Annotated in this window: 46 protein-coding genes (2 of these 46 running past the window's edge); 10 read left to right on the top strand and 36 right to left on the bottom strand. The window is 70.6% G+C overall.

Going from position 1 to position 57671, the window contains the following annotated elements; genetic code table 11:
• The 8 genes from AC5P1C_RS28555 to ureA all read right to left on the bottom strand — a co-directional run.
• Positions 1 to 163, bottom strand: partial view of a hypothetical protein gene (locus AC5P1C_RS28555; protein WP_493868815.1) — the 5' portion only. 1196 nt of this gene lie to the left of the window's left edge; only the first 163 of its 1359 coding nucleotides appear in the window; its start codon is at positions 161 to 163; its stop codon lies off the left edge, out of view.
• A gap of 59 nt (positions 164 to 222) precedes the next feature.
• Entirely contained in the window at positions 223 to 1827 is a 1605-nt protein-coding gene (gene cimA / locus AC5P1C_RS28550) for a citramalate synthase (protein ID WP_493868814.1), read from the bottom strand.
• 375 nt (positions 1828 to 2202) lie between these two features.
• Positions 2203 to 3450: a TolB family protein gene (locus tag AC5P1C_RS28545; protein ID WP_493868813.1), complete on the bottom strand. Its 1248-nt coding sequence runs from the start codon at positions 3448 to 3450 to the stop codon at positions 2203 to 2205.
• Between the two features lie 94 nt (positions 3451 to 3544).
• Complete coding sequence (locus AC5P1C_RS28540; RefSeq protein ID WP_493868829.1) at positions 3545 to 4600, bottom strand: protein TolB; 1056 nt, start codon at positions 4598 to 4600, stop codon at positions 3545 to 3547.
• A 121-nt stretch (positions 4601 to 4721) separates the two neighbouring features.
• Positions 4722 to 5288 (bottom strand): TetR/AcrR family transcriptional regulator, encoded by a 567-nt coding sequence (locus AC5P1C_RS28535; protein WP_493868828.1) that lies wholly within the window; start codon positions 5286 to 5288, stop codon positions 4722 to 4724.
• An 88-nt stretch (positions 5289 to 5376) separates the two neighbouring features.
• Positions 5377 to 6399, bottom strand: a complete 1023-nt coding sequence (locus tag AC5P1C_RS28530) for an agmatine deiminase family protein (RefSeq protein ID WP_493868812.1) — start codon at positions 6397 to 6399, stop codon at positions 5377 to 5379.
• Between the two features lie 50 nt (positions 6400 to 6449).
• Positions 6450 to 8171: an urease subunit alpha gene (locus tag AC5P1C_RS28525; protein WP_493868811.1), complete on the bottom strand. Its 1722-nt coding sequence runs from the start codon at positions 8169 to 8171 to the stop codon at positions 6450 to 6452.
• Positions 8168 to 8872: an urease subunit gamma gene (gene ureA, locus AC5P1C_RS28520; RefSeq protein ID WP_493868810.1), complete on the bottom strand. Its 705-nt coding sequence runs from the start codon at positions 8870 to 8872 to the stop codon at positions 8168 to 8170. The genes AC5P1C_RS28525 and ureA overlap by 4 nt, the downstream gene beginning before the upstream one ends.
• Before the next feature lie 162 nt (positions 8873 to 9034).
• Between ureA and AC5P1C_RS28515 the strand changes: the two genes are divergently transcribed.
• Positions 9035 to 10453, top strand: coding sequence for a cytosine permease (locus AC5P1C_RS28515; RefSeq protein WP_493868809.1), 1419 nt, complete (start codon positions 9035 to 9037; stop codon positions 10451 to 10453).
• Between the two features lie 266 nt (positions 10454 to 10719).
• Here the strand turns inward: AC5P1C_RS28515 and AC5P1C_RS28510 are convergent, their stop codons facing one another.
• Positions 10720 to 11817, bottom strand: coding sequence for a branched-chain amino acid aminotransferase (locus AC5P1C_RS28510; protein ID WP_493868808.1), 1098 nt, complete (start codon positions 11815 to 11817; stop codon positions 10720 to 10722).
• A 245-nt stretch (positions 11818 to 12062) separates the two neighbouring features.
• Positions 12063 to 13103: a 3-isopropylmalate dehydrogenase gene (locus tag AC5P1C_RS28505; protein WP_493868807.1), complete on the bottom strand. Its 1041-nt coding sequence runs from the start codon at positions 13101 to 13103 to the stop codon at positions 12063 to 12065.
• A 152-nt stretch (positions 13104 to 13255) separates the two neighbouring features.
• On the opposite strand from AC5P1C_RS28505, the gene AC5P1C_RS28500 reads away from it, so the two are divergent.
• Complete coding sequence (locus AC5P1C_RS28500) at positions 13256 to 14848, top strand: purple acid phosphatase family protein (protein ID WP_493868806.1); 1593 nt, start codon at positions 13256 to 13258, stop codon at positions 14846 to 14848.
• On the opposite strand, the gene AC5P1C_RS28495 is transcribed toward AC5P1C_RS28500, so the two are convergent.
• On the bottom strand, positions 14842 to 14970 hold the full coding sequence (locus AC5P1C_RS28495; RefSeq protein WP_493868805.1) for a hypothetical protein: 129 nt from the start codon (positions 14968 to 14970) through the stop codon (positions 14842 to 14844). The genes AC5P1C_RS28500 and AC5P1C_RS28495 overlap by 7 nt on opposite strands.
• Before the next feature lie 311 nt (positions 14971 to 15281).
• Entirely contained in the window at positions 15282 to 15887 is a 606-nt protein-coding gene (locus tag AC5P1C_RS28490; protein ID WP_493868804.1) for a GNAT family N-acetyltransferase, read from the bottom strand.
• Here AC5P1C_RS28490 and AC5P1C_RS28485 point away from each other — a divergent pair.
• Genes AC5P1C_RS28485 through AC5P1C_RS28470 form a run of 4 tightly spaced genes read left to right on the top strand, consistent with a single transcriptional unit; the run spans position 15886 to position 19328 of the window.
• A complete protein-coding gene (locus AC5P1C_RS28485; protein WP_493868803.1) occupies positions 15886 to 16497 on the top strand; it encodes a CDP-alcohol phosphatidyltransferase family protein in 612 nt (203 codons plus the stop codon). The genes AC5P1C_RS28490 and AC5P1C_RS28485 overlap by 2 nt on opposite strands.
• A complete protein-coding gene (locus AC5P1C_RS28480; RefSeq protein WP_493868802.1) occupies positions 16494 to 17357 on the top strand; it encodes a phosphatidate cytidylyltransferase in 864 nt (287 codons plus the stop codon). Before AC5P1C_RS28485 ends, AC5P1C_RS28480 begins: the two co-directional genes overlap by 4 nt.
• A 2-nt stretch (positions 17358 to 17359) precedes the next feature.
• Positions 17360 to 18601, top strand: coding sequence for a lysophospholipid acyltransferase family protein (locus AC5P1C_RS28475; RefSeq protein WP_493868801.1), 1242 nt, complete (start codon positions 17360 to 17362; stop codon positions 18599 to 18601).
• A 19-nt stretch (positions 18602 to 18620) separates the two neighbouring features.
• Entirely contained in the window at positions 18621 to 19328 is a 708-nt protein-coding gene (locus AC5P1C_RS28470; protein WP_493868800.1) for a nitroreductase family protein, read from the top strand.
• Here the strand turns inward: AC5P1C_RS28470 and AC5P1C_RS28465 are convergent.
• Positions 19307 to 20446, bottom strand: a complete 1140-nt coding sequence (locus AC5P1C_RS28465; protein ID WP_493868799.1) for an alkene reductase — start codon at positions 20444 to 20446, stop codon at positions 19307 to 19309. The two genes, AC5P1C_RS28470 and AC5P1C_RS28465, sit on opposite strands and share 22 nt — an antisense overlap.
• Positions 20447 to 20514: 68 nt before the next feature.
• On the opposite strand from AC5P1C_RS28465, the gene AC5P1C_RS28460 reads away from it, so the two are divergent.
• Complete coding sequence (locus tag AC5P1C_RS28460) at positions 20515 to 20895, top strand: MerR family transcriptional regulator (protein ID WP_493868798.1); 381 nt, start codon at positions 20515 to 20517, stop codon at positions 20893 to 20895.
• 132 nt (positions 20896 to 21027) lie between these two features.
• Here AC5P1C_RS28460 and pruA read toward each other — a convergent pair whose 3' ends face one another.
• Both pruA and AC5P1C_RS28450 read right to left on the bottom strand, forming a co-directional pair.
• Positions 21028 to 22659, bottom strand: coding sequence for an L-glutamate gamma-semialdehyde dehydrogenase (pruA, locus tag AC5P1C_RS28455; protein WP_493868797.1), 1632 nt, complete (start codon positions 22657 to 22659; stop codon positions 21028 to 21030).
• A 67-nt stretch (positions 22660 to 22726) separates the two neighbouring features.
• A complete protein-coding gene (locus tag AC5P1C_RS28450) occupies positions 22727 to 23653 on the bottom strand; it encodes a proline dehydrogenase family protein (RefSeq protein ID WP_493868796.1) in 927 nt (308 codons plus the stop codon).
• A 179-nt stretch (positions 23654 to 23832) separates the two neighbouring features.
• On the opposite strand from AC5P1C_RS28450, the gene AC5P1C_RS28445 reads away from it, so the two are divergent.
• On the top strand, positions 23833 to 24999 hold the full coding sequence (locus AC5P1C_RS28445) for a PucR family transcriptional regulator (RefSeq protein ID WP_493868795.1): 1167 nt from the start codon (positions 23833 to 23835) through the stop codon (positions 24997 to 24999).
• Positions 25000 to 25137: 138 nt separating this feature from the next.
• Here the strand turns inward: AC5P1C_RS28445 and serA are convergent, their stop codons facing one another.
• From serA to AC5P1C_RS28415, 6 genes are all read right to left on the bottom strand, one after another.
• Entirely contained in the window at positions 25138 to 26742 is a 1605-nt protein-coding gene (gene serA / locus AC5P1C_RS28440) for a phosphoglycerate dehydrogenase (protein WP_493868794.1), read from the bottom strand.
• Between the two features lie 227 nt (positions 26743 to 26969).
• Entirely contained in the window at positions 26970 to 27968 is a 999-nt protein-coding gene (gene ilvC / locus AC5P1C_RS28435) for a ketol-acid reductoisomerase (protein WP_493868793.1), read from the bottom strand.
• Between the two features lie 109 nt (positions 27969 to 28077).
• Complete coding sequence (gene ilvN, locus AC5P1C_RS28430) at positions 28078 to 28605, bottom strand: acetolactate synthase small subunit (RefSeq protein ID WP_160507374.1); 528 nt, start codon at positions 28603 to 28605, stop codon at positions 28078 to 28080.
• Between the two features lie 29 nt (positions 28606 to 28634).
• Positions 28635 to 30482, bottom strand: coding sequence for an acetolactate synthase large subunit (locus AC5P1C_RS28425; protein WP_493868792.1), 1848 nt, complete (start codon positions 30480 to 30482; stop codon positions 28635 to 28637).
• A gap of 233 nt (positions 30483 to 30715) precedes the next feature.
• Positions 30716 to 33652 (bottom strand): putative bifunctional diguanylate cyclase/phosphodiesterase, encoded by a 2937-nt coding sequence (locus tag AC5P1C_RS28420; RefSeq protein WP_493868791.1) that lies wholly within the window; start codon positions 33650 to 33652, stop codon positions 30716 to 30718.
• A 374-nt stretch (positions 33653 to 34026) separates the two neighbouring features.
• Positions 34027 to 34977 (bottom strand): 2-hydroxyacid dehydrogenase, encoded by a 951-nt coding sequence (locus AC5P1C_RS28415; RefSeq protein ID WP_493868790.1) that lies wholly within the window; start codon positions 34975 to 34977, stop codon positions 34027 to 34029.
• A 97-nt stretch (positions 34978 to 35074) separates the two neighbouring features.
• On the opposite strand from AC5P1C_RS28415, the gene AC5P1C_RS28410 reads away from it, so the two are divergent.
• Positions 35075 to 36067, top strand: coding sequence for an aldo/keto reductase (locus tag AC5P1C_RS28410; RefSeq protein WP_493868789.1), 993 nt, complete (start codon positions 35075 to 35077; stop codon positions 36065 to 36067).
• A 233-nt stretch (positions 36068 to 36300) separates the two neighbouring features.
• Positions 36301 to 37473: a PQQ-dependent sugar dehydrogenase gene (locus AC5P1C_RS28405; RefSeq protein ID WP_493868827.1), complete on the top strand. Its 1173-nt coding sequence runs from the start codon at positions 36301 to 36303 to the stop codon at positions 37471 to 37473.
• Positions 37474 to 37502: 29 nt separating this feature from the next.
• Here the strand turns inward: AC5P1C_RS28405 and AC5P1C_RS28400 are convergent, their stop codons facing one another.
• From AC5P1C_RS28400 to AC5P1C_RS28330, 15 genes are all read right to left on the bottom strand, one after another.
• Positions 37503 to 37793 (bottom strand): DUF6191 domain-containing protein, encoded by a 291-nt coding sequence (locus AC5P1C_RS28400; RefSeq protein WP_493868788.1) that lies wholly within the window; start codon positions 37791 to 37793, stop codon positions 37503 to 37505.
• A gap of 89 nt (positions 37794 to 37882) precedes the next feature.
• On the bottom strand, positions 37883 to 40996 hold the full coding sequence (locus tag AC5P1C_RS28395; RefSeq protein ID WP_493868787.1) for a helix-turn-helix transcriptional regulator: 3114 nt from the start codon (positions 40994 to 40996) through the stop codon (positions 37883 to 37885).
• A 59-nt stretch (positions 40997 to 41055) separates the two neighbouring features.
• Entirely contained in the window at positions 41056 to 41235 is a 180-nt protein-coding gene (locus tag AC5P1C_RS28390; protein ID WP_493868786.1) for a hypothetical protein, read from the bottom strand.
• Positions 41236 to 41514: 279 nt separating this feature from the next.
• On the bottom strand, positions 41515 to 42138 hold the full coding sequence (locus AC5P1C_RS28385) for a hypothetical protein (protein WP_493868785.1): 624 nt from the start codon (positions 42136 to 42138) through the stop codon (positions 41515 to 41517).
• 56 nt (positions 42139 to 42194) lie between these two features.
• Positions 42195 to 42776: a GNAT family N-acetyltransferase gene (locus AC5P1C_RS28380; protein WP_493868784.1), complete on the bottom strand. Its 582-nt coding sequence runs from the start codon at positions 42774 to 42776 to the stop codon at positions 42195 to 42197.
• The gene (locus AC5P1C_RS28375; RefSeq protein WP_493868783.1) at positions 42745 to 45042 is read right to left on the bottom strand and encodes an MMPL family transporter; all 2298 of its coding nucleotides are present in this window, start codon (positions 45040 to 45042) and stop codon (positions 42745 to 42747) included. The genes AC5P1C_RS28380 and AC5P1C_RS28375 overlap by 32 nt, the downstream gene beginning before the upstream one ends.
• Positions 45043 to 45253: 211 nt before the next feature.
• Entirely contained in the window at positions 45254 to 47359 is a 2106-nt protein-coding gene (locus AC5P1C_RS28370; RefSeq protein WP_493868782.1) for a phosphocholine-specific phospholipase C, read from the bottom strand.
• A gap of 143 nt (positions 47360 to 47502) precedes the next feature.
• Positions 47503 to 48756 (bottom strand): SLC13 family permease, encoded by a 1254-nt coding sequence (locus AC5P1C_RS28365; protein WP_493868826.1) that lies wholly within the window; start codon positions 48754 to 48756, stop codon positions 47503 to 47505.
• Between the two features lie 331 nt (positions 48757 to 49087).
• Entirely contained in the window at positions 49088 to 50599 is a 1512-nt protein-coding gene (gene gatB, locus AC5P1C_RS28360; RefSeq protein ID WP_493868781.1) for an Asp-tRNA(Asn)/Glu-tRNA(Gln) amidotransferase subunit GatB, read from the bottom strand.
• Between the two features lie 16 nt (positions 50600 to 50615).
• Positions 50616 to 50849 carry a hypothetical protein gene (locus AC5P1C_RS28355; protein ID WP_160507363.1) on the bottom strand — a complete coding sequence of 78 codons (234 nt, stop codon included), beginning with the start codon at positions 50847 to 50849 and terminating at the stop codon, positions 50616 to 50618.
• 5 nt (positions 50850 to 50854) lie between these two features.
• A complete protein-coding gene (gene gatA, locus AC5P1C_RS28350; protein WP_493868780.1) occupies positions 50855 to 52360 on the bottom strand; it encodes an Asp-tRNA(Asn)/Glu-tRNA(Gln) amidotransferase subunit GatA in 1506 nt (501 codons plus the stop codon).
• A gap of 6 nt (positions 52361 to 52366) precedes the next feature.
• A complete protein-coding gene (gene gatC / locus AC5P1C_RS28345; RefSeq protein ID WP_016642027.1) occupies positions 52367 to 52663 on the bottom strand; it encodes an Asp-tRNA(Asn)/Glu-tRNA(Gln) amidotransferase subunit GatC in 297 nt (98 codons plus the stop codon).
• 144 nt (positions 52664 to 52807) lie between these two features.
• The gene (locus AC5P1C_RS28340; protein WP_493868779.1) at positions 52808 to 55204 is read right to left on the bottom strand and encodes a putative bifunctional diguanylate cyclase/phosphodiesterase; all 2397 of its coding nucleotides are present in this window, start codon (positions 55202 to 55204) and stop codon (positions 52808 to 52810) included.
• A 249-nt stretch (positions 55205 to 55453) separates the two neighbouring features.
• Entirely contained in the window at positions 55454 to 57637 is a 2184-nt protein-coding gene (gene ligA / locus AC5P1C_RS28335; protein WP_493868778.1) for an NAD-dependent DNA ligase LigA, read from the bottom strand.
• Between the two features lie 30 nt (positions 57638 to 57667).
• Positions 57668 to 57671 carry the end of a methionine synthase gene (locus AC5P1C_RS28330; RefSeq protein WP_493868777.1) on the bottom strand. Its footprint extends 995 nt past the window's final position, so the window shows 4 of its 999 coding nt (coding positions 996-999); its start codon lies off the right edge, out of view; its stop codon occupies positions 57668 to 57670.

Genomic DNA, 57671 nt, shown 5'->3' with positions numbered 1-57671 from the left:
GATCCACGTACACCGGGCTCTTCTCCCAGGCCTCGGCGACAGCCGGGACACTGGTGGCGGACACGGCAGCCGCGGCCCCGGGCGCCGCCGTGAACGACACGGCGCCCAGGGACACGAGAAGCCCGGACAGCGCGACAAATATTCGCTTCGTCCCATTGCTCATACTTCGAAGCTAACTCAGTCGAGCCCCCGGCGGCGGTCCGGAGCCGCCCCGGTTTGCCGCTACTCCACGGGCTCGACGCCCGCCCGCAGCAGTCCGAAGGTGTACGCGTCCTCCAGCGCCTGCCACGACGCCGCGATCACGTTCTCCGCCACGCCCACCGTCGACCACTCACCGTCACCGTCACTGGTGGAGATCAGCACCCGGGTCGTGGACGACGTGCCGTGCTTGCCCTCCAGGATGCGGACCTTGTAGTCGACAAGCTCCATCTTGGCGAGCTGGGGGTAGATCCGCTCCAGGCCGACCCGGAGCGAGCGGTCGAGCGCGTTGACCGGGCCGTTGCCCTCCGCCGTGGCGACGATGCGCTCGCCCTTGGCCCACAGCTTCACGGTGGCCTCGTTCGCGTGCGTGCCATCGGGGCGGTCCTCGACGATGGCCCGCCAGGACTCGACGCGGAAGTAGCGCCGGGCCCGCCCCTCGGCCTCTTCACGCAGGAGCAGCTCGAAGGACGCATCCGCGGCCTCGTACGTGTAGCCCTTGAGTTCACGCTCCTTGACCCGCTCGACGACCCGGCCCACCAGCTCCCGGTCGTCGCCCAGGTCGATCCCGAGCTCCTTGCCCTTGAGCTCGATGGAGGCGCGGCCCGCCATGTCCGAGACCAGCATCCGGATGCGGTTGCCCACCAGGTCCGGGTCGATGTGCTGGTAGAGATCCGGGTCGACCTTGATCGCCGAGGCGTGCAGGCCCGCCTTGTGCGCGAAGGCCGATACGCCTACGTACGGCTGGTGCGTGGAGGGGGTGAGGTTGACGACCTCGGCGATGGCGTGCGAGACGCGGGTCATCTCGCGCAGCGAGCCCTCGGGCAGGACCTGCTTGCCGTACTTGAGCTCAAGGGCGCCGACCACGGGGAAGAGGTTGGCGTTGCCGACCCGCTCGCCGTAGCCGTTGGCGGTGCACTGCACGTGCGTGGCGCCGGCGTCGACCGCGGCGAGGGTGTTGGCGACCGCGCACCCCGTGTCGTCCTGCGCGTGGATGCCGAGCCGGGCACCGGTGTCGGCGATCACGGTGCCCACGATCGCCTGGATCTGGGCGGGGAGCATGCCTCCGTTGGTGTCGCACAGGACGACGACGTCGGCGCCCGCCTCGGAGGCCGCGCGGACGACGGATTTGGCGTACTCGGGATGGGCGCGGTAGCCGTCGAAGAAGTGCTCGCAGTCGACGAAGACGCGCCGCCCCTGCTCCACGAGGTAGGAGACGGTGTCGCGCACCATCTCCAGGTTCTCCTCCAGAGTCGTGCGCAGCGCGAGCTCGACGTGCCGGTCATGGGATTTGGCGACGAGCGTGATGACCGGGGCGCCGGACGCCAGCAGGGCGTTGACCTGCGGGTCCGTGGCCGCCGAGCCACCCGCGCGGCGCGTGGCGCCGAAGGCGACGAGCTGGGCGTGCCGGAAGGTGATCTCTTGCTGGGCGCGGGAGAAGAACTCGGTGTCGCGGGGGTTGGCACCCGGCCAGCCGCCCTCGATGAAGCGCACGCCGAAGTCGTCCAGGTGCCGGGCAATGGTCAGCTTGTCCGCGACGGTCAGGTTGATTCCCTCACGCTGCGCGCCGTCGCGCAGCGTGGTGTCAAAGACGTGGAACGCATCGTCGGGTGTGCTGGTTTCCGTCATGCTGATCTGGCTCCTGTGTCGGATCTCGGTCTACCGGAATGACCGGCTCCACCGCTTCAATGATCCCTCGCGCTCCGCGTCCGGCTGATGTTGGGCCAGGAAACGAAAAAACCCCTCGTGGGTACGAGAGGTTTGCGCGCGGGTCTGAGAGACGACGGTGTCCGCCCGTACATGGTGGTACGAGACGGTCACTGCGGACCGGCGCGCCTGCTGCCAATAATCATGGCGAACGAGAGCACGGTGGCAGCCTGCCACAGCCCGCGCACACCGCGCTCCCCCGTCTCACGATGCGGGCGTACGTGGACGTTCCGAACACCACGATGCGGGCGGCACGTCCCACGCGCCGCCCGCATCCGCCCGCATCGCCGTGCGGCCTCAGCGCAGGTGGCGCACGAAGGCGTCGTCGCCGTCGTTGGTGTCGCCGCTCAGGAGCGTCGCGTCGCCGGAGAGGAACGCGATCCGGCGGCCGTCCGCCGAGATCCCGCCGGGGGCGACCTTCGCGGTGGCCGTGCCGCCCGTGGTGTCCGGCGTGACGAGCGTGGTGCTGCCCTTCTTCAGGTCCCGCAGGTAGACGGGCCACTCCTTGCCGTACTCGGACCCGGCCTCGGCGAGTTCCGACATGAACGTCACGTGGCGGCCGTCGGCGCTGATCGCGGGCGCGCGGGTGTAGACCTCGCCGGGGCCGCCCTGGGTGCCGTGGATCCGCTGGTTCTCGCCGGAGGCGATGTCGTGGACGAAGACGTTCCACGCGATGTCGTCGTCGTTCGGCACGAGGTGCGTGTCGCGGGACTCGAAGACGACCTTGCGGCCGTCGCCGCTGATGGACGGGTCGAGGGACTCCTTCTCCGTCTCCGATCCGTCGTACGAGCGGTCGACCTCCGTCAGCTCGCCGGTCCTGCGGTCGCGCAGCAGCACGTCGCTCCAGTCGTCGCCGCGCGGACCGTTGTAGTAGTTGTACGCGTACACGACACGGCTGCCGTCGTCGCTGACGGTCGCCCCGTGCGCGGTGCGCCCCTCCCTGCCCGGGTCGGCCTCGCTGATCCGCTCGGTCGTGCCGGTCTTCCGGTCGCGCAGGAAGACGATGTCGCCGGCGCTGCCCGCGCTCTGACCGACGTTGAAGACCGCGTACCGGGCATTCGGCGTCAGCGACACGCGGCCCGCGCCCGCGGCGCCGTCGGGCAGTTCGACGTCGAGCCGTTCGACCTTCTTGGTCCTGCGGTCGTAGAGCCGGACGTCGGCGTCCGAGTAGGAGTCCGCGGGGCTGGTCACCATCGCGACGTACCGCCCGTCGGCACTGAGCGAAGGGCTCCTGAGGTCCCGCCCTTCGAGGGCGATCCGCTCGGTCTTCGCGGTGCGCAGATCGCGTACGAAGATGTCGCTGCGGCCGTTCGTGTCGCCCGCGACCAGGTCGGTCGCCTCGGAGCCGAAGGCCACGAACCGGCCGCCGCGGCTGATGGTCGCCGACGACGAGCGGTCGTCCGCCGCCTTGCCGTCGGCGGTGACGCTGACGCCCTCGGTGCGGGGCGCGGCGTCCGCCGCGAACGCGGCCGGCAGGGTACCGGCCGTGAGCGCGGCGACGAGTGCGGCGGCGGCCAGGGTGGCGCGGCGCTGGGTGCGGTGCATGGTCAAGTCCCCCGTGATTGCCCGGTGTTCGGTGCGTTTGCTGTGGTCGGTGCACGCAATGTCTTTGATGCGTGGGATGCGCTTACGGTTGTGCTTACGGTTGCGGTTTCCCCGGAACTGTCCGCAGGAAGATGTCGGACACTCCATTGGTGTCCCCCGGCACCAGGTCCGCGTCGGCGGAGCTGTAGACGATGCCTTTCCCCTTGTCCGCGATCGCCCCCGCCGTCGCCCCGCCGTGGCCGACGGCCACTTCGCGACCGCTGCGGAGATCGCGCAGGACGAGGTTCGACTCGGCGTCCCCGTAAAGGAGTCGGCGCCCGTTCCGACTGACGGCCTTGGCGTCCTTGCCCGCGAAGTGCTTGACCTTTCCGGTGCGCACGTCGCGTACGTAAGCGCCGGCCGCGCCGTTCATCGCCACCGTGCGGCCGTTGACCTGCACCAGCGTGGACGCGGTGCCGTCGTCGACGCGGGTGAGGCTGCCCGTGGTGCGGTCGCGGAGCCAGACCTGGCCGGTGCCGTTGTCCTCGTAGGCGACGTGGCGCCCGTCGGCGCTGATGGACGGGTCCACCATGTCGCGGGACGTGTCCGGCGGCCCGTCGCTGATGACCTCGCGGGTGTCGGTCTCGCGGTCGTAGACCTCGACCCGCTCAGGGTCTGAGGGGTGGCTCGGGTGCAGGTCGTAGGCGACGTGGCGGCCGTCCGCGCTGATGGACGGGGATGACGCGCTGAACTTGAATCCCCGGCCGTCGATCTGCTTGATCTCCCCCGTGGTCAGGTCGGTGAGGAAGACGTTGATGCCGTGCGAGCCCCACCCGGTGTGCGCCGCGTACCGCCCGTCGTCGCTGATCACGGGGGCGGCCATGGAGTTCTCCAGGCGCTTGATCCCGCCGGTCTCCAGGTCTTTCACGAACGCCCAGTCGTACGGCCCCTGATGACCCTCTGTCAGGTTCTCCGCGTCGCTGTGGAAGCCGACGTAACGGCCGTTCGCCGACACGGACGCGGTACGCGAAGCCCCGTCGGCCTCGGTCCCGTCGGCCGCGACGCTCACCCGCTCCACCTTCGGCACCGGCGGCTCGTGCGGCGCGGCCTGTGCCGCGGCGGGTAATGCGGTCGTGCCGAGTGCCGCGACCAGTAAGGCACTCAAGGACACACGTCGAGCAGTGGACATGGCTTCCCCCAAAACCTGTCGTTCCCCCCGGCCCGATACCGAAGGCCCACGGGGATACAAGCGCACCTCCAGGACACACGCAATCCGCAAGAACGCGTACAACCTAGACGGGGCCAACGGGGTCCTGGGGGGCCGGGGCGAGCGCTCCGTCCAGGAACTCCCGTACGTGCGCGAGGATCTGGTCACGCCCCGTGCCGCGCAGGCCGATCGCCACATGGATGGCGAACCCGTCGAGCAGGGCCCGCAGCCGCGTCGCGAAACGGTCGGGGTCCAGGGCCCCGAACTCACCCCGCGACACGCCCTCGGCGAGCAGCGCCACCAGATCGCGGTGCCAGGCGCTCTCGATGGCGACCTGCCGGTCGCGCTCGTCCTCGTCGGCGTTCAGAGAGCGGTTCCAGACCTCCAGCCACAGGGTCCAGTGGGGGTCGCCGGGGCCGTCCGGGACGTACAGATCGACGTACGCATCCAGCCGCTCGCGGGCCGTGCCACGCCGTGCGAGCAGCCGGCCGCGCTCGGCGCCGAGCGCGGACTCGCTCCACTCCAGGGTGCGCAGGAGCAGCTCGTCCTTGGTCCGGAAGTAGTAGAGGAGGTGGCCGCTGCTCATGCCGACCTCGCGGCCGAGCGCGGCCATGGTCAGCTTCTCCAGGCCGCGCTCGGCGATCATCTCCATGGCTGCGGCAAGGACGTCCTCGCGCGGTGGCGCGTTCTTCCGGCGTGCGGCCTCGGCCACGGGGACTCCTGCGGTGACTCGTCTGACGCTAGATCTTCGGGATCTTCGGCTGCTGCTGGGTGATGCAGTGGATGCCACCACCCCCGGCAAAGATCGTACGGGCGTCCACGAGCGTCACGGTCCGCTCCGGGAAGAGACGGCGGAAGATGCCGGCCGCGATCTCGTCGCGCGGGTCGTCGAAGGCGCACAGGACGACGCCGCCGTTGCAGAGGTAGTGGTTGATGTACGAGTAGTCGACCCAGCCCTCGTCGTCCGTGAGGACGGTCGGCGCGGGCACCTCGACGATCTGCAGGGTGCGCCCTCGGGCGTCGGTCTGACCCTGGAGCACCCCGATGATCTCCTTGCTGACCTCGAAGTCGGGGTGGGCGGGGTCCTGCTGCGAGTGGACGAGGACGACGCCGGGCGCGGCGAAGGCGGCGACGATGTCGACGTGCCCCCGGGTGCCGAACTGCCCGTAGTCACCGGTCAGGCCCTTGGGCAGCCAGATCGCCTTGCGGGTGCCGATGCGGGCGTGGATCGCCTCCTCGGCCTGCTCCCGGGTCAGCCCCGGGTTGCGTCCCGGGTCGAGCTGGACCGTGTCGGTCAGCAGGACCGTGCCCTCGCCGTCGACGTGGATGCCGCCGCCTTCGTTGACCAGCGGCGAGGAGTGCACGGGCACACCGGCCAGGTCGGCGACATGGCGGGCGATCTTCGCGTCGTGCTCCCAGCGGGCCCAGTCCTGACCGCCCCAGCCGTTGAAGATCCAGTCCACGGCGGCCAGTTGGTCGCCGTCACGTACGAAGGTGGGGCCGATGTCCCGCATCCACGCGTCGTCCAGGTCACGCTCGACGAGCTCGATGTCAGGTCCGAGGAGCGCGCGGGCGGACGCGCCCTGGCCGGTGCCGACGACCATCGTGACGGGTTCGAAGCGGCGTACGGCACGGGCGACGCCCGCCCAGGCGGCCCGCGCCTCGGCCAGCTCACGCTCATTCGTGAACGTGGGGTTGGGGCCGGGCCAGGCCATCCAGGTGCGCTCGTGCGGGGCCCACTCGGCGGGCATGTGGAAGGTCATGGTGATCCCTACGGCAAGGACTGACGGGACGGACTACGGGAAGCGGCGGACTACAGGAAGTAGAGGCGGTTGAGCGAGACGGAGTCGGCGGGCTCGGACCTGACCGGGTCGCCGTCGAGCGTGACCAGGCCGGAGCGCTGGTCGACGTCGATGGAGCCGGTGCGGGAGTTGAGCCGCAGATCGGCGGGCCCGATGCCGCGGGTGCCGCGGACGGCGACGCGGCGCCGCCGGGTCGGCATCTGGTCGTTGCCCTGGTCGACGGCTGCCTGCGCGACGAAGGCCACGGAGATGTCGGCGGGCGTCGCGCCGTACGCCCCGAACTGCGGGCCGAGGACGAGAGGCTCGCAGGTGTCGGTGGCGGCGTTCGGGTCGCCCACGACGCCGTACGCCGGGAAGCCGGACTTCAGGACCAGCTGCGGCTTGGCACCGAAGAATTCGGGCTTCCACAGGACGATGTCGGCCATCTTGCCGACCTCGATGGAGCCGACCTCGTGCGCGAGTCCGTGGGCGATGGCGGGGTTGATGGTCAGCTTGGCCATGTAGCGCAGGACACGCGCGTTGTCGTCGTCCGCGCCGTCCCCGTCCATGGGGCCGAGCTCGGCCTTCATCTTCCCGGCCATCGCGAAGGTCCTGCGTACGGTCTCGCCCGCACGCCCCATGCCCTGCGCGTCCGACGAGGTGATCCCGATGGCACCCAGGTCGTGCAGCACGTCCTCGGCGCCCATGGTCCCGGCGCGGATGCGGTCACGGGCCATGGCGGCATCGCCCGGCAGATCGGTCTTCAGGTCGTGGACGGAGACGATCATCCCGTAGTGCTCGGCCACCGCGTCACGCCCGAAGGGCAGCGTGGGGTTGGTGGAGGAGCCGATGACGTTCGGTACGCCCGCCATCTTCAGGACGTTCGGTACGTGACCGCCGCCGCACCCCTCGATGTGGAAGGCGTGAATGGTCCGCCCCTCCAGCACCTTCAAGGTGTCCTCGACCGAGAGACACTCATTCAACCCATCGCTGTGCAGGGCGACTTGAACGTCATGCTCTTCGGCGACCCGCAGGGCGGTGTCGAGCGCCCGCGTATGGGCGCCCATGTCCTCGTGCACCTTGAAGCCCGACGCGCCGCCCTCGGCGAGCGCCTCGATCAGCGGGGCGTCGTGCGAGGACGAACCGCGGCCCAGGAAGCCGATGTTGACGGGCCAGGCGTCGAAGGCGTTGAACGCGTGCTTCAGCGCCCAGGGCGAGTTGACGCCGACGCCCCACACGGGCCCGAATTCCTGCCCGATGATCGTGGTGACACCGGAGGCCAGCGAGGCCTCCATGATGCGCGGCGAGAGCAGGTGGACGTGGGTGTCCACGGATCCGGCGGTGGCGATGAGCCCCTCGCCCGACACGATGGACGTACCGGTGCCGACGACGACGTCGACACCGTCGAGGGTGTCGGGATTACCGGCCCGCCCGATGGCGTGGATCCGGCCCTCCCTGATCCCTATGGACACCTTCCGGATGCCCTGCACGGCATCGATCACCAGCACATTACTGATGACGACGTCACAGGTCTCGCGGACGGCGGCGGCCTTCAGGTGCAGTCCGTCGCGGGCGGTCTTGCCGAACCCGGCGAGGAACTCCTCGCCGTACTGCTGCGCATCGGACTCCACCCGGACGGTCAGCCCGGAATCGCCGAGCCGGACGCGGTCGCCGGCGCGGGGGCCGTGCGTGGCGGCGTACTCGTACGGGGTGAGGCGGCGTGGTTCGGCGGGGTGGCCTCCGGGGCGGCTCATCGCTCGACCTCCTGCTCAGTCGTTTCCGGTACGCCGAGGTAGCCGCAGGCGGCGGCGCGGCGCAGGGCCTCTTCGCGGGCGCCCGGCGCGTCCAGCGGCCCGTCGACAAGGCCGGCGAAGCCGATCGCGATGCGCTCGCCGCCGATCGGCAACAGTCCGACCTCGGCGCTCTCGCCGGGCCCGAAGCGGATCGAGGACCCGGCGGGCACGGCCAGCCGCATGCCGTACGCGGCCACCCGGTCGAAGTCGAGGCGGGGGTTGGCCTCGAAGAAGTGGAAGTGCGAGGTGACGGATACGGGCACGGTCGAGGTGTTGCGCACGGTGAGCGTCGCGACGGGCGCGAGCTCCTCGTGCTCGGGGCCGGGGAGCAGCGCCCCTGGGGCCTCGTCCCCCAGCCCCGCACCGATCGGCTGCGAGACGACCGCGAGCCGCGAGCCGTCGTCGAAGACGGCCTCGACATGCACCTCGGTCACCACGTCCGCCACACCCGGCAGGACGTCGTCAGGACCGAGGACCGAGCGGGCGCGCTCGATCGCCTCGGCGAGCCTGGCCCCGTCGCGGGCCGCCTCGCACACCGCGTCCGCGATCAGCGCGGTCGCCTCGGGGACGTTGAGTCTGAGGCCGCGCGCCTTGCGGGCCCTGGCCAGCTCGGCCGCCCCGAAGAGCAGCAGCCGGTCGCGTTCCGTGGGGGTAAGCCGCACGCCACCACACCTCCATCATTTGAGCATCACTCTAACCACGAGATCGATGTGACGGAAGCATTGACGTGCGAGCAGGACTCAGGTCACATTGAGCGGCACTCAAACAGTCGGACGGCGGCCTGTGTGCGCAGGCGGCCACGATCGAGCGTCAGGGGCACCCTCATGCCGATAGAACAGCGCGGAGTCGACACCATCCCGGACGGGGAACGCACCAGCGGCCCCCGCGATCTCATCTCGATCCTGCTCGGCTCCAACCTCTGCCTCGGGGTGATCGTCTTCGGCTGGCTGCCGGTGTCGTTCGGCCTCGGCTGGTGGGCGTCGGTCACGTCCGTGGTGGCGGGCACGGTGATCGGTACGGCCCTCACGGCCCCCCTCGCCCTGGTCTCGCTCCGCACGGGCACGAACCTCTCCACCTCATCCGGCGCCCAGTTCGGCGTACGGGGCCGCCTGATCGGCTCGATCGTCGGGCTCCTCCTTTCCCTCGGCTACACCGCGCTGACCATCTGGATCGGCGGGGACGTGATGGTGGGCGTCCTGCACCGACTGACGGGCCTCCCGGCGAGCGGTCTCTCGTACGGGATCGTGTACGCGCTGCTCGCCGCCGCCACGGTGACGGGCGCGGTCTACGGCTACCGGGTCCTGCTGCGGCTGTCCCGCGTCCTCGCGGTCGGCATGACGGCGCTGCTGATCCTCGGGGCGGTGGCCTACGCCCCCGACTTCACGACCTCGGCCCTCCCCCAGGCGGGCGGCTACCTCCTGGGCTCCTTCTGGCCGACGTGGCTGCTCGCGCTGGTGGCGGCGGGCCTGAGCGGCCCGATCGCGTTCATCACGCTCCTGGGCGACTACACGCGCTACGTCTCCCCCACGCACCACAGCTCGCGCACGGTGCTGCGCGCATCGTGGATCGGCCTGCTGGCCGGCCTCCTCGTCCCCCAGCTCTTCGGTACGTTCACGGCGTACGCGGCGGGCGCGGCGCTCGACTACGCGGGCCCGCTGGTATCGGCGTCCCCCACTTGGTACTTGGTCCCGCTCCTCCTCGCCGCATCGGCGGGCTCGGTCGGCAACGCGGGCCTGATGCTGTACTCGATGGGCCTCGACCTGGACGCGATCCTGCCGCGGGCTTCCCGGGCGCGGGCGACGTACACGGTCGCGGTGGTGGCCACGGCGTGCGTGTTCGTGGGCCACTACGCGTGGGAGGCGCAGGACGCGATGACGTCCTTCGTGTTGCTCCTGACGGCGATCGGCACCCCGTGGGCGGTGATCACCCTGATCGGCTTCGCGCGCTGCGGGGGCGCGTACGACGCGGAGGCGCTCCAGGTCTTCAACCGCCGCTCCAGGGGCGGAATCTACTGGTACCGCGGGGGCTGGAACATCCCGGCGACGGCGAGCTGGACGCTGGGCGCGGCGGTCGGCCTGGCCTCGGTCTCGCTGCCCTCCTACGAAGGGCCGCTGCTCTCCCTCACCGGCGGGGTGGACTGCAGTTTCCTGCTGTCGGGCGTGGTGGGGGGCGTTGCGTACGTGGCACTGGAGCGGGGGCGGGCTGCGGAGCCTGTGGAACCTGCGTTCAGCGTGACCCCCTGAGCGGCTCGCCCGCAGCCAACCCTGACCGAACAGACCTTTCCCGCCCGATTGCCCCGCAGCGACACAGCGATCAGCCATCGATCAGCCGCGGTCGGCAACGCGCGGGAGGGGACGTGCCGGTATGTCTGCCCGGAGCACGGCTCCCGAAGGCCGCGGGGCCGAAGTAGCCCCGCAGCCACGGAAGATGGCGAGGACGGACATACCGGCGCGGCCCCGCACCCAAGACGGATCAGCCCCGCAGCCCGCCCAAGCCCCGCAGGGAACCCTCAGCCGAGGTCATGCATCCAGCCGTGCTTGTCCTCCGCCGTCCCCCGCTGCACATCCAGCAGCGCTTCCCGCAGCTTCATCGTGACCGGGCCCGGCTCACCGCCGCTCTGGGTCCACTCGCCCGAGCGGCACTTCACCGTGCCCACCGGAGTGATCACCGCCGCCGTACCGCACGCGAAGACCTCCGTCAGCGTGCCCTCGGACGTGTCGGCCTGCCACTGGTCGATCGACACCCGCGCCTCCTCCGACTTGTAGCCGAGGTCACGCGCGACCGTCAGGAGCGAGTCACGGGTGATCCCGGCCAGCAACGAGCCCGTCAACGTCGGCGTCACGATCTTGTCCCCGTACACGAAGTACAGGTTCATGCCGCCGAGCTCCTCGACCCACTTGTGCTCGACCGCGTCCAGGTACGCGACCTGGTCGCACCCCTTCTCCGCCGCCTCGGCCTGCGCGAGCAGCGACGCCGCGTAGTTGCCGCCGGTCTTGGCGTCGCCCACGCCGCCCGGGACCGCCCGCACGCGGTCCTCCGACAGCCAGATCGAGACGGGCTTGACGCCACCGGGGAAGTACGCGCCCGCGGGCGAGGCGATGACGATGAAGAGGTACTCGTTGGCCGGCTTCACGCCGAGCCCGACCTCACTCGCGATCATGAACGGACGCAGGTACAGCGACTCCTCGCCACCATGCGCCGGCACCCACGCCTTGTCCGCCTTCACCAGCGCGTCGCACGCCTCGATGAACGTCTCCACGGGCAGCTCCGGCATCGCGAGCCGCCGCGCCGACCGCTGGAAGCGCTCCGCGTTGGCCTCGGGGCGGAAGGAGGCCACCGAGCCGTCGGGGCGGCGGTAGGCCTTCAGGCCCTCGAAGATCTCCTGCGCGTAGTGCAGGACGTTGGTCGCCGGGTCGAGGGAGAGGGGGCCGTACGGCACGAGCTGCCCGTCGTGCCAGCCGCGGCCCTCCGTCCACTTGATCGTCACCATGTGATCGGTGAAGTGGCGACCGAACCCGGGGTTGGCCAGGATCGCCTCGCGCTCCGCCTTGGACAGCGGGCTCGAGGTCGGCTTGAGCTCGATCGTGGGTGTCGGCGTCGTCGTCATGAGTACTAGTCCTTCACGGTGTGATGGTGACGGACCGCGCTCACGCCAGTACTTCTCGTACTAGGACGTCCGAGTAACCCTGCATTCCGCGGCCCCACGTTCGATTATCGCTCGCGTGGCACCGAGGAAGAAACAGCGTGAATGCGGCCCAGGGGTCGATGGTGGCACCCGGAGCCGCATACGAGAAGCCGCCGGGTGGTCTACCAGACCCGGCGGCTTCTGTGTCTTGACGGTGAGCTACCGGGTCAGCCCGCTACTCGTACGGCGAGCGCGTCGCCGATCTGCTCGGTGCTGCGGACCGTTTCGCCGCGCTCCGCGAGGTCCGCGGAGACGGCGTTCTCGATGCGCGCCGCCTCGTCCTCGTAGCCGAGGTGACGCAGGAGGAGCGCGACGGACAGGACGGTGGCCGACGGGTCGGCCTTGCCCTGACCGGCGATGTCCGGCGCCGAGCCGTGCACGGGCTCGAACATCGAGGGGAACTCGCGGCTCGGGTTGATGTTGCCCGATGCCGCGACGCCGATGCCGCCGGAGACGGCCGCGGCGAGGTCGGTGATGATGTCGCCGAAGAGGTTGTCGGTGACGATCACGTCGAAGCGCGCGGGGTCGGTGACGAGGAAGATCGTCGCCGCGTCCACGTGCAGGTAGTCCGTGGTGACGTCGGGGAACTCCTTCGCCACCTCGTTGAAGACGTTCGTCCAGAGGTGACCGGCGTACGCCAGGACGTTGTTCTTGTGGACCAGCGTCAGCTTCTTGCGCGGGCGGGCCTGCGCGCGGGCGAAGGCGTCACGGACCACGCGCTCCACACCGAAGGCGGTGTTGACGGAGACCTCGGTCGCCACCTCGTGCGGGGTCCCGGTGCGGATCGAGCCGCCGTTGCCCGTGTACGGGCCCTCGGTTCCTTCGCGTACGACGATGAAGTCGATCTCGGGCTGACCCTTGAGGGGGGTCGCGACACCCGGAAGGAGCTTCGACGGCCGCAGGTTGACGTGGTGGTCGAAGAGGAAGCGGAGCTTCAGCAGGAAGCCGCGCTCCAGGACGCCGGACGGGACCGAGGGGTCGCCGATCGCGCCGAGGAGGATCGCGTCGTACTGCTTGAGGGCATCGACGTCGGCGTCGGTGAGGGTCTCACCGGTCGCGTGGTAGCGCCTGGCGCCGAAGTCGAACTCCTTGGTCTCCAGCTTCACATCCTGCGGGAGGACGGCATTGAGGACCTTGAGCCCCTGGGCCACGACTTCCTGGCCGATTCCATCACCGGGGATCACTGCGAGATTGATGCTGCGAGACATGCGAAACACCCTACGCCCCGTCCCAGGGGATGACACACGCAGTCCGGCATGCGGACACTCCTGGTCACGCCACGGGTGCGCCATCACATGGCCACTCTCCCTTTACCCTCAGGCCTGGCGGGAGTTGGGGGTCGCTGGGAAGTTCTCTCTACATGGACACCCCAAACGTCGGCATACCGGAGCGGCTCGCGGCCGAGATGAGCATGCCGGAGCAGCACGAGTACCTGCGCAAGAAGTTCTCGCGCCGCAAGGTCCTCGCCGGTTCGTTCGCCACCGCCGGCACGGTCGGCGGCATCGGCCTGCTCGCCGGGAGTTCGGGCAGCGCCCACGGCGAGGGCGCGTCGGCGTCGAGCCCGCTCGCCGCGACGTCCGCGCCCGTCAAGGTCGACGGCAAGCTGGTGGCTCCCTTCGCCCGGCACCTCGCCTTCGGGGCCGACCCGAAGACGCAGATGCGGGTCTCCTGGCAGGTGCCGTTCGCCGTCAAGTCCCCTTATCTGCGGGTGGGGTTGAAGCCCTGGGAGCTGAGCCGGAAGATCGAGGCGGAGGTGCGCGACCTGCACACCCCGTCCCTGTCGAAGAAGCTGCCCGCGGTCGAGCAGTACTACCTGCACGCGGCGCTCGACGGCCTGAAGCCCGGCACGACGTACTACTACGGCGTCGGGCACGACGGCTTCGACCCGGCCTCGCCCGAGCGGATGGCGACGATCGGCTCCTTCCGCACGGCGCCCGCGACACCGGAGAAGTTCGTCTTCACGGCCTTCGGCGACCAGGGCGTGAGCTATGACGCCCTCGCCAACGACCAGTTGATCCTGGGCCAGAACCCGTCCTTCCATCTGCACGCGGGCGACATCTGCTACGCGGACACCACCGGGCACGGCAAGGAGTCCGACACGTACGACGCGCGCGTGTGGGACACCTTCCTCGCGCAGACGGAGAGCGTCGCGAAATCCGTCCCGTGGATGGTGACGACCGGCAACCACGACATGGAGGCGTGGTACTCGCCCAACGGCTACGGCGGCCAGTCCGCCCGCTGGTCGCTCCCGGACAACGGCTTCGACCCGTCGAGCGCGCCGGGCGTCTACTCCTTCACGTACGGCAATGTCGGCGTCGTCGCGCTCGACGCGAACGACGTCTCGTACGAGATCCCCGCCAACAAGGGCTACACGGACGGCAAGCAGACCGCCTGGCTGGACCAGCGCCTGCGCGAGCTGCGGGCGGACGAGTCGGTCGACTTCATCGTGGTCTTCTTCCACCACTGCATGTACTCGACGGCTACGCACGCGTCGGACGGCGGGCTGCGCGACGCATGGCTGGAGCTGTTCACCAAGCACCAGGTGGACCTGGTCGTCAACGGCCACAACCACGTCTACGAGCGGACTGACGCGATCAAGGGCGGCGAGGTCGGCAAGCCCGTGCCGGTCGGCGCGTCGACCGATCCGACGCGCGACGGCATCGTGTACGTCACCGCGGGCGGCGCTGGCAAGGACCTCTACGACTTCCCGGTCGGCGTGAAGGACAGCTACGAGGGGAACGTCGAGGACCGCGAATCGATCCTGTCGTTCCACTGGACGAAGTCGCGTCTGCCCGACCCGGACACGGTGGAGTGGTCACGGGTGCGGTACACCGGCTTCTCGTTCCTCGCGGTGGAGGTGACGGCCGGCGCCCACCCGAAGCTGACGGTCTCCGCGCTCGCCGAGAGCGGAGAGCGCGTGGACCACTTCGAGGTGGTGCGGGCGGGTCAGTGACCCGTCGCGCCTCCGTTGTCCCTGCGGTCGAGGGCGCGCTGCAGGGCCGCGGCGGCCTTCCTGCGCTCGGAATCGCTCGTACGGGAAGCGTGACGGACTCGGCGTGCGGTCGTCTCGGCCATGGGAGATCCACTCCTTGAGAAAAAAGCAGGGTGATTTCGAGACTCCCCCACTGCCTAATGGGCGTGGGGGGACCCCCAGAGGCAGGGAGCTGCGGAGCCGCAGGGGTTGCCTGCATGGGGCTCCGGCTCACGACCGCCATTCGCTTGGTCGAGCGAGACGTTCGGCTTCTACAAAGCTAAGCGAGGACGGAGCGTCTGTCTCCACAATTACTCGGACTTCCTACTATCTGAGACGGCCGTCCTTACCTGCCCCTCCTTTGGCGGCTCCGAGCTCGCGGATGAGAGCCTGCGCGGCGACCGTGGCGGTCGGCTCAGAAGATGTCGCCGTCGCGCCAGTCGATGAGCAGCTCGTGTGCCGGGTCGAGGCCGTCGCCCCACAGGAGCGGCGGGTCCTCGTCCGGCATGAGCACCACGCCCGTCGGGTCGAGTGTGCCGACCTTCCCCTTCCACTCCCGCCAGCCGCGCGCGAGGTAGAGCCGCTCCCCCTGGGACGACGCCGAGAGCGCGCCCAGCGCGTACGCCCGGTCGATCACCCGCTCCAGGGCGCCCATCACCTGCCCGCCGAGGCCCTGGCGCTGCCGGTCCGGGCGGACGGCGACCGCTTCGACATAACCGGCGCGCAGCGAACGGCCGTTGTGCAGGACGCGGCGCTGGACGACGGAGCCGTGCGCGAGGAGGAGGCCGGAGTCGTCGCGCACGAGGGCGTGCACGCCGCCGAGGCCGTGGTCCCAGTCCTGGTCGCTGAAGTCCCCGTCGAACGCCTCGTCCATCAGGGCGCGGGCCGCACGGAGTTCGACGGGGTCGAGATCGCAGGTATGGGCCGTACGCAGCGTGGTCACCCCTCCACCGTACTCAGGCCAAACTTGAGTACGCACGCCGATTTGCCGGTGGCCGGGCAGCGGCAGAGTCGGTGCCATGAACGGCCTCTACGCTCTCAAGCCCTGGTACGCGGACCGCTTGTCCGGCGTACGCGGCGCGCTCGCCCGCCGCCAGGTGTCGCCGGACACCCTCACCGTGGCGGGTGTGGTCTGCGCGGCGGGCGCGGCGGCGGCGCTCGCCTGGCTGCCGGTGCCGTTCGCCGCGCTCCCCGTGGCCGTGCTGCTCGCCGCCCGGCTCGCCTTCGCCAACCTCGACGGCGCGCTGGCCCGCGACACGGGCCGCACGTCGCGACGCGGCGCGCTCCTGAACGAACTGGGCGACCGGGCGGCCGACCTGGCCATGCTGGCGGGTTTCCTGACGCTGGCCCCGCTGTGGCTGGTGGCGACGGCGGGCCTCGCGGCGACGCTGCCTTCGTGGGTGTCGCTCGCGGGCGCGGCGGCGGGCGCGCCCCGCCTGAACGGGGGCCCGGTCGGCAAGACCGAGCGCTGCGCCCTCGTGGTCCTCGCGGCGGCTTCCGGGTGGGTGGCTCCGGTGCTCGTGGTGATCGCCGCGGGTTCGGTGCTTACGGTGGGGCTCCGACTCGCGCACCTGTGGCGGGAGTTGGAGGCCTCCTCGGTGGCCGCCGGTGATGTGCGGAGCGAGCGGTGAGCGCGGCGTTCATCGCCGGGGAGGCCGCCGGGCGCGCGTTGCCCGTGGTCGCCGGAGTGCTCGGCGCCGGTGGGGTGGCCGTCGCGGCGCTGCCCTCGCGGGTGCGGATGCGGGCGGAGTTGCGCAAGCGGTGGCGGACCTGGGCGCTGGCGGCGCCGCTCTTCCTCGGGGCGTTCTTCCTTGGCCGGGCGGGGGCGTTCGCGCTCGCGGCCGGGCTCGGGGTGGTCGCCGTGGGCGAGTACGCGCGGATGGCGGGGCTGCCGCGGGGCGAGCGGGCGGTGCTGTGGGCGGGCGCGCTGGCGGTACCGGGGGTCGCGTGGGCGGCGCCTGGTGCGGTGGACCTGCGGACGGCCGGGTGGCTGCTGATCGGCGCCGCGCTGGCCTCGCTGCTCTCCGGTGACGCGGCGAACGGCTACACGCGCACCTGCCGGACCCTCTTCGGCCTGCTGTGGATCCCCGTCTCGCTGAGCGGGCTCGTGCTTCTCGGCGAGACGGCGGTGGCGGTGGGCGTCGCGGTGGCCTTCGGGGATGTGGGGGCGTGGTGCGGGGGCACGGCGCTCGGCCGCAGGGGGCCGCTGTCCCGGCCGCTGTCTCCGCTCTCCCCCAACAAGACCTGGGCGGGTGTCGCGGGCGCCGCCGCCGCGACCGCCGCCGCGCTGGCCGCGGTGGGCGCGTTCTCCCTCGTGCTGTGGGGCGCGGTGCTCGTGGGCTGCGTACTCGGGGATCTTCTGGAGTCGATGGTCAAGCGCGAGGCGGGCGTGAAGGACGCGGGGAGCTGGCTGCCGGGATTCGGCGGTCTCCTCGACCGGATCGATTCGCTGCTGGTCGCTCTGTTGCTGACGATGGTGGTGACGCTGTGAAGGTGCGTACGCGGGGGCGCTCGGGACATCCAGCCCGTCCGGCGCCGGAGGACGAGCCCTGCGCGGCCAGTGACCGTCGGCGCCCGAAGCGGGGCGCGGCACGTCTCCGCCGCGCCCTGTGGTGGACCCTCCTCACCCTCACCGGCGGTGTCGAGCGGCGCGGTCACCTCCCGTCCGGTGGCTGTGTCGTCGTGGCGAACCACTCCTCCCACGCGGACACCGCGGCCCTCCTCGCGGCCCTTGACGCCCGCCACGCGCCCGCGATCGGCGCCGCCGCCGACTACTGGTTCGCCTCCCGCTGGCGCAGCCGCATCTGCAGCCGTCTCGCCGCGGGGTTCCCCGTGCGCCGTACCGGAGGCGGCATGGACGACCTCCTGTCCAGGGCGGACGCCCTGCGCGCGGGCGGCGCCGTCGTCCTCTTCCCCGAGGGCACCCGCGCGCGGGAGGGCGAGCTGGGCGCCTTCCACAAGGGCGCCCTGATCCTGGCCCGGCAGGCGGACGTGCCCATCGTCCCGGTCTCCATCGACGGCACGGCCCGCCTCCTGCCCAAGCACGGCAAGCTCCGCCCCACCCTGGTCAGGGTCCGCATCGGAGCCCCGCTGCCCCCTGACACCACACCGGAAGCGGCGCGTGACGCGGTGGCGGAGCTTCATCGGCGTACGGCGGCCGAGCCGCTCAGGGACTCCGTCACGCGCAAGCGGACCGCCGCTGTCATCGGCTCCCGCTGGGGGCTCGCGGCGGCCTTCGTCTGGGCCTTCGCGGAGGCGCTGAGCTGGCCCCTGATGCCGGAACTGTTCCTGGGGATCGCCTGCGTGGCGGTGCCGCGCAGGGCCCTGAAGCTGTCCCTCACGGCACTCGCGGGCAGCCTGGCGGGCAGCCTGCTCGCTCTCCAACTGGCGGCATCGGGCATGCAGTTGCCGCATCCGCTGACCACGGACCGGATGCGCGCCGAGGTGCGCGCCGAACTCGCTGCCGAGGACGCGGCCGCCGTGCGCCATCAGCCCTGGAACGGCATCCCCTTCAAGGTGTACGCACGCGAGGCGGGCCACGCCGACGTCGCGCCGCAGGACTGGCTGGCCCAATCGGCGCTCTCCCGCGGCTCCCGCACCCTCACGGTGGGCCTCACTTTCGGGGCCTTCGGGTTCCTCGTGCATCGCCTCCGGCGGTTCTACGGTCTGTATCTGGCCCTCCTCGGTGGCGGATTCACGGTCGGGCTCTCATTGATCGTGACGGGGTGGAGCTGACCGGGGCACACTCGTGGGCATGGCTGACGAAACCGCAGAACGGCCCTGGACGCCCATCCACGGCGAGCCCTACCGCTCCGTTCCGTACCGCCCCGAGCGGATGCCCGAAGCCCAATCCCTCGCGCAGGCCGCCGAGTTGCGCGCCCGGATGCGGGAGCGGCGCACGGTGCGGCAGTTCGCACCCGACCCGGTGCCCCCGCAGGTCGTGCGGGACGCCATCGCGTGCGCGGCGACGGCGCCGTCCGGCGCGCACCAGCAGCCGTGGACGTTCGTCCTCGTCCAGGACCCGCAGGTGCGCCGCCGCATCCGCGAGGCCGCCGAGCACGAGGAGCGCGTCTCGTACGACGGACGGCTCGGCGAGGAGTGGCTGGCCGCGCTGCGGCCACTCGGCACGGACGAGGTGAAGCCGCATCTGACGGACGCGCCCGCGCTCGTCGTCGTCTTCCAGCAGCGCTACTGGCTGGGCGAGGACGGCACCAAGCACAAGCACTACTACGTCGACGAGTCGGTCGGCATCGCGGTGGGGATGCTCCTGTCCGCGCTGCATCTTTCGGGCCTTGCCGCGTTGATCCACACGCCGAGCCCGATGCGGTTCCTGTCCCAGGTGCTCGGCAGGCCCGAGAACGAGAAGGCGTTCGCGGTGATCCCGGTGGGTTATCCGGCGCAGGACTGCCAAGTGCCCGATCTCGTACGGAAATCGCTGGATCAGGTCCTGGTCGAGGTCTGACCGGACGCCTGAGCGGACACCAACTGGCGCTCCAGGGAGGGGTAGTCGGTGTATCCCTCGGCTCCGTTGGTGTAGAGGTGGGCCGCGTCGATCTCCTGGAGGGGCGCGCCTGCCGCGAACCGCGCCGGCAGGTCGGGGTTGGAGATGAAGGCCCGCCCGTACGAGACGAGATCCGCAAGGCCCTCGGCGAGGACCGCCTCGCCCGCCTCCAACGTCGTCGGATCGCCGTTCTCACCGACGTTGCCGATGAGGAGACCGTGCCAGCGCGGGCGCAGGTCCGCGAGGGCGGGGTAGCTGTCGTTGTCCGTGAGGTGGAGGTAGGCGAGACCGAGCCCGTCGATCTCGTCGAGCAGAGCGCGGTAGACGGGGCCGGGATCGGCCTCCGCCATGCCGAACTGGGGGTTGCCCGGCGAGAGTCGGAGCCCGAGCCGCTCGGCGCCGATGGCGTCGGCGACGGCGTGTACGACCTCGACGGCGAAGCGGATGTTGTCGGCGATCGAGCCGCGGCCGTACGCGTCGGTGCGGAGATTGGTGTTGTCGGCGAGGAACTGGTGGATCAAATAGCTGTTGGCACCGTGCAGTTCGACCCCGTCGAAGCCCGCGGCGATGGCGTTGCTGGCGGCGTCCGCGAAGTCCTGGACCGCCGTGCGGATGTCGTCGATGCTCATCTCGCGCGGGGCGACGTAGTCGGGCTTGGTGCCGTCTGGGCCGTGTGCGTGGCCGGGCGGGGTCACGGCCGAGGGCGCGAGCGGCAGGTCGCCGTCGATGCGGGCCAGCGGGTGGCCGTTGCGGCCGCCGTGCATCAGCTGGGCGTAGATCCGGCCGCCGGCGGCGTGCACGGCGTCGGTGACCCGCCGCCAGCCCGCCACGTGTGCGGCGGTCTGGAGCCCCGGGTAGCGCCAGCCGCTCTGGCCACGGCTGCTGGGCCAGATGCCTTCGGTGACGATGAGTCCGGCGCCGGCGCGCTGGGCGTAGTGGTCGGCGACGACGGGCAGCGGGGTGCCGTCCTCCGCGGCGCGGGCGCGTGTCATGGGGGCCATCACGATGCGGTTGGGGAGGTGGCCGATGCGGGCGGCGGAATAGGGGGCGAGGAGCGAGGCGTTCGTCATGTTCGTCATGCCGGAAAGGTAGAAGCTGACACCGGTGTCAGATTCAAGTGCTTGAGCTAGTGCGGAGGGACGTGGACATGAGGATCGGCGAGCTGGCGGAACGCACCGCGGTGAGTGAGCGGTCCCTGCGCTACTACGAGAAGCAGGGCCTGCTGCACGCGGACCGCACACCGGGCGGCCACCGCGACTACCCGGAGTCTGCGGTCGACCGGGTCGTCCACATCCAGGAGCTGTTCGCTGCGGGCCTGTGCAGCGCGAAGATCGTGCAACTGCTTCCGTGCATGCGGGACAAGGACGGCGGCCCGTCGGAGACGGCCACGCCGTGGCTGGTGGACCAGCTGTCGGTGGAGCGGGCACGGATCGACGGCATGGTGGAGGAGCTGCTGCGGGCGCGGGGAGTGCTGGACGAGGTGATCTCAGCGGCGTCGGGTTCCGGCGGGCCGCCTCCGGTCGCCTGAGGCGACCTTCGGCCGCCTGAGGCGCCCCTTCTCACCCGCCCGTCCCGCGGGGGAAAACAACACCGCCCCCGACCGGGGTGGGGCCCAGGTCGGGGACGGGGTTCAGGGGGGGCCGCGAAGCCCCGGGCGGGGTCAGCCCATGTGCGGGTAGCCGTACTCCGTCGGCGGAACCAGCGTCTCCTTGATGGCGCGGGTCAGCGTCCACCGCTGCAGGTTCTGCGGGGCGCCGGCCTTGTCGTTCGTGCCCGAGGCACGCCCGCCACCGAACGGCTGCTGGCCGACGACCGCGCCGGTCGACTTGTCGTTGATGTAGAAGTTGCCCGCCGCGTAGCGGAGCTTCTCCATCGTGGCGGCGGCAGCCGCGCGGTCACCCGCGATGACCGAGCCCGTCAGCGCGTAGTCCGACGCCGACTCCATCTGGGCCAGCATCTCCTCGTACTTGTCGTCCTCGTAGACGTGGACCGCCAGGAACGGGCCGAAGTACTCGGTCGTGAAGACCTCGTTCGCCGGGTCCGAGCACTCGACGACGGTCGGCCGGACGAAGTAGCCCACCGAGTCGTCGTAGGTGCCGCCCGCGACGATCGTGCAGGTCGGGTCGGCCGCCGCGCGGTCGATCGCCGCCTTGTTCTTGGCGAACGCGCGCTCGTCGATGACCGCTCCGATGAAGTTGGAGAGGTCCGTGACGTCGCCCATCTTGATGCCGTCGACCTCGGCCGCGAACTCCTCCTTGAAGCCGGAGTTCCAGATCGAGGCGGGGACGTACGCACGCGAGGACGCGCTGCACTTCTGGCCCTGGAACTCGAAGGAACCACGGGTCAGGGCGGTCTTGAGGATGGCGCGGTCGGCGCTGGGGTGCGCGACGACGAAGTCCTTGCCGCCGGTCTCGCCGACCAGGCGCGGGTACGTGCGGTAGTTGGCGATGTTCTCGCCGACCGTCTTCCACAGGTGCTGGAAGGTCGGGGTCGAGCCGGTGAAGTGGATGCCCGCCAGGTCGCGGTGGGTCAGGGCCACCTCGGAGACGGCCTTGCCGTCACCGGTCACCAGGTTGATGACGCCCTTGGGCAGACCGGCCTCTTCCAGGAGCTGCATGAGCAGCACGGCGGCGTGCGTCTGCGTCGGGGACGGCTTCCACACGACCACATTGCCCATGAGGGCCGGGGCGGTGGGCAGGTTGCCCGCGATCGCGGTGAAGTTGAACGGCGTGATCGCGTAGACGAAGCCCTCGAGCGGGCGGTGGTCCAGGCGGTTCCAGACGCCGGTCGAGTTCGCAACGGGCTGCTCGGCGAGCAGGTCACGGGCGTACTTGACATTGAAGCGCCAGAAGTCGATCAGCTCACAGGGAGTGTCGATCTCGGCCTGCTGGGCGGTCTTCGACTGGCCGAGCATCGTGGACGCGGCGAGCGTCTCGCGCCACGTCGTGGAGAGCAGCTCGGCGGCGCGCAGGATGATCGCGGCGCGGTCGTCGAAGGACATCGCGCGCCAGGCGGGAGCGGCGGCGAGCGCGGCGTCGACCGCGTCCTGGGCGTCCTGCTTGGTGGCGCCGCGGCCGGTGCCGATGACGGACTTGTGGTTGTGCGGCTGCACGACCTGGAAGGGCTCACCGCCACCGAGGCGCTTGACACCGCCGATGGTCATCGGCAGCTCGATGGGGTTCTCGGAGAGCTCCTTGAGCTTGGTCTCGAGGCGGGCACGCTCCGGGGAACCGGGTGCGTAGCCGTGCACCGGCTCGTTGACCGGCGCGGGGACCTGGGTCACGGCGTCCATGAGTTCCGTATCTCCTTAAGGGGGGTCGGGGGAAGTCGGGAGAGGAGCGCTCAGCCCTTGTGGGGAATCAGCCCTTGGTGAGGATGGAGCGGGCGAAGAAGAGCAGGTTGGCCGGCTTCTCCGCGAGGCGGCGCATGAAGTATCCGTACCAGTCGGTGCCGTAGGCGGTGTAGACGCGCATCCGGTGGCCCTCGGCCGCGAGCCGCAGGTGCTCGTCGCTGCGGATGCCGTACAGCATCTGGAACTCGTACTCATCCAGTTTGCGCCCCGCACGCCGTCCGAGCTCCTGTGCGATGGAGATCAGGCGCGGGTCGTGGGACCCGATCATCGGGTACCCGTCGCCCTCCATCAGGATGCGCATGATGCGCACGTACGCCTTGTCGATCTCCGCCTTGTCCTGGTACGCGACCTCGGCGGGCTCCTTGTAGGCGCCCTTCACGATGCGTACGCGGCTGCCCGCGGCGGCCAGGCGGCGGGCGTCGTCCTCGGTGCGGAAGAGGTAGGACTGGATGACGCAGCCGGTCTGCGGGAAGTCCTTCCGCAGCTCCTCGTGGATGGCGAACATCGAGTCGAGGGTGGTGTGGTCCTCGGCGTCCAGGGTGACCGTGGTGCCGATCCGGGCGGCGGCGATGACGACCGGACGGACGTTGGCGAGGGCCAGCTCGTGGCCGCCCTCAAGGGCCTGGCCGAACATCGAGAGCTTGATGGACATCTCGGCCTTGGTGCCGAGGCCGAGGTCCTTGAGGCGCTCGACGAGCTCCAGGTAGGCGTCGCGCGCGGCGGCGGCCTGCTCGGGCGTGGTGATGTCCTCGCCGACGACGTCGAGGGTGACCTCGAGGCCCTTGTCGGCGGCGTCCGTGATGATCGGCACGACCTGATCCACGGTCTCACCGGCGATGAAGCGGGCGACGACCTGCTTGGTGCCCGGGGCCGCCGAAACGAATCGGCGCATCTGGTCGCTGCGCGACGCGGCGAGGATCACGGGACCCAGCACGGGCACCTCCACGGAGAGTAGAACGGGGCCGTACCTGGATACGCGTAACGACCGGATACGGCACGGAGAACCACCGTGAAACTTAAGGATCCCTCCGATCCTGGGCCATCGACAGCTGTCACGCATCCGTGCCCTGGATCTCAGACATCTGTCTGAGGGCGGGGGCGAACTACGTCAGAATGGACAGTGTGAAAGGCGATTACCAGGAACTGGTCGACGAGATCTCGACGCTGCTCGGCGCCCCCGCGACACTGGAGAACCGCGACTTCGAGCTGATCGCCTTCGGCGCGCACGACAGCGGCGACAGCGACTTCGACGCGGCGGCCCTCGACCCGGTGCGCACCCGCTCGATCCTCACGCGCCGCTCGACGGCCGGGGTCCGCACCTGGTTCGAGAGCTTCGGCATCACCCGCGCGACGGCCCCGATCCGCATCCCGCCCACCCCGGAGGCGGGCGTCCACCGCGGGCGGATCTGCCTTCCCGTACGGCATCGGGGGTTCGCCCTGGGGTACGTATGGCTGCTCGACGACGATCCGGGGCCCACGGACGCCCAGCTGACCGCGGCCATGGAGGTCGCCGCCCGCATCGGCGCGCTCCTCGCCGACGAGGCGCAGGCCGGCGCCGATCTGACCCGGGAGTTCCGGGCCGTCCTGACCGCCGAGCGCGGCTGGCAGCGGGACATGGCGGTGGCCGACCTGCGCACGGCGCTCGGCCCGCGCGGCGAGGGCCTGCACGCGGTGGTATGCGTCGCCCCCTGGCCTTCCGCCGACCCGGACTCCGCCCCTTCGGTCCGTACGGTGCAGGGGGCCACCGCCCTGTGCACGGTGCCGTGGGGCACGGCGGGCCAGAGCCTCGCGGTCCTGGTCCGGCTGCGTTCGGCGGACGTGCGCACCCCTGCGGTGTCCGCGGCCACGCGGCTCCTGGAGTCGGCGAAGGGCGCGGCGGCGGGCATCGCGAACGCCCGGCACGGCCTGGACGAGCTGGGCGCCGCCTGGTGGGAGGCGTCGACGGCGGCCCGCGCGGCCCGCGCCGAACCCCGTTTCGCCCCGGTGGCCCAGTGGTCGGAGGTGGGCCCCTACCGCCTGCTCACCTCCCTGCCCGCCGAGGCCGCCGAGGACCCGGTGGCCCGCGCGTTGCTCTCCCCCGCTCATCGCGAACTCGCCCGCACCGCCGAGGTGTTCCTGGACTGCGCGGGCCAAGCGGGCCGCACGGCGGCGGAGTTGGGCATCCACCGCCAGACGCTCTACTACCGCCTCTCGCGCGTGGAGCAGCTCACGGGCCTCGATCTGGACGACGGCGAGGACCGGTTGTTGCTGCACATGGTCCTGAAGGCGTCACGGCTCTAAGAGCACGCTCTCGGGCTTCATGCCCTCGGTGAGCCGAACAAACGCCGGGCGGGCTGGAGATATCCAGCCCGCCCGGCGTTTGAGGACGAACTCGGCGGAGCCGGTGATGAACCGGCGGCCGAAGCTTCGGGGTGCCCCCTAGTCGGTCAGGTTCACCGCACGGACGGACTCCGCCCCGATCTCCTCGGCCAACTCGTTGAGCACCGCCTGCGGCACGGTGTCATCCACCGTGAGGACAGCAAGGGCCTCCCCGCCGACGTCAGCGCGAGCGACCTGCATGCCGCCGATGTTGATGCCCGACTCGCCGAGGACACGGCCGACGGTGCCGACGACACCGGGACGGTCCGCGTACCGCAGGACGACCATGTGCTCGGCGAGCGCCAGGTCCACGTCGTACTCGCCGATGGCGACGATCTTCTGGAGGTGCTTGGGGCCCGCCAGCGTGCCGGAGACCGAGATCTCCTCGCCGCCGGTCATCGTGCCGCGCACCGTGACCACGTTCCGGTGGTCCGGGGACTCCGAGCTCGTGGTGAGGCGGACCTCGACGCCGCGCTCCTGGGCGAAGAGAGGCGCGTTCACGTACGAAACGGTCTCGTCGACGACGTCCTCGAACACGCCCTTGAGCGCGGAGAGTTCGAGCACCTTCACGTCGTGCTGCGTGATCTCGCCGTACACCTCGACGTCGAGACGGGCCGCCACCTCGCTCGCGAGGGCGGTGAAGATCCGGCCGAGCTTCTCGGCGAGCGGCAGACCGGGGCGCACGTCCTCGGCGATGACGCCGCCCTGGACGTTCACGGCGTCCGGGACCAGCTCGCCCGCGAGGGCGAGACGCACCGACTTGGCGACGGAGACACCGGCCTTCTCCTGCGCCTCGTCCGTCGAGGCGCCGAGGTGCGGCGTGCAGACGACCTGGTCGAACTGGAAGAGCGGGGAGTCCGTGCAGGGCTCCTTCGCGTACACGTCCAGACCGGCACCGGCGACGCGGCCCTCCTTCAGCGCGGAGTACAGCGCCTCCTCGTCGACGATCCCGCCGCGCGCGGCGTTCACGATGCGGACGGCGGGCTTGACCTTGTGCAGTGCGTCGTCGCCGATCAGACCGACCGTCTCGGGGGTCTTGGGCAGGTGCACGGTGATGAAGTCCGAGACCTCGAGCAGCTCGTCGAGCGTGAGGACCTTGACGCCCATCTGCGCGGCGCGCGCGGGCTGCACGTACGGGTCGTACGCGACGACCTTCATGCCGAAGGCGCTCATGCGCTGCGCGACCAGGGCGCCGATGCGGCCGAGGCCCACGACACCGAGGGTCTTCTCGGCGAGCTCGACGCCCGTGTACTTGGAGCGCTTCCACTCGCCGGCCTTCAGGGCCTGGCTGCCCTGGGGGATGTTCCGCGCGGTGGCGATGAGCAGGCCACAGGCGAGCTCGGCTGCGGTGACGATGTTCGAAGTGGGTGCGTTCACCACCATCACGCCGGCCTTGGTGGCGGCGGACACGTCCACGTTGTCCAGGCCCACGCCCGCGCGGGCGACGACCTTCAGCTTCTTGGCGGCCGCGATGGCCTCGGCGTCGACCTTGGTCGCGGAGCGGACCAGAATCGCGTCGACGTCGGCGATGGCGGGCAGCAGCTCGGCGCGGTCCGCGCCGTTGCACTGACGGATCTCGAAGTCCGGGCCCAAGGCGTCGACAGTGGCGGGCGACAGCTCTTCAGCGATGAGTACGACCGGTTTGCCGTTGGCAGCAGTGCTCACGTGAGTCCTCACAAGTCCAATGCGGACGGCCGTCCCGACGGCCGCATGCGGTGTCGCTTAGCCGCGTGGAAGACGCACGACGCTGTGGGCCCGACGCGATTGTTGAAAGCAGTCTAGTGGCGCAACGGAGGTCGTCTTACGCCTCCGCGGAAGGATCACTCGTCCGTGGCTGGACGAGGTGGACAACGCCGGAGGGAGATCACTCCCTCCGGCGTTTCCGGTATGCCTCAGGCCTCTTCGTCGACCCACGACATGAGCTTGCGCAGCTCCTTGCCGGTGGTCTCCAGGAGGTGGTTCTCGTCCTGGGTCTTGTACTCGTTGTACTTCTTCAGACCGCCGTGGTACTCGTCCATCCACTGCTTGGCGAAGGTGCCGTCCTGGATCTCGGTCAGGACCTTCTTCATCTCGGCCTTGGTGGCGTCCGTGATGATGCGCGGGCCGGTGACGTAGTCGCCCCACTCCGCGGTCTCGGAGATCGACCAGCGCATCTTCTCCAGGCCGCCCTCGTACATGAGGTCCACGATGAGCTTCAGCTCGTGCAGGCACTCGAAGTACGCGATCTCCGGCTGGTAGCCGGCCTCGGTCAGCGTCTCGAAGCCGGCCTTGACCAGCGCCGCGGTGCCACCGCAGAGCACGGCCTGCTCGCCGAAGAGGTCGGTCTCGGTCTCCTCGGTGAAGGTCGTCTTGATGACGCCCGCACGCGTGCCACCGATGCCCTTGGCGTACGAGAGGGCCAGCGCGAAGCCGTTGCCGGTCGCGTCCTGCTCGACGGCCGCGATGCACGGAACGCCGCGGCCTTCCTCGTACTGGCGGCGGACCAGGTGACCCGGGCCCTTCGGGGCGACCATACAGACGTCGACGCCCTCGGGGGCCTTGATGAAGCCGAAGCGGATGTTCAGGCCGTGGCCGAAGAACAGCGCGTCGCCGTCCTTGAGGTTGTCCTTGATGGACTCCTCGTAGACCTGGGCCTGGATCGGGTCCGGCACCAGGATCATGATGACGTCGGCCTCGGCGGCGGCCTCCGAGGGGGTCACGACGCGCAGGCCCTGCTCCTCGGCCTTGGTCTTGGACTTGGAGCCCTCGTGCAGACCGACACGGACGTCGACACCCGAGTCACGGAGCGACAGCGCGTGGGCGTGGCCCTGGCTGCCGTATCCGATGACCGCGACCTTGCGGCCCTGGATGATGGACAGGTCGGCGTCGTCGTCGTAGAACAGCTCGGCCACTGGAAATCTCCTATGTGTGCTGGTGTTGCGACCCACCGTACGGCGGGCGGGTGAGGGAAGTTTTACGGTCTCGGTATGCGGGCGTGCCCGGTGGGCCGTTCTGGCTGGTTCAGGCCGAGCGGTCGAGCGCCCGCAGGCTGCGGTCCGTGATGGAGCGGGAGCCGCGGCCGATCGCGATGGTGCCGGACTGGACGAGCTCCTTGATGCCGAAGGGTTCCAGCATCTTGAGCATCGCCTCCAGCTTGTCGCTGGAGCCCGTGGCCTCGATGGTGACCGCCTCGGGCGAGACGTCCACGGTCTTGGCGCGGAACAGTTGGACGATCTCGACGATCTGCGAGCGCGTCTCGTTGTCGGCGCGGACCTTGGCGAGGACCAGTTCGCGGGCCACGGCGCCGGCCGGCTCGAGTTCGACGATCTTCAGGACGTTGACGAGCTTGTTGAGCTGCTTGGTGACCTGTTCGAGCGGCAGGTCCTCGACGTTCACGACGATGGTGATGCGTGAGATGTCGGGGTGCTCGGTGACGCCCACGGCCAGGGAGTCGATGTTGAAGCCGCGGCGGGAGAACAAGGCGGTGATCCGGGCGAGGACACCGGGCTTGTTCTCGACCAGGACGGAGAGCGTGTGCTTGGTGGACATGACTCGTGGTCTCTCTTTCGCTCTCGGTCTCAGTCGTCTTCGTTGTCGCCGAAGTCGGGGCGGACCCCGCGGGCGGCCATGACCTCGTCGTTCGAGGTGCCGGCTGCGACCATCGGCCAGACCTGGGCGTCCTCGTGGACGATGAAGTCGACCACGACGGGGCGGTCGTTGATGGCGTTGGCCTCGGCGATGACCTTGTCGAGGTCCTCGGGACGCTCGCAGCGCAGGGCCACGCAGCCCATGGCCTCCGACAGCTTCACGAAGTCCGGGACGCGGGTGCCCTTGTTGGGGCCGATGTCCTCGGGACCGCTGTGCAGCACGGTGTTGGAGTAACGCTGGTTGTAGAACAGCGTCTGCCACTGGCGGACCATGCCCAGGGCGCCGTTGTTGATGATGGCGACCTTGATCGGGATGTTGTTCAGCGCGCAGGTGGTCAGTTCCTGATTGGTCATCTGGAAGCAGCCGTCGCCGTCGATCGCCCAGACCGTGCGGTCGGGCTGACCGGCCTTGGCGCCCATGGCGGCCGGGACCGCGTACCCCATCGTGCCCGCGCCGCCGGAGTTGAGCCAGGTGGCGGGCTTCTCGTAGTCGATGAAGTGGGCGGCCCACATCTGGTGCTGGCCGACGCCCGCCGCGAAGATCGTGCCTTCGGGGGCGAGCTTGCCGACGCGCTCGATGACCTGCTGCGGGGAGAGCGAACCGTCCTCGGGCTGCGTGTAGCCCAGGGGGTAGGTGTCGCGCCAGCGGCTCAGGTCCTTCCACCAAGCGGTGTAGTCGCCCTTCTGGCCCGCGGTGTGCTCGGCCTGGACCGCCTGGATCAGGTCGGCGATGACCTCGCGGGCGTCTCCGACGATCGGCACGTCGGCGGCGCGGTTCTTGCCGATCTCGGCCGGGTCGATGTCGGCGTGGACGATCTTCGCGAAGGGCGCGAAGCTGTCCAGCTTGCCGGTGACGCGGTCGTCGAAGCGGGCTCCGAGGGCGACGATCAGGTCGGCCTTCTGCAGCGCGGTGACGGCGGTGACCGCTCCGTGCATGCCCGGCATTCCCACGTGCAGCTCGTGACTGTCGGGGAATGCGCCGAGCGCCATCAGTGTGGTGGTGACGGGCGCTCCGGTCAGCTCTGCCAGGACCTTCAGCTCCGCGGTGGCGTGCGCCTTGATGACGCCGCCGCCGACGTAGAGGACGGGCCGCTTGGCCGCGGTGATCAGCTTGGCGGCCTCGCGGATCTGCTTGGCGTGCGGCTTGGTCACCGGCCGGTAGCCGGGCAGGTCCTGGGTGGGCGGCCACTGGAAGGTGGTCCGCGCCTGGAGGGCGTCCTTGGCGATGTCGACCAGGACAGGTCCGGGACGGCCGGTGGAGGCGATGTGGAAGGCCTCAGCGATCGTCGCCGGGATGTCCTCGGCCTTGGTCACCAGGAAGTTGTGCTTGGTGATCGGCATCGTGATGCCGACGATGTCCGCCTCCTGGAAGGCGTCCGTGCCGATCGCCTTGGAGGCCACCTGGCCGGTGATCGCGACCATGGGCACGGAGTCCATGTGGGCGTCGGCGATCGGCGTGACCAAGTTCGTGGCACCGGGGCCGCTCGTCGCCATGCACACGCCGACCTTGCCGGTGGCCTGCGCGTAACCGGTGGCCGCGTGGCCCGCGCCCTGCTCGTGCCGGACCAGGACGTGACGGACGCGCGTGGAGTCCATCATCGGGTCGTACGCGGGAAGGATGGCGCCGCCGGGGATGCCGAATACCGTGTCGGCCCCGACTTCCTCGAGAGAACGAATGAGGGACTGCGCACCCGTGACGTGCTCGACGGGGGCGGACTGCTGTCCTGAGGTTCGGGGCCGCGGCTGCGGATGGTGGGCCCCGGTGGCCTGCTCGGTCATCGGCATTCTCTTCTCGAAGCTGAGGGTTTGTGCGGGGTGTTTGCGGGGATTTGGCGGGCGCCTGTGCAACAAAAAACCCCTCGTGCCGTGAGGCAGGCGAGGGGAGCGCGTCGGAGCGGGTGCAGGGATTCCGGTGTTCGGACCGGTGACTCCCAGCTTCAGCCGACGCGCTTTCCAAGTACGAGAATTCGGGTGCGCATGGCATTGACCCTCTCCCTGGCGCACTGTGCCTGTCAAGTAGGTGGGACGGGGGTCTCATTATGTGAGCGGACAAGGGACTCGACACCTCCCCCGTACGACAGCGGAGGAGCGCCCGCGAGGACCGGCTCCACGGGGCCGTGCGGCACCGGATACCGCCCTAGCGTCAGGGCGCGGCGCAGGCGGTACTCGTCCAGCGGCCCGGCGAACGCCATGCCCTGTCCGTGCGTACAGCCCATCGCGCGCAGGGCGATGACCTGCTCCGGCAGATCGACGCCGTCGGCAACGGAGCGCAGCCCCAGATCGGTGGCGATGCGAAGGAGGCCGGATGTGATCTTGTGCAGCCGCGCGGACTCGACCACTCCTTCAATGAGGCTGCGGTCGAGCTTGAGCACGTCTACAGGGAGCCTCCGCAGCGCGGTGATGGCGGCATAGCCGCTCCCGAAGCCGTCCAGGGCGATGCGTACGCCGAGCCTGCTCAGGGAGGTCAGCCGGCGCTCCAGGTCATCCAGGGGGACGCGCGGGTCGCTGTCGGCGAGCTCGATGATCAGTGCCCCGGAGGGCAGCCCGTGCCGGGTGAGGAGCGCCTCGATGGAGCCGAGCGGCATGGAGCGGTCCAGGAGCCGCCGCGCGCTGATACGGACGGCCACGGGCGTCGCATGGCCCGTGGCGCCGCGCTCAGCGGCCTGCTGGACGGCTTCCTCCAGCGTCCAGCGGCCCAGCTCGGCGGTGCGGGCGCCTTCTTGGGAGTCCGCGCCGTCGGCCACGCGCAGGAACTCGCCCGGCGTGAAGAGGATGCCCTGCGCCGAGCGCCAGCGCGCCTGGGCGGCGACGGAGGTGATGCGCCCGTCGTCCAGGGAGACCACCGGCTGGTGGAGCAGCGCGAACTCGCCGTCGTGCAGGGCGGTGCGAAGCCTCGTGGCCAGCTCCGCCTTGCGTACGACATCGGCCTGCATCTGGGGAGCGTACAGCTCGACGCGGCCCTTGCCCGCGGCTTTCGCGCGGTACATCGCGAGGTCTGCGTTGCGCAGCAACTCCCCCGCGCCGATGCCCGGTTCGGCGAAGGCCACGCCGATGGACGCCGCCACGCGCACGTCGTTGCCGTCGATCGCGTAGGGCTGGGAGAGGGTGATTCTGAGACGGTCGGCGAGTTCGCAGATGTGCTGTTCGCGTGCGGCCTGGTCGCGGGTGCCGTCACCCACGATCAGCGCGGAGAATTCGTCGCCGCCAAGCCGGGCCGCGCAATCCCCGGACCTGACGGCCTCCTGAAGGCGGCGGGCCGCCTGGATCAGGAGCTCGTCTCCCGCTTGGTGGCCGATGGTGTCGTTGACCGCCTTGAAGCCGTCCAGGTCGATGAAGAGCACGGCCGTGCCCCGGTCGGTGACCCTGCGGCCGGTGAGCGCCTGCGCGACCCTGCGGGTGAACAGGGCGCGGTTGGGCAGGTCGGTGAGCGGGTCGTGCTCGGCGTTGTGCTGCAACTGCGCCTGGAGGCGGACCCGTTCGGTGACGTCCCGACTGTTGAAGATGAGGCCGCCCTGGTGGCGGTTGACCGTGGACTCCACGTTCAGCCAGTCGCCGTCACCGGACTTGAAGCGGCACTCGATGCGGGTCGTGGGCTCTTCGAGGGGGTTCGCGGTGAGGAATCTGCGGACCTCGTGGACCACGCGGCCCAGGTCCTCGGGGTGCATGAGCGAGGCCAGTTCGGAGCCCATGAGCTCCTCGGCGTCGCGGCCGTAGACCCCTGAGGCGGCCGGGCTGACGTAGTGGAGGATGCCGTTCGGAGCGGCGATCATGATGACGTCGCTCGAACCCTGGACCAGGGAGCGGAAGTGGTTCTCCTTCTGGGCCAGTTCCTGGGTGAGCGTGATGTTGTCCAGGAGCATGATGCCCTGGCGCACGACCAGGGCGAGCACGACCGTGCCCGCGGTGAAGAGCACGACTTCGTCGACGCTGCGACCACTCAGTACGTTGTAGAGAATCCCCAACGTGCAGACGGCGGCGGCCAGATACGGCGTGAGCGCGGCCAGTGATCCGGCGATCGGCCGGGTGGCGGCGGCTCGTGTGCCCTCGGAGTCGCCGTCGTGCTCCACGCGCGCGTGCTGTGCGACGTCCGCGCGCTTGTGCCAGGGCGCCGCCCAGGGCGCGTACGCGAGGAGCAGCGATCCCGCGAACCAGCCCGCGTCCAGCATCTCGCCCGAGCGGTAACTGTCGTGCAGCAGAGGCGAGGTGAACATCGCATCGCACATGACGGTCAGCGCGAGGGCGCCGATCGCCGTGTTCACCGCCGTGCGGTTGGCGGAGGAGCGTCTGAAGTGCAGCGCGAGGACCATGCTGACCAACGCGATGTCGAGCAGCGGATAGGCGAGCGAGAGCGCGGCGTGCGCCACGCTCTGGCCTTCGAACTGCGCCGTGTGCGCGAGCGCCAGGCTCCAGGAGAGCGTGAGCAGCGAGCCGCCGATGAGCCAGGCGTCGAGCGCGAGGCAGACCCAACCGGCCTTGGTCACCGGCCGCTTGGCGAGCACGAGCAGGCCGATGATGGCGGGCGGCGCGAAGCAGAGGAAGAACAGATCGGCGAGACCCGGGCTCGGCACGGGCTGGTCGAGCACGACCTCGTACCAGCCCCACACTCCGTTGCCCACGGCCGCCATCGCGGAGGAGAGCGCGAACAGCAGCCATGCGGGTCGAAAGCGGCTGCGACGAGTGCGCGAGTAGCGGAAGCAGGAGACCGCGGCGGCTGCCGCCGCGACGCTCAGGCCGAAGTCACCCATGATCAGGGCGGCCCGGTCCGAACCCCAGCCCAGCGCGGCTCCGGTGGCGTACCCGCCGCAGACCACCAGGAGCGCGATCTGCGTCACCAGGCCCGCGTTGCCGTCGGGGGCGGGGCGCCGGATCAATGGCGCACCGGGCGGCATCTGCGCCGTCAGGCCTCCGCCGCCCTCCAGGGCGGTGGCGGGTGACGGACGGGTGCTCACCGGGCCGCCCTGGTCCGTGCCGCCCGGCCCGTCCGCCTCCCGTGACTGGTCGGCTCCGGGATCTCGGGTGCGTATCCGTCGCGTGTCCGACTGCGAGCCGGTTCGTGCGAGTGTCGTCGCCGGCGACCTCGCCGCGTCGGATCGTTCGCCCATTGGCCGTACATCGCCCGTCGCCCCCCTCGCGTCTGATGTCTCGTCCCCCGCCGCCGAACGGTCCACGGCGCAGCCCCTGTCGGGACGATACACCAGTCTCGTCACTCAGGGACATAGCTTCTCTACGCTCAGTGACTGCCCATGACGAAGTGGGCACAGGACGCACACACACAAGTGCGGAGCGTGCTCGAACGAGCCCTGGGCGACGGCGGCTTGGTGCGCTACTCGGTCGTCAGGACGACGTTGCCGAGGGGTTCCCCGGCGACGAAACGGGTCAGCTGCGCGGCGAGCAGGCGCTTGGCGCGGGGCAGGAAGGCGGAGGTCGATCCGCCCACGTGCGGGCTGATGAGCACTCCAGGAGCGTGCCACAGGGGGTGCCCCGCGGGCAGCGGTTCCGGATCGGTGACATCGAGCGCGGCCGTGATCCGGCCGCTCTCCAGTTCGGCGAGGAGCGCTTTGGTGTCGACGACGGGGCCGCGCGCGACGTTCACCAGCAGTGCGCCGTCCTTCATCCGGGCCAGGAAGTCGCCGTTCACCAGGCCACGGGTGGTGTCGGTGAGGGGCGTGGAGAGGATGACCACATCGGCGTCGGGGAGCAGCGCGGGGAGTTCGGCGAGCGGGTGCACGGGGCCGCGCTCCGTGGCACGTGCAGAGCGCGCGACGCGCGCCACCCGCGCGCACTCGAAGGGAGCGAGCCGGTCCTCGATGGCGGAACCGATCGATCCGTAGCCGACGATCAGCACGGACTTGTCGGCGAGCGCCGGATAGAACCCGGACCGCCAGTCCTCCTGCCGCTGTCCTTCGACGAATCGGGGGAGGCCGCGCAGGGACGCGAGGACGAGGGCGAGTGCCAGCTCGGCGGTGCTGGCCTCGTGCACTCCCTTGGCATTGCACAACTGCACGCCCGGCGCGAGGAACTTGAGCCCGCCCTGGACGTGGTCGATGCCCGCGGTGAGCGTCTGTACGGCGCGTACGGATGTCATCTCGGGCAGCGGCCGTACGGAGGTCTCCGCACCCTTCAGATAGGGCACCGCGTAGAACGCGCAGTCGGCCGGGTCCGCGGGGAAGTCCGGGCCGCCGTCCCAGAAGCGGTAGTTGAGCCCGGCTTCGGCTGCTCCGGGCAGGCCTTCGATCTCGTCCGCGGCAAAGGGGAGCCATACGTCTGTCGTCATGGTCAGGAGGCTAATGCGCACAGGCCGCACGTCACGTAGGGGGAGGCAGAGGTTACGTTGGGGGCCGCTCGGACTCGAGGTGGGAGGGCACGGCCAGGTGGACCGCAGGACGATCGGCGCGGCAGCGCTCGGGGTGGGTGCGGTCGGGCTCGGCTGCATGCCGATGAGCTGGGCGTACACCGGCTCGCGGCAGCGGGGCGAGGAGTCGCTGCGCACCGTGCACGCCGCGCTCGACCAGGGCTCGACCCTGCTGGACACGGCGGACATGTACGGGCCGTTCACCAACGAGCTCCTTGTGGGGCGCGCGCTGAAGGAGCGGCGGGCCGAGGCCTTCGTGTCCACCAAGTGCGGGCTCCTCGTGGGCGAGCAGCACATCGTCGCCAACGGCCGCCCCGGCTATGTGAAGCGGGCCTGCGACGCGTCGCTCAGGCGGCTGCAGACCGAGACGATCGACCTGTACCAGCTGCACCGCGCCGACCCCGAGGTGCCCGTCGAGGAGACCTGGGGCGCGATGGCCGAGCTCGTCGCCGCGGGGAAGGTGCGGGCGCTGGGGCTGTGCGCGGTGGGTGCCCGTGCTTCGCGGCGCGAGGGCAGCGGGCTGCACGAGGGGACGATCCGGCAACTGGAGCGGGTCCAGCAGGTCTTCCCGGTCAGCGCGGTGCAGGCCGAGCTCTCGGTGTGGTCGCCCGAGGCGCTGGAGACGCTGCTGCCGTGGTGCGCTTCGCGCGGTGTCGGGTTCCTGGCCGCGATGCCGCTGGGGAACGGTTTCCTCACGGGGACGCTGACGCCGGGGCAGGGCTTCGAGCCGGACGACGTGCGGGCCCGGCATCCCCGCTTCACCGCGGAGATGATGGCCGCCAACCAGCCGCTGGTGGTGGGCCTGCGCCGGGTGGCCGAACGGCACGGGGCGACACCCGCGCAGGTGGCGCTGGCGTGGGTGCTCGCGCAGGGCCGCGATGTGGTGCCGATTCCCGGGGCCAAGCGGGAGCGGTGGGCGGTGCAGAACGCGGGGGCGGCGTCGCTGGAGCTGACCGGGGCCGACCTGGCGGAGATCGCGGCACTGCCGTCGGCGATGGGCTCGTGGGACTGACGACGACGGCGGCGGGCTCGTGGGGTCTGACGACGACGGCGGGTTCGTGAGACTGACGACGGCGACGGGCTCGCCGGATCGGCGGGCTCACGGGATCGGCGGGCTCGCGGACCGACGGGCTCGCGGACCGACGGGCTCGCGGACCGGCGGTGGCGGGTGTCGGCGGTGGCGGGTTGGGAACCTGAGGGGACCGAGCGGTGTATGAACAGTAGAAGCGCTGCGTCGAAGGGAACCTGATCGTGCAACGACCTGCTGTCACTGCCGCATTGGCCGCCGCCGCCCTCGTCCTCACGGCCGGTTGCTCGTCCGGGGGCTCAGACGCGCCGGAGAACGGGAAGAGCGCCGAGTCGAGCCCTGCGACGTCGGACGGGACATCCACCGGAAAGCCGCGCGCCGGCGAGGCCCCGCCGGACAAGGGATCGGCGACGGTCACCAAGACACTCACCGAGGACCTGAAGTCACCCTGGGGCCTCGCACCGCTCCCCGGCGGAGACCTGCTGGTGTCCTCACGGGACGAGGGGACCATCACCCGCGTCGACGGCAAGACGGGGAAGAAGACCGAGCTGGGCAAGGTCCCCGGCGTCTCCCCCGCGGGCGAGGGCGGCCTGATGGGCCTGGCGCTCTCTCCGGCGTACGCATCGGACCACATGGTGTACGCGTACTTCACCACCGAGTCGGACAACCGCATCACCCGCATGCTGTACGACGAGAAGAAGCCCTCGGGCCAGCAGCTGGGCGCTCCGGACACGATCTTCAAGGGCATCCCCAAGGGGGTGGTCCACAACGGCGGCCGGATCGCCTTCGGCCCGGACAAGATGCTGTACGCGGGCACGGGCGAGACGGGCGACACGGGCCTGGCCCAGGACAAGAAGTCACTCGGCGGCAAGATCCTCCGCCTCACAGCGGACGGCGACCCGGCCCAGGGCAACCCGTTCGGCGACTCCCCTGTCTACTCGTACGGCCACCGCAATGTGCAGGGCCTGGCCTGGGACGAGGAGAAGCGGCTCTGGGCGGCGGAGTTCGGCCAGGACACCTGGGACGAACTGAACGAGATCAAGGCCGGCGACAACTACGGGTGGCCGGAGGTGGAGGGCAAGGGTGGCGAGGAGGGCTTCAACGACCCGGTGGCCCAGTGGAAGACCTCAGAGGCCTCCCCCAGCGGCATCGCCTATGCCGAGGGCTCGATCTGGATGGCGGGCCTGCGCGGCGAGCGCCTGTGGCGCATCCCGGTCCGTGGTGTGGACGGCACCGTGGAACCCCAGTCCTTCCTGGAGGGCGAGCACGGCCGCCTGCGCACGGTCGTCGCGGCGGGCGCCGACAAGCTGTGGTTGGTGACGAACGAGACGGATTCCCGGGGCACGCCGGAGGAGGGGGACGACAAGATTCTTGAGGTGACGGTGCGGTAGGGGCAGTAGGGGCAGTAGGGGCGGCCGGGCTAGTTCTCGGGCGCAGGGTCCGGGGCGGGCTCGGGGGTCGGCTTCGTCTCCGGCTCAGGTTCCGCCCCTGAGTCCGCCTCCGCCTCCGAGTCCGCCTCTGCCTTCGCCTCCGCGTCCGGCTTCGTCTCCCCTTGCTGCGGAACCCTCACCACCACCTTGCCGGAGGTCAGGTCTATCGGGCCGCGGCTCGGGTCGCCGTCGGCCACGTCGACCCGGCTCAGCTCCAGCCGCTTCTGCTCGTCGTCCGTGTGTTTGCGGCCGGGCTGGAAAAGCTCGATCGGGTTGAACACTGCGCCTCCTGGCGGCCGAGTTCCTCCTACCAGCGTAAGTGAGCGGCCCCGTAATCCACCGGGGCCCGTCGGGGGCGGGAAAGCGCAGGTCAGCCCGTTGGCCGTGCACGTTCCGCGGGGAACAGGCGCAGGCGGTGGGCCAGGGCGGCGGCCTCGCCGCGGCCCGCGACGCCCAGCTTGGCGAGGATGTTGGAGACGTGGACGCTCGCCGTCTTCGGGGAGATGAAGAGCTCCTCGGCGATCTGGCGGTTGCTGCGGCCCGCGGCGACGAGGCGGAGCACGTCCCGCTCCCGGCTGGTGAGACCGAGGGCCTCGGCGGGGTCGACCGGGGTGAGGTGGGCGCCCGCGGCGGCCTGGTCGTCGTCGTTCAGCGTGAGGCGGGCGCGCTGGGCGAGCCCGGAGACGGACTCGGCGAGGGGCCGTGCCCCGAGGCGTTCGGCGACCTCACGGGCCTGCCGCAGCAGACCGGCGGCACGCTCGCGATCCGCTTCGGCGCCCACGCCCGCGCCCGAGGTCGCGAGGAGGGATTCGGCCAGGCGGAGGCGGGCGCGGGCGAGGTCGTAGGGGCGGTCGAGGGGTTCGAGCGCGGTGACGGTGGCGGACCAGTCGGCGGGGGTGTCGCGGTCCTCTGCGCGGAGGAGCTCGGCGCGTACCCACTTCTCGTGGGCGGCCCAGACCGCCATGGGGGTGGGGAGTTTCCCGGCGGCCCGTCGGATGCTGTCGATGGCCTCGGTCCGTCCGGGCTCGGCGGCGGGCAGGCCGCGCGTCTCTGCCTCCGAGGTGGCGGCGGCGAGCAGCAGGGGCCAGGTGTAGCGCTGGGTGCCGGGCGGGAAACCCGCGGCCAGGACCCGTTCGAGCTCGCCGCGTGCCGCGGCGACACCGGCCGCGCGGTCGGGGTCCGCCGCCGCGACGCTGAGGGCGGCGGTGACCATGGGCAGGGAGTACTGCGGCATGTGGATGTGCGTGCCGTAGTGGCCGCGGGCGGTGGTCAGTTGGGCGGCGGCCTCCGTCAGGTCGCCCCGGCCGAGGGCGACGGTGGCCTGGTGCAGGGCCGCCCCGCCCCGCGGCTTGACGCTCAGCGCGCCGCGGCGGGCCGCCTCGGAGGCGTCGACCGCCTCGTCCCAACGGCCCAGCGAGACAAGGGTCTCCGCCTTGTTGACCAGGATCCAGCTCTCGGTGTCCGTGAGTCCGTACTTCCGGCAGAGCGCGAGGCCCTGGTCACCGACCTCCAGGGACTCCAGGGACCGGCCCGCGCCTTCGAGCACGGACGGCAGGTTGACATGGATGTGCGGGATCCGGGAGACCAGGCCGGGCGGCGCCACGCACCGGTCCCTGACCGCGTACATCTCCGCGAACCCCTCGTCGACGTCGCCCGCGTCGACCAGGAGGCCGCCGAGTATGAGCCGGGCGTTGAGTTCGATCTCCTCGGCCTTGACCATCCGGGCGTACTCGACGGCTCGTTGGGCCGCTGCCAGGGTCTGTGCGCCGGGGTCGTGGAGCATGCCCCAGGAGGCGACGTTCGTGAGGACCTCCGCGTGCACCTCGGACGGCGGCAGGCCGCGGACCAGCTCCTGCGCGGTGGCGATCTCCGCCCAGCCGTCGCCGCGGCCGAGCGTCGAGACGAGCCGGGAGCACTGGATCCAGAACCAGGCGGCGCGCTGGGGGTCCTTGTCGTCGTCGAGGAGGCGCAGCGCACGCTTGGTGATCTTCAGGGCGCGTTCCCGCTCGCCGCAGAGGCGGCCGGCGACGGCGGCCTCCGCCATGAGGTCGAGGTAGCGCAGGGATGTGGTGTCGGGGTCGCAGCCGCAGGGCGGGTAGACCTCTGCGTAGTCGAGGGGGCGCAGTTCGAGGCGTACGTCTTCGGGGGCGCCGTCCCACAGCTCCATCGCCCGTTCGAGCAGGCGCAGCTGCTCGGAGTACGCGTAGCGGCGGCGGGCCTCGACGGAGGCACGGAGGACGGCGGGCAGGGCCTTCGCCGCGTCGTGCGCGTGGTACCAGTAGCTGGCGAGGCGGGTGGCGCGCTGGTCGGCGGCGACGAGTGAGGGGTCGGCCTCGAGGGCCGTGGCGAACCGGCGGCTGATCCGGGAGCGTTCACCGGGCAGCAGGTCGTCGCCGACGGCCTCGCGCACCAGGGAGTGCCGGAAGCGGTAGCCGTCGCCATCGGGCGACGGCAGCAGGATGTTGGCTCCGACGGCGGCCCGCAGCGCCTCGATCAGGTCGTCCTCCGCGAGCCCCGCGACCGCGGCGAGCAGCGGATACTCGACGTTCGAGCCGCCCTCGGCGACGATCCTGGCCACCCGCTGGCTGTCCTCGGGCAGCTCTTCGACGCGTACGAGGAGGAGATCGCGCAGGGAGTCCGTGAGGCTCGCGCAGCTGCCGCCGTGCGAGGCGGCGGCGAGCTCCTCGACGAAGAAGGCGTTGCCGTCCGAGCGGTCGAAGACGTCGTCCACCAGGGACTGCGCGGGCTCGGCGCTGAGGATCCCCGCCATCTGCCGGGCGACTTCGCCCTTGCTGAAGCGGGGCAGTTCGATGCGCCGCACCGTGCGCAGGCGGTCGAGCTCGGCGAGGAGCGGACGCAGCGGGTGGCGACGGTGGATGTCGTCGGCGCGGTACGTCGCGACGACGACGAGGTGACCGCTGCGCAGCGTGCGGAAGAGGTAGGCGAGGAGGTGGCGGGTGGAGGCGTCGGCCCAGTGCAGGTCCTCCAGGGCGATGACCACAGGGCGGTCGGCGGCTATGTGCTCCAGGAGGCGGACGGTCAGCTCGAAGAGGCGGGCCATGCCTTCCTCGTCGTGCTGGGCGTCGGTGCCGCGGCGGCGCTGCGGGGCCTCGCCCAGCTCGGGCAACAGCCGGGCGAGCTCGCCCTCCTGGTCGGCGGCAGCGGCGTCCACCTCGTCGGGCAGCTGGCGGCGCAGGGAACGCAGGGCGCTGGAGAAGGGGGCGAACGGCAGGCCGTCCGCGCCGATCTCGACGCAGCCGCCGAGCGCGACGACGGCTCCTTCGGCACAGGCAGCGGCGGTGAACTCCTCGACGAGGCGGGTCTTGCCGACGCCCGCCTCGCCGCCGAGCAGCAATGCCTGCGGCTCGCCCGTGCCGGGGGTCTTCCCCTTGGCACGGGCGAGTGCGTCGTTCAGTACGCCCAGTTCATCGGCGCGGCCGACGAACACGGGGCTCACGGACCTGGTCTCCACAGCGGTGAGCATCGCACAGGGTGCGGGCCTCACGGCAGCGGATATTCCGAGGGCAGAAGAGCCCGCGTTCATCAGGCGGCCCGGGTGAAGCGGGTCCTCCACTGGCCGGTACTCACCCGCCCATCGGATGCGTGGCCGGCCGAGCGACGGCGGGCCGCCTTGGCCGCACGCACCTCGCGGAGGAGGCGGCGGTGGTCGGCCTCACGGGTGAGGTCGGCGGCGCGGAGCTGGTGCATCTCGTACTCGAACATTTCGACTCCCTGAGCTGGTGTGACGTCCGGTGTCCGGCTTCGCTTTCTGCGATGCCTTTACTTTCGTCTCCCAGGCAGGGGCGGCACATCGGGAGAGTGCCGCATCTTGAGGGGGTGGGGGGCCTTAGGCGGGTGGGAGGGGGCCTTAGGGACCTTGGGCAGACCCAGCGAGCTGCCTAGGACCCTGCTCCGGTCCTATCCGGTCCTATCCGGTCCTCAACGCAGAACGCCGGTGAGCTGTGGATTCAGCTCACCGGCGTTGCGGACACTCCATTGCCATCAACTCGTCGACGGCAGACCGAAGATCAGGTCCGAGTACTTGGCGATGGCCAGCAGCAGGCCGATGACGCCCAGGGCGACACCCGCCCAGGCGACCGACTTGATCCACGGTGCCTGCACCTGGTCCGGCGCGCCGAACGCGGGCTTGACCAGGACGACGAACCCGACGACCAGCGCGGCGAGCGCGAACGCGCCGGCGATCAGCGCCGTGATCTGCCAGGAGTCGCCGTACAGGGCCTGGATCTGGTCGGCGACGCTCGCCGACTGCTTGGTCTCCAGCTGGCCGACGATGTTCGAGCGTGCCGCGGCGACCGTGCCGAGCCAGCCGCCGGAGAGGCCGATCACACCGAGAGCGGCGGAGACCACGGCCGCGGCGCCCTGGAAGACGCCACTGGACTTGGCCGGAGCGACCTCTTCGACCACGACGAGCTCGTCCGCGTCGTCCTCCGCGTCGTCGTCATCGACGTCAACGGCGTCCTCGGACGCGGCGCCCTTCTCCACCTTGACGGCGTCCACCTTTGTGGCGTCGTCCTTGGCGGCGTCGTCCTTGGTGTCCACGACCTCCGACTCTGCGGGCTTTGCGGCCGCCTCGGCCGCGATCTCGTCCTCTGTCTTAGTTCCCATGCTCCGCACCGTACGGACGGAGTCTGAGAAGTTTCTTAACGAGCCGCGCCCCCGGCTCACGAGCCCCCCGAGCCCCCGGCATCACGCGCCTCCCGCGCCTTGCGCCACTCCGGCGCGAGCACCGACCACACCTCCATGTCGTGCCGCACCCCCTGCCAGGGGAAGGACTCCCGCAGCACCCCGTCCTTGGTCATCCCGAGCCGCTTGGCGACCGCGATGCTGGGGCCGTTCGCGGTGGACACCATCCACTCCACGCGGTGCATCCCGCGCTCGTACACGGCCCAGTCGATGAGGACCCGGCTCGCCTTGGTGATCAGGCCGCGCCCGGCGGCCGACGGCTCAAGCCAGACGCCGACCTCGCAGCTCTCCGTGGCCGTGTCGAAGATCCGGAAGAGCACTCCGCCGACGAGCGTGCCGTCCAGCCAGATGCCGTACAGGCGCCCCGTGTCGGCGGCCTGCCTGTCGGCGAACATCTGGAGCACCTCCCGCCCCGATTCGAGGTCCTTGGTCCGCACGGTCAGGGGCACCCACGGCCCGGCGTACTCACGCGCCCGCTCGATGTGTGTGAGGAACTCCTGCGCCTGCCAGGGCTCGATGGGCCTCAGCTCAGCGCCCTCGCCCAGCGATATCGCGAACATCCCGCTCCTTCAATCCGTCCGGCAACCCGTCCGGCAGTCCGTCCGGAACCGCGTCCGAGTCGTCCTGGGGGTCCAGGTCCCCTGGGATCCTCGCACCCACGACGTCCGCATTCGAACGACATTCCGGCGGCTCGATGCTGATGCGCGGCAGCCAGCGGTCGAGGCCGCGCGGCAGCCACCAGTTGGCGCCGCCCAGCATGTGCATCAGGGCCGGCACCAGCAACGTACGCAGGACGAACGCGTCGAGCGCGACCGCCGCCGCGAGTCCGATGCCGAACATCGCGATGACCCGGTCGCCGCTCAGGACGAAGGCGAGGAAGACCGAAATCATGATCACGGCCGCGGAGTTGATCACGCGGCTCGTCTCGGCGAGGCCGACGCGCACCGCCCGCCGGTTGTCACCGGTCTCCAGCCACTCCTCGTACATCCTGCTGACCAGGAAGACCTGGTAGTCCATCGAGAGCCCGAAGAGGACGGACACCATGATCACGGGCAGGAAGGGTTCGATCGGTCCGGCGGAGCCAAGGCCGAGCAGCTCGCTCCCCCAGCCCCACTGGAAGATCGCGACGACGACCCCGAAGGCGGATGCCACGGCCGCCACGTTCATCGCGGCGGCCTTCAGCGGGATACCGATGGACCGGAAGGCGAGAAGCAGCAGGACGCAGCCGAGGCCGATGACCACGCCCACGAAGAGCGGCAGCTTGCCGACGATGATCTCCGCGAAGTCGTCGTAGCTCGCCGTGACACCGCCGACCTGGACGTCGAGCGAGGTGTCGGCCTCGGCCATGGGCAGCACGTCGTCGCGCAGCCGGTCGACCAGGTCGCTGGTCCGCTCGGACTGGGGGGACGAGTCCGGTACGACGGTGATGTGGGCGGCCGTGCCGTCCGCGTCGTACGTGACGGGGCTGACGGAGGCGACGCCCTTGGCCGATTCGAGCGTGGGGACGAGGTTGGTGAGGGCGAGCCGGTCGCCCGCTCCCCCGACGTCGGTGACGAGCGTGAGCGGGCCGTTCACGCCGGGCCCGAAGCCGTCAGCGAGCAGGTCGTAGGCCTGCCGCGTGGTGGCAGACGCCGGGTTGTTGCCCTGGTCGGACGTGCCCAGGTGCAGCGAGAGCGTGGGCAGGGCGAGCAGTGCCATCACGGCGATGGCGACGCCGCCGAGCAGCTTCGGGTGCCGCTCGACGAACGCGGACCAGCGGGCGGCGAGCCCGGTGGGCAGCTCAGGGGCCGGGCCGTGCTCGTCCAGGGCGCGGCGTTCGCGGCGGCTGAGCGCGCGCGGGCCGATCCAGGACAGAAGGGCGGGCAGCAGGGTCACGGATGCGGCGACCGTGAGCAGCACGGTCAGCGATCCCGCGATCGCGACACCGTTGAGGAAGCTGAGCCGCAGGATGAGCATGCCGAGCAGCGCGATGCACACGGTGGCGCCCGCGAAGACGACCGCACGCCCGGTGGTGGCGACCGCGCGCTCGGCGGCGACGGCCACCGGCAGGCCCTGCTTGAGGCCCTTGCGGTGTCTGGTCACGATGAACAGCGCGTAGTCGATGCCGACGCCGAGCCCGATCAGGGTGCCCAGCATCGGTGCGAAGTCCGCGACGGTCATGACGTGCCCGAGCAGCACGATGCCCGCGTACGCCGTGCCGACCGACACCAGCGCCGTGGCGATGGGCAGGATCGAGGCGGCGAGCGAACCAAAGGCGAGGAAGAGCACGACGGCGGCGACGGCGACCCCGACGATCTCGGCGGTCTGCGCGCTCTTGGACTCGGTGAGGCCGACGGCGCTGCCGCCGAGCGCTACGTCCAGGCTGTCGGAATCGGCGGCCTGCGCGGTGTCGACGAGGGCCTGCGCGTCCGCCTTGTCGACGGCGTCGGCCTGCTCGTGGAAGGTGACGTTCGCGTACGCGATACGGGCGTCGTCACTGATCTGTGCGGCGCCGCCCGGTGCGTACGGACTGCTGACGGAGGCGACCGCGGGCATGTCCTCGATCGTGTCGAGGGCGTCGGTCATCGTCTGCTCGACGTCGGCCGCGCGCACGGTCGTGCCCGCTTCGGTCTTCCAGACGACGGTGTTGCTGTCGCCACCGAGGCCTTCGAAGCCCTCGTTCAGGAGCTGGGTCGCGCGGCCCGACTCGGTGCCCGGTACGTCGTAGTCGTTCGAGTACGAGGATCCGGCGATGGCCGCGGCGCTCGCGGCGCCGCCGAGGGCCACGAGCCAGAGGAGAACCGCCAGGAGTCGGTGTTGTACACACCACCGTGCGAGTGCTGACACTGACCGGCTCCCTGGGATGTTTCGTGGATCTTTATCGGGAACCGTCTTGAATGAACTGAACAGCCCGCAAAGAACGCATGAGCGACGACATAAGCGCCAGAGACACTTTGGCAGCCTCTGGAGATCGTTGGTCCCGTTCGTGTGCTTCCTCACAAGTTCACAAAAGGTGTGCGAGGCCCCATCGGGACCTCGCACACCTGGAACCGGTGATTCAGCCCGATACGCTCGCGCGTCCGTCCTCTATGTGCCCCATCAGCCGTCGCCGGAAAGCGGAATCACCCGCAGCGGTGACCTGAATGTCGTACCAGCCGTGTTCTTCACCCGTGTGCCAGGCGATCGTGCGACTGCTGCCCGCCTTGACGCGGACGGTCCGCGTCCGCTTCCTGACGTCCGCCTCGTCCACGTATCCGAGTGGCTCGACCCTGAAGGTCAGCTCCTTGCCGCCGCGGTTGGCGAGGGTGACGTGGATCTCGCGGCGGGTGATCGCCGAGGCGAGCCGCGCCGTGCCGTCCTTGCCGCCCGCGAACTCGCGCCGGAAGCCGTTCGGCCCCGTGATCGTGAAGTCGTACGCGTCCTTGGGCACCGGAACGGTCCAGGAGCCCTCGCGTACGACGTCCTGGTGCTGCGGTGCCGTGAATTCACCGGCGTACGGATAGAGCGCGAAGTGGGCGCTGGAGCGTCCGCCATTGCGCAGCCGCACCGAGAGAGCACCGCTCTCGCCCAGCTTCACGTACGCGTCGGGCTGGTAGGGCAGCGGGCGGGCGCGGCGGGTGCCCGGCTCCTGGACCGGCATGGACTGCTTCAGGGGCGGCTGCGGGGACCAGCGGCCACTGAACTCCGGGACGGCGCCCGGCTGGTCGACCTCGGGCTGCCGGTGGCCGCGCCTGAAGTCGAACGCGGAGGTGAGGTCGCCGGTGACCTGGCGGCGCCAGGCGCCGATGTTGGGCTCCCGGACGCCGATCCACTTCTCCAGGAAACGTACGACGGAGGTGTGGTCGAAGACCTCGGAGCAGACGTAGCCGCCGACGGTCCAGGGCGAGACGACGAGCATGGGCACGCGCACGCCGAGGCCGGTCGGCTTCCCGTCCCAGCGCTCCTCCTTCGCCGCGTCGCTGTCGCCGCCGGGGACGGGCGGCGGGACGTGGTCGAAGAAGCCGTCGTTCTCGTCGTAGTTGATGAAGACGGCGGTGCGGCGCCAGACCTCGGGGTGCGAGGCGAGGGCGTCGAGGACCTTGTAGACGATGGTCGCGCTGTGGATCGGCGAGGAGACGCTGGGGTGCTCGGAGTCCAGGGCGGAGGGCACCAGATAGCTGACCTTCGCGAGCTTGCCGCCCGCGACGTCCTTGGCGAACGCCTCGGCGAGCTTGCCGGTGGGCACGCGCCGCAGGCCGCGCTCGAAGAGCGACTTCTCCGCCTTCGTGAGGGTCGCGACGCCCTCCTCCAGGGTGGCGAGCAGCTTCGCGCGCTCGGCGTCGTCCTTGGCGTCGCGCACCTTGGCGTAGAAGGCCTCCATGAAGGTCAGGCCGGTCTTGGCGAGGACCTTGCGGGCGATGGCCTTGAAGGTGGTGAAGAACTCGATCTGGTTGTCGGTGAAGTTCTCCCACTCCGTGTACGTCTGCCAACTGACGCCCGCCTTCTCCAGGCGCTCGGCGTACGTCCCCCAGTCGTATCCGGGGTGCTTGCCCTCGTCGTACGCGTCGTTCTCGACGGCCCGGGTGCCGTCGGCCTCGAAGCCCGTCTTGCCGCTCCACAGGTGGTTGCGGTTGGGGCTCGTGGAGGTGTGGATGGACGAGTGGTAGGCGTCGCAGACGGTGAACGCGTCGGCGAGTTCGTAGTGCAGCGGGATGTCTTCGCGCGTGTAGTACGCCATGGTCGCGGCGGTCTTGGCGGTGATCCAGCCGTCCATCCAACCGTCGTGCCAGGCCTTGGCGCCGCCGCTCCAGGAGTGGTCGAGGGCGCCGATGTACTGCAGGTCCTTCTTCTGCGCCGCCGCGGCCTCGCGGACGGGGAAGGGCAGGACGGTGCCCAGGCCGCCCGGCTGCTCGAACACGGACTTCCCGCCGGGGAGCCGGACGGCATTGCGGTCGCCGAAGCCCCGTACGCCGCGCAGGGCGCCGAAGTAGTGGTCGAAAGACCTGTTCTCCTGCATCAGGATGACGACATGCTCGATCGAGTCGAGCCCTCCGCCGCCGGGTTTGTGCCGGTCGTCCGCCAAGGCCTGCTGCAGGGACGGCGGCAGGAACGAACCGACTGCGGCGGCGCCGAGTGCGCCACCACCGACTGCCATCAGCCGCCTGCGGGATATCTCCGGGGACACGTACGACCTCCAGTCGACGGCCAATGGTTCTCCGCTGATCCATTGGTCTGCTCGGCCGGGACGCTAGTGAAGTCGGGTATCCCTGTGAAGACTTGAGGACGAAGTCGGTATGAACGGATGGGCAGGGCGGTAGTTGGCGGGGCTCAGGCGCCGATCAGCAGGCCCGCCCACAGCGCGACGGTCGCCACTGCCAGCGCGAGGGGCACGGTCAGCACGCCGAGGCGGGTGAAGGTCCCCAACTCGGCGTCCGTTCCGTGGTCGTGCAGGATGCGGCGCCACAGCAGGGTGGCGAGCGAGCCGACGTACGTCAGGTTCGGGCCGATGTTGACGCCGATGAGCGCGGCCAGGACGGGTCCTGGTCCCGCGGGTGCGACGGCGGGCAGCAGGGCGAGGATCGCCGGCAGATTGTTGATCAGGTTGGCGAGCACGGCGGCGACGGCCGCCACGGCGAGCAGCGCGGGCAGCGAGGCGCCGTCCGGCAGGAGCCACTCGATGCCGGAGCCGAGGCCGTTGTCGACCACTGCCTTGACGACGACGCCGAGCGCGAGCACGAACAGGCAGAACAGCGGGCTCGCGGCGCGGACGAGTCCGGTGGCGGTCGTACGTTTCCGTCGCAGCGCACGGCTCGCGAGTACCGCCGCCCCGGCGAGTGCGGCCCACAGGGGTTCGAGGCCCGCGAGCGAGGTCACCACGAACCCGGCGAGCGTCAGCCCGAGCACGATCAGGGTGAACACCGGCACAGGGGCCGGTTCGGTCTCCTTGGGCTCGAGGGCGCCCGCGTCCAGATCGGCGGCGAAGTACCGCCGGAAGGCGACGTACTCGATGCCGATGGCGACCAGCCACGGCAACGCCATGAGCAGCGCGAACCGCGTGAAGCTCAGACCGCTGGCGGTGAGGGCGAGGAGATTGGTGAGATTCGAGACCGGCAGCAGGAGCGACGCCGAGTTGGCCAGGTGAGCGGTGGCGTAGACGTGCGGGCGCGGCCGGGCCCCGACGCGGGCGGCGGTGGCGAAGACGACCGGCGTGAGCAGGACGACGGTGGCGTCGAGGCTGAGCACGGCGGTGATCGCCGCGGCAACGCCGAAGACCCCGCCAAGGAGCGCCCTGGTCCGTCCACCGCAGAGCCGGGCGACGAGATCCCCGGCGGCGGCGAACAGCCCGTCGTCAGCGCAGAGTTGTGCCAACACGAGCACGGCAGCGAGAAACCCGACCACGGGCAGCAGACTCTGCACCTCCGCGAGCGCGTGCTCCGGCGAGACGGCCCCGACCCCCACGACGATCCCGGCGGCGGGCAGCGCGGCGGCTGCCTCGGGCCACTGCTTGGGCCGTATGACGGCGAACGCGAGCACAGCGAGAAGCAGGCCGACGGAGAGGATCTCGGCGGTGACGGTGTTCAGGGGACGCTCCGTGGCCCGAGTGGTTCAAGTGGTTCGGCGGGGCGGACGCTCCACAGCGTGAGCCGCGGCGGTCGCGGGACTTGGCGGCAGGAAAACCACGGCTCGACCCGGCCGGTCAGCGCCTCGCGGAAGCACGCCCGCGCGCGTTCGCGACGCGAGCCGACACGGAGGCGACGACGAGCAGCGCCCTGCCCCCACTTGATCGCTCCGGGGCAATCGGGTTGGCGGGCGGGAAAGATCCGCCGCGAAGCGGCGGTTCAGGCTCGGGCACGCGCAGGGCGACGCACCCGCGAAAGGTACGCCGCCCTGGATCCCGTACGAGCCGGAGAGGCTAGCCCTCCACGCCCAGCTTCTGAAGGATCAGTTCCTTGACGCGGGCCGCGTCGGCCTGGCCCCGGGTCGCCTTCATGACCGCGCCGACCAGCGCACCGGCCGCCGCGACCTTGCCGCTGCGGATCTTGTCGGCGATGGCGGGGTTGCCCGCGATCGCCTCGTCCACCGCGGTCGTCAGGGCGCCCTCGTCCGAGACGACCTTCAGGCCGCGCTTCTCGACGACCTCGTCCGGCGTGCCCTCGCCGTTCAGGACGCCCTCGAAGACCTGGCGGGCCAGCTTGTCGTTCAGGTCGCCCTTGGCGACGAGCTCGGCAACGCGCGCGACCTGCGCCGGGGTGACCGGCAGCTCCTCAAGGGCCTTGCCCGACTCGTTCGCGGCACGCGCCATCTCGCCCATCCACCACTTGCGCGCGGCGGCCGAGTCGGCGCCCGCCTCGATGGTGGCGACGATCGGGTCGACCGCACCGGCGTTCAGGATCGACTGCATGTCGTGCTCCGAGACGCCCCACTCCTCGCGGAGGCGGTTGCGGCGCACGCGCGGCATCTCCGGGAGACCGGCACGCAGTTCCTCGACCCACGCACGGGCCGGGGCGACGGGGACGAGGTCGGGCTCCGGGAAGTACCGGTAGTCCTCGGCGTTGTCCTTGATGCGGCCCGACGTCGTGGAGCCGTCGTCCTCGTGGAAGTGACGGGTCTCCTGGACGATCGTTCCGCCGCCGTTCAGGACGGCGGCGTGACGCTGGATCTCGAACCGCGCCGCACGCTCCACGGAACGGAGCGAGTTGACGTTCTTCGTCTCCGAGCGCGTACCGAACTCCTCGCGCCCGTGCGGACGCAGGGAGAGGTTCACGTCGCAGCGCATCTGGCCCTTGTCCATGCGGGCCTCGGACACGTCGAGCGCCTTGATGACCTCGCGCAGCTCGGCGACGTACGCCTTGGCGACCTCGGGAGCCCGCTCGCCCGCACCCTCGATCGGCTTGGTGACGATCTCGATGAGCGGGATGCCCGCGCGGTTGTAGTCGAGCAGCGAGTGCGAGGCGCCGTGGATACGGCCCGTCGCGCCACCGACGTGCGTGGACTTGCCGGTGTCCTCCTCCATGTGGGCGCGCTCGATCTCCACGCGGAAGACCTCACCGTCCTCCAGCTGGACGTCCAGATAGCCGTTGAAGGCGATCGGCTCGTCGTACTGAGAGGTCTGGAAGTTCTTCGGCATGTCCGGATAGAAGTAGTTCTTCCGGGCGAAACGGCACCACTCGGCGATCTCGCAGTTCAGCGCGAGGCCGATCTTGATGGCGGACTCGACGCCGATCTCGTTGACGACCGGCAGCGCGCCGGGCAGGCCGAGACAGGTCGGGCAGGTCTGGCTGTTGGCGCCCTGCTTGAGCTCGGTGGAGCAGCCGCAGAACATCTTGGTCTTGGTGCCCAGCTCGACATGGACCTCGAGGCCCATGACGGGGTCGTACGTCGCGAGGGCATCCTCGTACGACACCAGGTCAGTCGTGACAGTCACGGTGAAACTTTCCCTCTCAACCCAGCAGGACGTCGTCGTCGCCGAGCTTCTTCAGCTCACGAAGGAGCAGAGCGAGGCCGGTGGCGATGGCGGCGGCGGAGACAGCGGCGTCGATGAGCCGGAGCGTGTCGTTGTCCTTGCGGGCCATACGGGCCTGCTTGACGACGGAGACCGCGCCGAAGGCGGTCGTGGCGATCGACAGGTACGCGCCGGGCTTGGACTTCTTGAAGCCCTTGGCCTTGGCAGTCATGGGACTCACAGTGACGGTGCCTCCTCAAGCAGCGGGTGCCCCCACCTTTCCACGAAGGCGGCCTCGACGGCAGCGCCCACCTTGTAAAGGCGTTCGTCCTTCATGGCCGGGGCGATGATCTGCAGACCGACGGGCAGGCCGTCCTCCGGCGCGAGGCCACAGGGCAGCGACATGGCGGCGTTGCCCGCCATGTTCGACGGGATGGTGCACACGTCCGCGAGGTACATCGCCATCGGGTCGTCGGCGCGCTCGCCGATCGGGAAGGCGGTGGTGGGCGTCGCGGGCGAGACGATCACGTCCACCTGCTCGAAGGCCTTCTCGAAGTCCTTCGTGATCAGGGTGCGGACCTTCTGGGCGCTTCCGTAGTACGCGTCGTAGTAGCCGGAGCTCAGTGCGTACGTGCCCAGGATGACGCGGCGCTTGACCTCGTCGCCGAAGCCGGCCTCACGGGTCAGCGCGGTGACGTCCTCGGCGGACTTCGTGCCGTCGTCGCCGACCCGCAGGCCGTAGCGCATGGCGTCGAAGCGGGCCAGGTTGGACGAGCACTCGCTCGGCGCGATCAGGTAGTACGCGGAGAGCGCCAGGTCGAAGGACGGGCAGTCAAGATCGACGATCTCGGCGCCGAGCTCCTTGAGCAGCGCCACGGACTCCTGGAAGCGCTGGACGACACCGGCCTGGTAGCCCTCGCCGGCGAACTGCTTCACGACGCCGACGCGCATGCCCTGTACGGAGCCGTTGCGCGCCGCCTCGACGACCGGCGGGACCGGGGCGTCGATGGACGTGGAGTCGAGCTCGTCGTGCCCGGCGATGACCTCGTGCAGCAGAGCCGCGTCCAGGACCGTGCGGGCGCAGGGACCGCCCTGGTCGAGGGAGGACGAGAACGCCACCATGCCGTAGCGCGAGACGCCGCCGTAGGTGGGCTTGACGCCGACCGTGCCGGTGACGGCCGCGGGCTGGCGGATGGAGCCGCCGGTGTCCGTACCGATGGCGAGCGGGGCCTCGTACGAGGCGAGGGCGGCGCTGGAGCCGCCGCCGGAGCCGCCGGGGATGCGGGTGAGGTCCCAGGGGTTGCCGGTGGGGCCGTACGCGCTGTTCTCGGTGGAGGACCCCATGGCGAACTCGTCCATGTTGGTCTTGCCGAGGATGACGACGTCGGCTTCCTTCAGCTTGCGCGTGACGGTCGCGTCGTACGGCGGGATCCAGCCCTCGAGGATCTTCGAGCCGACCGTGGTCGGTACGCCCTCGGTGGTGAAGATGTCCTTGAGCGCGAGCGGGACGCCGGCCAGCGGGCCGAGCTTCTCGCCGTTCTCCCGCTTGGCGTCGACGGCGCGGGCCTGCGCGAGGGCACCCTCGCGGTCGACGTGCAGGAAGGCGTGCACCTTCTCGTCGACGGCCTCGATGCGGGCGAGGTGGGCCTCGGTGACGGCGACGGCCGTCAGCTCGCCGGACGCCACCTTGGCGGCGATGTCGGCGGCGGTGAGCCTGATGATGTCGATCTTGCTGTCCGTCATGGTGGGTTAGTCCTCCCCCAGGATCTGCGGCACCTTGAAACGCTGCTGCTCTTGGGCCGGGGCTCCGGAGAGCGCCTGCTCGGGGGTGAGCGACGGACGGACCTCGTCCGCGCGCATGACGTTCGTCAGCGGCAGCGGGTGGGAGGTCGGCGGTACGTCTTGGTCGGCGACCTCGGAGACGCGGGCTACCGCGCCGATGATGTCGTCGAGCTGTCCGGCGAAGTGGTCGAGCTCCTCGTCCTTCAGCTCAAGACGTGCTAGGCGGGCGAGGTGGGCGACCTCCTCGCGCGTAATGCCAGGCATGCGGCGATCCTCTGGGGGTGAGTGTGTGGTTTGTGGCCCAATCCTATGGGGCCGCACCCCGTGCGCGTGAAACGGATTGTCCCGGCACGGGCCCGGACGGGCCCGGACCGTCGCCCCACCCCCGGCGGACGGCCGCTCCCGCGGCTACTTCACGGCGTCCGCCTCCGCGGCCGCGCGAGCCGCCTCGGCCTCTTCCGCGGCGACGTCCACGGGCCTGCGCCAGCCGCGGGATCCCCGCGCCCGCAGCCAGGCGGTCGTCTCGTCCGGCGGCATCGCCGCGGCGACGAGCCACCCCTGCACCGCGTCGCATCCCAGGTCGCGCAACCGCTCCCACGTCTCGTCGTCCTCGACGCCCTCGGCGACGACGAGCAGCCCCAGGGAGTGCGCGAGGTCGACGGTGCAGCGGACGATCTCCGCGTCTTCGTTGTCGACGGCCAGGCGCGCCACGAACGACCGGTCGATCTTCAGCTCGCTCACCGGGAGCCGCCGCAGATGCACCAGGGACGAGTACCCCGTACCGAAGTCGTCGAGCGACATCTTGACCCCGTGGCCGGTCAGGCCCGCCAGGGTGTCCGCGGCCCGCTGCGGGTCCTCGAGCAGGACGTGTTCCGTTATCTCCAACTGCAGTGCCCCTGCCGGTACTCCGTGCCGGGCGAGGCGGGCCGCGACAGCTCCGGCGAAGCCGGGCGTGTGGACGTCGCGGGGTGACACGTTCACCGCGACGGGGACCTTGAGCCCCATCGCCTGCCACTTCGCCACCTGGCCGAGGGCCGTCTCCAGGACGTACTCCGTCAGGTGCGGCATGAGGCCGGACGACTCGGCGATGGCGATGAACTCGTCCGGCGGCACCTTCCCGCGCTCGGGGTGCACCCACCGCACCAGTGCTTCGAGCCCCGCCACCCGCCCGTCGAACTGGACCTTGGGCTGGTAGTGGAGCTCGACATCACCCGCGTCGAGTGCCCGGCGCAGGTCGCCCAACAGGCCGAGCCGGTCCGGGGTGTTGGAGTCCCGCTTGGACTCGTACACCTCGACCCCCGTGCGGTCCCGCTTGGCCTGGTACATCGCGACGTCCGCGCGCCGCAGCAGGCCCTCGGCGTCCATCGCGTGGTCGGGGAAGACGGCGAGCCCTGCGCTGGCCTCCAGGACCAGCGTCAGGCCGTCGAGATCGAGGGGCGAGCCGAGGGCCGCGACCAGCGAGCGGGCCACTCGGGTGGCGGACGTCGTGGAGTCGGCGACCGGCAGCAGGACGGCGAACTCGTCGCCGCCGAGCCGTGCGGCCTCCGCGCCGCGCGGCAGGGCGAGCCGCAGCCGGTCGGCGATCTGCAGGAGCAGCCGGTCGCCCGCGAGATGGCCGAGGGTGTCGTTCACCGAACGGAAGCGGTCCATGTCGATCAGCATCAGGGCGGACCGCGCCCCGATCCGCTCGGCGTCGTCCAGGGCCGTCCAGGTCCGCTCCAGGAGCCACTGCCGGTTGGGCAGGCCCGTGAGCGGGTCACGCAGCTGCTCCTCGGCCCTGGCCCGCGCGATCCACAGCGTCGAGTCGAGCGCGACGAGGGGGATCGCGAAGAGTGGCAGAAGGATGGGCGTCGAGGCCGCGACCACGCAGATCAGCGGGGCGATGCCGAGCAGCGCGACGCCGACGAGCCCCTGTCTGACCAGGGCGGTGCGGGTGACCGTGGGCAGCGCGCCGGTGCGCGGCGCGTGGACGTACCAGAGCAGGACCCGGGTGACGACGAGATAGGCGACCGCGGCGAGGGCCACTTCGGGGGCCGAGTACAGGTCCCAGGTCTCGGGCAGCCAGGGTGACTGCGGCGAGGGCGCCGTGCCGAACGCGGCCATGGCGAGCGCGCCCGCGCCGATGCCGAGGATGTCCACGGCACCGTGCAGGATGCCCTGGCGCCAGCGGTGGCGGCGCGCGATGCCGACCAGGACGACGACGGTGAGGCTGACCATGCCGGCGGGTACCCAGCCGTACAGCAGGAGAACGGCGACGGTGAGGGCGCCGCCCGACCCGGTGCCGCCCCACCAGCGGTCGCGGCCGAGCGCGACGAGGTGGCCGACGATGAGGCCCGTCAGGACGGCGAGGGACCAGCCGACCGTGCCGGAGGGGAACAGTGCGCCGCGTCCCGTGAAGGCGTGGAAGAAGCCCGTGCCGAGCACCACCGCGGCGATCGTCACGACGGCAACCGGAAGCACCGGCCAGGGGTCGCGCTCGTCGGCCGGGTCGTCCGGGCCGTGCGCCTCGGCACCGCGCCACAGCGTCCTGCGCCGCCCGTCCCCGCCCGGCTGCGCGCCACCGGACACCACCGCGTCCCTGCCGCCCGCTGCCTCGCCCACGCCGAGCTCCTGCGTGCCGTAGCCTCCGACGGTGCTCCAGGCCCGTTCGCGTCGCTCGACTGCGGTGCTCGGGACGGCGGGGCGCCCGCTCTCGGCCTCGCGTGTCTCCCGTGCCGCTCTGCGTCCGCTGAGCCACGCGCCCGGTCCGCGCCGCAGGCGCGCGCGCAGCCGGGAGTCCGGTGCGGCGCTCTCGGTCGGTTCCATTCCCGTCCCTCTCACAGCCGGCGGTGCCCACGCCACGCGGACTCGCTCCAGAAGTCAGCCGCGTCTGACTCTCCTTCCCCATGCTCCCGATGAGCAGGGGATACCCCAATCGCAGCGGGGCACGGCAGGCGCACACCTCAACAGTAGGCCGCAGAAGGCTTCTACGGGCAGCGGTCCACTACGGTTGCCCGAATGCGACCCGGCCACCCGTATGCCTCTGGTATGCGCTGAACGGGTGGCCTTCAACCGCTACTCCTCGGTCGGAAGCGCGACTTCCGTCGCCGCGTCGGGCCCCTGTTCCAGCAGGACGGCGAAGCCTTCCTCGTTGAGAACCGGAACCTTCAACTGCATCGCCTTGTCGTACTTCGATCCGGGATTGTCACCCACAACTACGAAAGCTGTCTTCTTGGAAACGGAACCGGTCACCTTTGCACCCCGGCTCTGGAGCGCATCTTTTGCGCCATCCCGTGTGTGGTGTTCGAGTGTTCCGGTCACGACGACGGTGAGGCCTTCGAGCGGTCGCGGCCCCTCGTCCTCTCCCCCGCCCTCTTCCTCCGTCCGTACGCCGGCCGCGCGCCACTTGCGCAGGATCTCCCGGTGCCACTCCTCCTCGAACCACTGCTTCAGGGATGCGGCGATGGTCGGGCCCACGCCCTCGACGGCGGCCAGCTCCTCCTCCGTGGCCTGCTCGACGCGGTCGATGGACCGGAACTCGCGGGCGAGCGCCTCCGCGGCGACCGGACCCACATGACGGATGGACAGGCCGGTGATGATCCGCGCGAGCGGGCGATCCTTGGCGGCCGCGATGTTCTCCAGCATCGAGAGGGCGTTCTTCTTCGCCTCGCCCTGCTGGTTGGCGAAGACCGTGGCGATCTTCTCCTCGCCCGACTTGGGGTCCCGCTTGGGCAGTCCGCTGTCCTGATCCAGTACGTACGCCTTGATGGGCAGGAGACGCTCGATGGTGAGGTCAAAGATGTCGCCCTCGTCCAGGATCGGCGGCTCGGACGGCTCAAGGGGCTTGGTGAGCGCGGCAGCGGCCACGTACCCGAAGTTCTCGATGTCCAGGCTCTTGCGGCCCGCGAGATAGAAGAGCCGCTCACGCAACTGAGCGGGGCAGGAACGGGCGTTGGGGCAGCGGAGGTCGATGTCGCCCTCCTTCATCGGCCGCAGCGCCGTCCCGCACTCCGGGCACTCCGCGGGCATGACGAACTCCCGCTCGGTGCCGTCCCGCAGATCGACCACGGGGCCGAGGATCTCGGGGATGACGTCGCCCGCCTTGCGCAGGACGACCGTGTCCCCGATGAAGACGCCCTTCTTCTTCACCACGTCCTGGTTGTGCAGGGTGGCGAACTCGACCTCGGATCCCGCGACCGTGACCGGCTCCACCTGGGCGTACGGCGTGACGCGGCCGGTGCGGCCGACGCCCACGCGGATGTTCACCAGCTTAGTGTTGACCTCCTCGGGGGCGTACTTCCAGGCGATCGCCCAGCGCGGGGCGCGCGAGGTGGAGCCGAGGCGGCCCTGGAGCGGGATCTCGTCCAGTTTCACCACGACGCCGTCGATCTCGTGCGCCACGGAGTGGCGGTTCTCGCCGAAGTACGTGATGAACTCCCGCACGCCGTCGAGCCCTTGGACCACCTTGTTGTGCTGGGCGGTGGGCAGGCCCCAGTCGCGCAGGAGGTCATAGGCGTGGCTGAGGCAGTCGATGTCGAAGCCCTCGCGGGCGCCGATGCCGTGCACCACCATGTGCAGCGGGCGCGTGGCCGTGACGCGCGGGTCCTTCTGGCGCAGTGAACCCGCCGCCGCGTTGCGCGGGTTGGCGAAGGGCTTGTCGCCGGCCTCCACCAGGCGGGCGTTCAGCTCCTCGAACTTCTCCATCGGGAAGAAGACCTCGCCGCGGATCTCGACCAGGGCGGGGATCTTGTCGCCCTTGAGGCGGTCCGGGATGTCCGCGATCGTGCGGACGTTCGGCGTGATGTCCTCGCCGGTGCGGCCGTCGCCACGGGTCGCCGCGCGGGTGAGCTTGCCGTCCTCGTACGTGAGGTTCACGGCGAGGCCGTCGACCTTCAGCTCGCACAGGAAGTGGTGGTCACTGGCGCCCACCTCCTTGGCGACGCGGTCCGCCCAGGAGGCGAGCTCCTCGTCGTCGAAGGCGTTGTCCAGGGAGAGCATGCGCTCGCGGTGCTGGACCGAGGTGAACTCGGTCTCGTACGCCCCGGAGACCTTCTGGGTGGGCGAATCGGGCGTACGAAGCTCCGAGTACTGCTCTTCCAGGGCCTCGAGCGAGCGAAGGAGCCTGTCGAACTCGGCGTCACTGACGACCGGTTGGTCGTTCACGTAGTACCGGAAGCGGTGCTCCTCGATCTGTTCGGCCAGCTGGGCGTGCTGATCCCGTGCCTCGGCGGGCACAGAGCCTTGCTGTTCGACAGCCACCGTTTCGTCCTCCCGTTACGTCATACCCAATTAC

The sequence above is a fragment of the Streptomyces sp. A18 genome (genome assembly GCF_059026065.1).
This window is presented reverse-complemented; position numbering and strand designations above follow the sequence as displayed.

What these genes read in the sequence shown, in the direction of transcription:
- cimA (WP_493868814.1), bottom strand. Translation starts at nt 1,827, where the DNA reads ATGACGGAAACCAGCACACCCGACGATGCGTTCCACGTCTTTGACACC.
- AC5P1C_RS28545 (WP_493868813.1), bottom strand. Translation starts at nt 3,450, where the DNA reads ATGCACCGCACCCAGCGCCGCGCCACCCTGGCCGCCGCCGCACTCGTC.
- AC5P1C_RS28535 (WP_493868828.1), bottom strand. Translation starts at nt 5,288, where the DNA reads ATGGAGATGATCGCCGAGCGCGGCCTGGAGAAGCTGACCATGGCCGCG.
- AC5P1C_RS28530 (WP_493868812.1), bottom strand. Translation starts at nt 6,399, where the DNA reads ATGACCTTCCACATGCCCGCCGAGTGGGCCCCGCACGAGCGCACCTGG.
- AC5P1C_RS28525 (WP_493868811.1), bottom strand. Translation starts at nt 8,171, where the DNA reads ATGAGCCGCCCCGGAGGCCACCCCGCCGAACCACGCCGCCTCACCCCG.
- AC5P1C_RS28515 (WP_493868809.1), top strand. Translation starts at nt 9,035, where the DNA reads ATGCCGATAGAACAGCGCGGAGTCGACACCATCCCGGACGGGGAACGC.
- AC5P1C_RS28510 (WP_493868808.1), bottom strand. Translation starts at nt 11,817, where the DNA reads ATGACGACGACGCCGACACCCACGATCGAGCTCAAGCCGACCTCGAGC.
- AC5P1C_RS28505 (WP_493868807.1), bottom strand. Translation starts at nt 13,103, where the DNA reads ATGTCTCGCAGCATCAATCTCGCAGTGATCCCCGGTGATGGAATCGGC.
- AC5P1C_RS28500 (WP_493868806.1), top strand. Translation starts at nt 13,256, where the DNA reads ATGGACACCCCAAACGTCGGCATACCGGAGCGGCTCGCGGCCGAGATG.
- AC5P1C_RS28495 (WP_493868805.1), bottom strand. Translation starts at nt 14,970, where the DNA reads ATGGCCGAGACGACCGCACGCCGAGTCCGTCACGCTTCCCGTACGAGC.
- AC5P1C_RS28485 (WP_493868803.1), top strand. Translation starts at nt 15,886, where the DNA reads ATGAACGGCCTCTACGCTCTCAAGCCCTGGTACGCGGACCGCTTGTCC.
- AC5P1C_RS28490 (WP_493868804.1), bottom strand. Translation starts at nt 15,887, where the DNA reads ATGGCACCGACTCTGCCGCTGCCCGGCCACCGGCAAATCGGCGTGCGT.
- AC5P1C_RS28470 (WP_493868800.1), top strand. Translation starts at nt 18,621, where the DNA reads ATGGCTGACGAAACCGCAGAACGGCCCTGGACGCCCATCCACGGCGAG.
- AC5P1C_RS28465 (WP_493868799.1), bottom strand. Translation starts at nt 20,446, where the DNA reads ATGACGAACATGACGAACGCCTCGCTCCTCGCCCCCTATTCCGCCGCC.
- AC5P1C_RS28460 (WP_493868798.1), top strand. Translation starts at nt 20,515, where the DNA reads ATGAGGATCGGCGAGCTGGCGGAACGCACCGCGGTGAGTGAGCGGTCC.
- pruA (WP_493868797.1), bottom strand. Translation starts at nt 22,659, where the DNA reads ATGGACGCCGTGACCCAGGTCCCCGCGCCGGTCAACGAGCCGGTGCAC.
- AC5P1C_RS28445 (WP_493868795.1), top strand. Translation starts at nt 23,833, where the DNA reads ATGGACAGTGTGAAAGGCGATTACCAGGAACTGGTCGACGAGATCTCG.
- ilvN (WP_160507374.1), bottom strand. Translation starts at nt 28,605, where the DNA reads ATGTCCACCAAGCACACGCTCTCCGTCCTGGTCGAGAACAAGCCCGGT.
- AC5P1C_RS28425 (WP_493868792.1), bottom strand. Translation starts at nt 30,482, where the DNA reads ATGACCGAGCAGGCCACCGGGGCCCACCATCCGCAGCCGCGGCCCCGA.
- AC5P1C_RS28415 (WP_493868790.1), bottom strand. Translation starts at nt 34,977, where the DNA reads ATGACGACAGACGTATGGCTCCCCTTTGCCGCGGACGAGATCGAAGGC.
- AC5P1C_RS28395 (WP_493868787.1), bottom strand. Translation starts at nt 40,996, where the DNA reads ATGCTCACCGCTGTGGAGACCAGGTCCGTGAGCCCCGTGTTCGTCGGC.
- AC5P1C_RS28390 (WP_493868786.1), bottom strand. Translation starts at nt 41,235, where the DNA reads ATGTTCGAGTACGAGATGCACCAGCTCCGCGCCGCCGACCTCACCCGT.
- AC5P1C_RS28385 (WP_493868785.1), bottom strand. Translation starts at nt 42,138, where the DNA reads ATGGGAACTAAGACAGAGGACGAGATCGCGGCCGAGGCGGCCGCAAAG.
- AC5P1C_RS28380 (WP_493868784.1), bottom strand. Translation starts at nt 42,776, where the DNA reads ATGTTCGCGATATCGCTGGGCGAGGGCGCTGAGCTGAGGCCCATCGAG.
- AC5P1C_RS28355 (WP_160507363.1), bottom strand. Translation starts at nt 50,849, where the DNA reads ATGACTGCCAAGGCCAAGGGCTTCAAGAAGTCCAAGCCCGGCGCGTAC.
- gatA (WP_493868780.1), bottom strand. Translation starts at nt 52,360, where the DNA reads ATGACGGACAGCAAGATCGACATCATCAGGCTCACCGCCGCCGACATC.
- gatC (WP_016642027.1), bottom strand. Translation starts at nt 52,663, where the DNA reads ATGCCTGGCATTACGCGCGAGGAGGTCGCCCACCTCGCCCGCCTAGCA.
- AC5P1C_RS28340 (WP_493868779.1), bottom strand. Translation starts at nt 55,204, where the DNA reads ATGGAACCGACCGAGAGCGCCGCACCGGACTCCCGGCTGCGCGCGCGC.